Here is a 57,671-nt window from a genome sequence, read left to right as displayed (position 1 = left end):
ACCAGCTGCCCGCCGGTGAAGAAGGTACGGGCCTTGGTGAGCTTCCCCGCCGACTGGCCGCTGGCGCCGAGCACCATCTCCGTGTCCATCGGCACCGCTCCGGTCAGCGCCCGGATGCCGTCCACCGCCGTCAGGTGCCGGAAGGTCGCCCAGAGCGTGGCGTAGGGGCCCTTGCCCATCAGCCCCGACGCACTCCAGCCCAGCGGCCCGGAACTCTGGTCGAAGTTGGCCGTCAGATACTGGGCCTGGAAGGCCCGGAGCACGGCTTCACGGGTGGGCGCCCCCTCCTCGGTCAACTGCCACGCCCCGCCCGACCCGGCGGCCATGACCTGCCCCAGCGCGGTGAGGAGTGCGGGCGAGGGCACCACACCGACGGTCAGGAACGGATGGTTCTGCAGCTCCCGGAACATCCGCGACCCCCGGCCGTCCGGTGTGACCGGGCCCGCTTCGCCCACCAGGTCGGCGGCACGCACCAGACTGCCGGGCCGGGACAGATCGCCCAGTGCCAGCGCCCGCGCCCGCTCGGGCCGCAGGACACGCACCGGCTGCGCGTCGACGGCCGCGTACGGGTCGGCCGTCCCCCGGCTGTGCGGGTCCACGGCGGGGGCGTGCGAACCAGGGATGCTGATGAGCACCTGCCCCCTCCGGGGTCCGCCACCGACCGCACGTCCACCGGACGTGGTTCCGATGAGCAGGTCCCGCGGCTGCCGGAAGACGAACGGCTGGGTCCCCAGCAGGCCCAGCGTCGCGGCCCCGCGCAACAGGCCGCGGAAGCGCCAGTACCCGCCGCGGTCCACGGTGAGCGAAAGGTCGTAGCGGTACAGGTGCGAGGGTCCGGCGCTCACCGCCATCGGCTCGTGCGTGGCCGTCGCACCGAAGCCGGTCTCCTCGTCGGACTGCCACCCCGCGCGCACCCCCGCGCTCGGCCCGCCCGCATTGTGCGGGGCACCGATGTCGTCCGCCATCGGGTCACGGAACGCGATCAGCCCCTCGGCCCCCACCTCCCCGAGGCGCTTGGCACCCTTCTGACCGTCCACCCGCTCCACACCGACCGAGCTGTAGCGCAGCTTGAAGTCGTCCTGGACACCGGCGAAACGACGATTGGTCAGCTCCCCGCGCAGCCATATGTAGCGGTGGCCCTGCCCGATCCGGCCCGGTTCCTCGAAACGGACCCGGACCCCGGTCGTGGTCAGCGCCTCCAGATTCCCCGCCATGCTCCGGTGCGACAGCGCGCCGAGCACCTCGAGCGTGTTGGCCAGTGCCGTGCGGTACTCGTCGTCGCTGCGCCACTGCGAGGGCACCGGACGCCCACCGGCGGGCGGACCGGACGGGTCCAGCAGGGCCGCCGTCCGCTCCCGCCACGTCCTGCGCTCCGGCGGCGCCAACTGGTCGAGCCGGGCGACGAGCCCGGGATAGGCCCCCGCGAGCGCCGTCAGCACCTCATCGGCGAAGGTGTCCAGAAGGGTGCGCGGCTGCCCCGCCGGGCCCGGCCCGCCCGTCCTCGTCCCGTCGGCGAAGGTGAACTCCTCGACCCGGTGCATGCCCAGGGTGGGCGGCCGGTCCCGGGTCAGGTACGCGGGGGCGAACGGCTCGGGCACCCCCGCCCGCAGTGCCCTGCGCAGCCCGTCGTCCCACCCGGCCAGCCGCCGCGCCTCCGTACGCGTCATCCGGTCGACGCTCCAGGTGTGGAACTGCTCGGCCCGGCCGGTGCTGCCGCTGAGCTGGACGTGAACCGTCTTGCGCACCAGATACAGACCCGTGGGATCGCCCTTGACCTGGCCGGCCGACTTGACCGCCCCCGAGCCGCCGAGTCCCGCGGTGCGCGACACGGAGAAGAGATAGCGGAACGCCCCGCCGAACTGGAGCCGGAGGTTCAGGGCGCCGTCCGCCAGGTCGAAGAAGTTGAAGGCCGGGCCCGCGACCCCGTCGATGCCGATCGCCGCCGTCTTCTGGAGACTGCGCTCGTTGCGCACCGTCAGGGTGTTGATGTCGCGCATCTCGGCGTCGGCCGTCTCGGTGATCAGCGTCGCCCGCCCCGGCACGACGTCGACGACGAAGACACCCAGAGGTGTCCGGGCCTTGTCGTCGGCGAACAGCGGGACGGTGGTCACGCGGCCCCTGGACAGGGCCGGACTCTGCCGCTGGAAGCTCAACGAGGAGAAGAAGGAGTTCAGTTCGCCGTAGGCGGTGCTGCCCGGCGCCACTCCGATCTCCGCCGCGGCCCAGTCCCGCATCCGTGAGACGGGCCCGAACCCCTCCGTCCGGACCAGCCGGTAGGACGATTGCCGGTCGAGCTCCAGGGAGCGGGGGATCCGCCCGGGGGCGGCCTTCGTGCTCGTCACACTGTCCGGCAGCCGCACGGACAGCCCGTCCCGTATCGCGAACCCGAAGACGGCGGGCCCGGTGCCGGTGCCGGTCACGGTCCGGCCCTGCGCGTCGGTCACCCGCAGCTCGTAGTACACGTGGTCCAGGTAGACCCGGGAGCCGTCCAGCGAGCGGGTCTCCGTCTGGGTCGTGCCCTGCTCGGTCTGCCCGTACGCCACCCGGTCGGTCCAGCCGAGTCGCAGACCTATCCGTCCGAAGCCGCTGAAGGCCACCGCTCCCACCGGTCCGACGGGCCCGCCCAGCGCCAGCTGGGTCACCGACTGCATGGTCTTGCTCTGCCCCGCTGTCCCGGCCGACCGGTGCATCCCGTCCACCTTCACCGGACTGCCGTACGTATCGGTGAACTGCTCCCACTCCCCGTAGTGGCGCACGGTGAGCGCCAGCTTGCGCACACTGCCGTCCTCAGCCGTGTAGGGGAAGACACGCCCGTCCCCGGCCAGCGTCTTGGGCTCGTGCGTGAACGCGTACGTGACGTCGTCCAGCAGTGCGGATCCGGCCGGGCGGCCCTTCCTCGACCGTGCCGGACGCACGGTGTCCCCCTCCTGGGACAGCACCCGGCCGATCTCTGCCAGTGCCTGCTGCTTGCCGCGCAGGACGACGTCGCTGTGCCCGAAGGTCATGCCCCCCAGGACCAGCGGGAGCGGGACCTCGGGCGCCACGTCCGCGAGGAGTTCCGCGACGTCGTCGATGTAGGCGGGCATCCGGGTGCCGTTGCCGAAGTCGACCGGCTCCCGCCGCCCGCCGAGCGGCCGGGGCATGTCCCGGTCCAGGACCGGAGGCCTGATGCCGGGCAGGACGGGGGCGTACGGCTCCGCACCGGCCGTGGCCGGCCGCACGGTGGACGGGGCACCGGAGACGGCCGGAGCGAGCGCCGCGGGGGAGTCGGCGTAGGCAGGGACCGGGGCCGGGGCCGCGGTGGTTGGTGCGGTGGGGGCCGGCGTCGAGGGGGTGGAACCGGTGGTCGTGGGGCGGACAGCGGGTGGGTCCCCTATGTGCGCTGCGATCAGGTCCAGGTGGCGCCCGCGCAGGCCGCCCTGGGCGAGCCCTTCGGGCGCGGGACGACGGTAGTCACCCAGAAGGCTTCCCCCGACGTCGGGGCGGTGGGGTGCGACCGCGTGCCGGGACTCGTCGCGCAGCCCGAGCATGTGCGCGATCTCGTGCACGTAGTCGACGGCGTCCCCGTCCGCCCACCACGCGGACCGCGTCATCTGCCGGCCGCGGCCGATGAAGCGGACGTTGAGACCGTGGGGGTGCGGATCGCTCTCGACCTGCTCCACGCTCACGTGCAGCAGGTCTCCGTTCGGCAGCCGGTGACCGGGGGCGTTGAACACGGCCTCGACTCCGGTGAGGACCTTCTCCCATACGCCCTGCGGCAGCCGGCCGGAAGCGCCGACGCCGACCTGGACCGTCAGGTCGGTGACGAGCTCACCGCCTGCTTCGAAACGCCGGACGTCGAACTTCGACTGCACCACGAACTGGGTCGTACGACCCGGCCGTTGCGGGTCGGGAGGTGCCGACAGCGGATCGACCCAGGTGGACGAGCGCGTCTCCGGCACCGCCCCCGCACGCGCCGCCTCCCAGGCGGGTGACCCCGGGGTCACGGGCCCGCCCGTCCCGCCCGCGCGGGCCACCTTCGGACCGTCCGGCGCCCCGGGATTCGGTGTTTCCTGCTGCCCGGCGGACTGCTCGGCGGACCGGCTGTCCGGCGACGACGGTGCGGGTGAGGGCGGTGTAGGTGCGGGCGCGCCCGGGCCGGAGACGGGGGTGGCGGCGGACGACGGGGCCGTGGACGAGGTGGACACGGGGGAGGGCAGGCCCGGCGTGCCCGCCGCCGACGAGGTGGAGACCGGCGACGGTGGTGCCATGGGCGGGGCGGCTTCCGGGAGTACGGCCGGGGCGTGCGGCGGCGCGAGGTCAGGTTCGTACGCCGCCGACGGGACACCTTTGCTCGCCGGGGCGGAGACCCCGGTGCCGACGGTGTCGTCGGAGGCGGTGGTACCGGTGCCGGGGGTCTCGAAGCGGGCGGTTCCGGAATCGGCAGGGGACTCCTGACCTGGCCCATCGGCCGGGCCCGTTCGATCCACGCTCGGTGCTCTCCACGGGGGCGGAGCAGAAGAGGCCGGGGAAACGACGGACGAGGACGGCGCCACCGTATGCGGCACGGTGGTCGCCTGCCACGACGGCTCCCTGCCGGACACGGCGTCGGCGCCCTCGTCGCTCGGCTCTCCCACCGCGGCCGACCACCCCGGGCCCCCAACTGCCGCACCCCGCCCGGCAGCCGGCGGCCGTGTCGCCTCCGAGGCCGGGGGCACGTCCGTGCCCACCGACGGCGGAGCGGGCGCATGCACCCCGGAGCGCCGCGCCATCCCTGTAGCCGGATCCGGGGAGTCCGGCGCGAGGGGCGGCAGCCCGGCAGGCTGTGAAGCAGCCCCGGAATCCGACTCCAACCCCGGCACACGGCTCCCGAACAAAGTCGTGTCCCGCGTTCCTCCCGGGGTACCGACCGCCGGGACCGGGGCGGGGGGCGCAGCGGGGACCGGGCCGGGCCCGTGGGCCGTCCGCGGATACGCCGACGGGGGAGTGGCCGTCGTCGCGGATGCCGTGGGCGGCGTGGACGCCGTGGCGACCATGGGCGGCGTGGACGTCGTGGGGGGCCCGGCCGGGACCGACGGTGGTGTGACCGCCGGAGGCAGAAAGGCGGGCGGCGCAACCGGTGAGGGCATCGGGGCCGGAACGGGCACGGTGGCCGTGGACACCGTGCTCAGGGGCATGCTCCCCATGACGTTACCGGGCCCCGCTCCGGGCCCGGAGGACGGCGGCACCGTACGCACCCCTGGCGCACCTCCGCCAGCTGTACCGCCCGTTCGCGGCGGCTCGTTGAGCCCGTCGGGAGCCACCGCCGGGGCGAAGAACTTGTTGTTCAGCCGGAGTGCCGCTCCGCCCGCCGCGGACTCCGCGTACATGCCGAACACCCCGCTGGTGCCGGACCCGACGAAGGTCTCCCACTTGAACTCCCACGTACCGTCGAAGGCTCCGGTGACCAGCACCTCCGCAAGGCTCTCACCGAGACCTGAGACGACGAAGGCCGCGGGGACGTCGTAGACGTCGTTGAGTCCCTTGGAGACAACCGGATTCCACTTCGGGATGTCGATGTTCAGATGGTCGACGTGGTGACCACCGTTCCTGAACCAGTTCTTGAATGTGTTCGAGGCGCGTCCCAGGACGCTCTCGAAGACACCCCCGAGTGCACCGAACGCCGCCGCCTTTCCGACATCGCCCCAGTCGATGCCCGACGGTCTGCGCCCCGGCGGGTTGATCGCGATCTGGGCGAGCTTGACCGCCAGCGTCTGGATCGCCTCGGCGAAGGCCTCGCTGAGCGCGGGCGCGAGATGGGTCATCCGCAGCAGCCGGTCGATGATCATCAGCAGGGCCAGCCGACTGCGGGCCCGGGCCAGCGCCATCTGGGAGATGGACGTACCGCCGGTGAAGAACGCCAAGGCGGCCAGCAGGGCCAGCTCGATCAGGAGCATGACGACCTCGGCGATGATCTCCCACTTCGATTCCTGGATCTTCATCGAGTAGTCGATCTGGCCGCGCGCCATGTCGTCCAGCTGGTTGATGAATCCCTGGAGCCGGTCGGTCCCTCCGTCGTTCGTCAGCAGGGACAGCCCCTGGGTGTAGCCGCGTGCGACGTCCTGCGGAAGCGCGCGGCCGGCGTTGTGTACGGACTGCTTCACGGCGTCGCGCAGTTCGAGTACGCGTTTCGCCAGGTCGAGGTAGAGCTCACGGCTGTCCCAGGCCAGGTTCTCCCTGGCCTGCACCGGCATTTCACCGAGCAGGACCCAGAGCATCTTCCTGACGTCCTCAGGAAAATCGATCTCCCGCACTCAGTGCTTCCCCTGCCCGCCAGCGTCCTGGGGGCGTTCGTGCGTCCTTCTCCCGTGGGCCTCGATCCGGTCGGTGGCGTCGGTGCGGGTGCTCTCGATGTTCTCGAGGTTGGTGAGCGTCGCCGAGACCAGCGCGTCCAGGGCCTCGTACAGCCCCTGGACGATGTCCGCGCAGTACGTGTTGTTCCGCTGGTACTGCGGACGGGCCTGGCGAGCGAAGTCGTCCGTCCAGCCGGGCCACGGCGTGTAGGCGCTCTCCTGGTGCCGGAAGTCCTGGACCATCCGCTTCGCCAGAGCGGGCAGGCTCTTCATCTCCTCGATGCTGCGCCGCAGACCGCTCGGATCCGCCTCGTAGACCCCGCTCATGTCCGGCCCCTCTTCCGGGACACCGGAGCCCCGGGCCGCCCGCCGCCGGGTGTGCCGTGGCCCTTCTCACGCAGGCGGTCACCACTTCCCGCACCGGCGGACGCGGTTCCGGAGAAGCGCCCACTGCCGACGGCGCACCCGCCGGACGCCGGGACCCCGCCACCGGGTCGGTGCGGCGCCCCGGAGGACCCACGCACACGGGGGAATCCCACCGGGAGTACCCGCCCTTGTGCGTCCCCCGGACGGCCTGCTCCCGTACCGGCGCCGGACCGGCCGTGGGCGTGCAGACAGCGGACGGTGAGATCCACGGCCCGTGCGGGAGCACGGACGGTCAGGCGGTACGGTCCGGCCTTCTGTCTGACGGTCATGGGCCCTCTCTCCTCCGGGAGCCGTATACGCCCGGACAGACATCGCTGCCCGAGGTGCGGGTGAAACGGATCGTAAGCACGCAAGCCCCCCGCCGGGGGCCTTCCGGGGGGCGTGCAGGCCGACCCTCCGCCAGGATTCATGGGCGCGCCCCGGATCGTTGTCCCGTTGTTCACCACTCCTGGTCCATGCTTGCCTCGCACCCCTGTATGCCCCACCCCGTGCACGCGGTTTCCCGCGGGACACCCGCCGCCCGCGCGCCGGCACCGATCGGGTCGACCATGAACCGGCGTTCTCCGGCCGGTCCATGGTCGCGACGGGCACGCGCCCGGCAGGAGGCCGGAGCGTTCGAGCCCGGGGGCTCCACGACAGTCGGACGCGGTCCTCGACCCGGGATCAGTGCCGGAGAGCGCCGGCGAGCGGAAGCAGGTGAGGGAGGTCAGCCGGTCGTCGTAGCCGGCGCGTCCTCGAGGCGGCTGACCTCTTCCACGCGGCGCCGCACGCGCAGAGAGCGGCCGTTCGAAGCCATGGACCCCGGCGGGCCGGCCGAGCGCCAGGTGGACGTCGCCGAGGTGGGCGAGCGTACACACCTCCTCGGCGAGGTCGTCGAGGTCGCCGAGGTCGTGGAAGGGGGCGTGGGCACCCGTCGTGGGTCAGGGCTTCTTCATGCGGGCCTGCGGCATGGCGTCCTCGCCGGGCAGAACGCCGGCGTCACGCGCAGAACGCGGTGTCGGTGGCCGACATGACGGCCAGTGCCGCCTTCTCCGCGTCCCCGAACGTGCCCGGGAGCGCTGTCACCGCGATGCCGACGGAGCGGCCGTCGTCGGTGGCGCCCCCGCGGGTCTCGAACCCGTCGATGTCTCCGCCGTGCCCCCAGTAGACGCCTCCGCAGCTCAGCGGGACGCTGAACACGCCGAGTCCGTACCTCCAGCCGGGCAGGATCGGTGCGTCCACCGTCTTGCGCATCTCTGCCAGTTGCAGAGGGGGGACCAGTTCGCCGTCGAGCAGGGCGCGGTCGAACTTCGCGAGGTCGCTCGGGGTCGAGACCATCTGCCCGGCGGCCCCGCCCCAGGACGGGTCCATGGTCGTCGCGTCGATGACCCTGCCGCTATCCGCGCTGCTGAGCGCGTACCCGTGCGGGTGCGGCTCGCGGATGGTGCGCTCACCGGGCTGGGGCCAGTAGGTGTGGCGCAGGCCTGCCTTCCTGATCACACGTCGTGTTATCTCTTCCTGGACGGGGCGCTCTGTCACCCGCTCGATCAGCAGGCCCGCCAGGAGGTAATTGGTGTTGCTGTACTCCCACTTGCTCCCCGGAGGGAACTTCGCAGGGTGGGAGAAGGCCGCTTCGAGGAGGTCGTGAGGGTGGAAGAACTTGTTCTGAACCCTGGCGAAGTTCTCCAGGCCGATGTGTTCGGTGTAGTTGGGCAGCCCGCTGGTGTGCTGGAGCAGTTGGCGGACGGTGATCCGGCGGCCGTCGATGCCTTCGCCGCGTACCACGCCGGGGAGGTACGTCTCCACCGACTCGTCCAGTCGGACTCTGCCTTCGGCGACCAGTTGCAGGACGACGATCGCGGTGAACGTCTTTGTGTTGCTGCCGGCGCGGACCTGTCCGTCGCGCGGGACCGGGACGTGCCTGCCCAGTCGGGACGATCCTGCGACCAGGGTGGCCGTTCGGCCGTTCCTGTTAACGTAGGCGAGGGCGGCCGGGAACTTCTCCTGGCTGACGAGTGAGTCCAGGCTCTTCTGGAGAGCGGCCTCCTTGCTCGGCCGGGAAGAGATGTCCGTCGGCTGCTGGGCGAGCGCCACGTTGGTCAACAGGGCACCTGCGAGGCCTGTCACCGTCACGGCCAGCAGGCCCCTGCGCAGCTTCGGTGAGAACTTCCGGTCCATCGAATGGCTCCTTCTGCTTTCGGGTCGGCATCTCTACGATGGCGGGGTCCGACGCGAAGATCATTGGGGCTGGCCACCGAGTCAGAGGTACGCCTTGCACCACCGTCGAGGTACGGTTCGCCGCTCTCGACGCACCGCGTAGTCACGTGTGGGCTCGCCCCACCCGCGCCCGCGCCGAAGCGTCCGCGAAGGCCGCTTTACCTCCCAGGTGGTCACGCACCACCTCATCGACGTCTACGAGGCGTCCCGACGGTCGACCGGGTTGGCATCAGACGAAGTGGGTGAGCCCCAGCTGCGGCGAAGTGACGAGTAGCTCTCTGTGATCGGAGTGACGCTCGGTCAGGGAGCTCGAGACAGGGTCCGGGGACCTCCCCGACCTGAAGAGCGGCAAAGTCGGCGTGGGCCTGTTCGACAACTTCGGGGCACGCCTCGCGCTCGGCGAGCGCGGGGAGTTCGGCGGCGTCGCTGCCGAGCCGCTTCGTCTCGTACACGGTGAAGACGGCCCGGCAGTACGGGGCGTACGCCTTGACCACCCGCGCCGTACGCAGTGCCTGCTCGACATGGGGGCGGACCCGGACGCGGGTGCTGATCTCCTGGCTGAAGATCTTGTCCCTCCGGGATGCCGGGCCCCCGCGAGCGCGTCGAACTGGGAGTCGAGTTCGGGCCCGAACGTCGAGCAGCGGGCGTAGCCGATGCGGATGTCCGCGCTCGGCAGGTCCGGGTCGATGGGCGTCGGCGGCGGGGTGCCTGGCCGCCAGGGTCGGCCCGTGCCGCGGTCGGCCGGGGCCAGGATTCGGAGGGCCGCCCCACCCAATCAGTTGGCCAGCCACATAATCGGTGGTACTTTTATGTGGCTGGCCACGAAAGTTGGTCGGTGCGGCGTCCCACTTCAAGGAGAGCAGTCATGAAGGCCATCGTTTTCGACACGTTCGGCGGCACCGAGGTCCTGCACGAGGCGGAGATCGACACCCCGCAGCCCGGGCCCGGCCAGGTCCGTGTGCGCGTCCAGGCTGTCGGCGTCAACCCGGTGGACGGCAAGATCCGCTCCGGCGGTATGGAGGCCATCTTCCCCACCACCTTCCCCGCCGTGCCCGGCGGCGAGATCGCCGGAGTGGTCGATGCCGTCGGTGAGGGCGTCGACCACCTCAAGGCCGGGGACGAGGTGCTCGGGTGGTCCGACACCGGCTCCTACGCCTCGTACGCCCTGGCTTCCGCTGCCGTCCTCGCGCCCAAGCCCGCCGGTCTGGACTGGGCGCACGCCGCGGCCCTGCCTGTGGCGACCGACGGCGCCGAGCGCGTCCTGGACCTGCTCGGTGTCACCTCCGGAGAGACGCTGCTGATCCACGGGGCATCCGGGGCGCTGGGCACCATCGCCGTCCAGCTGGCCGTTGCACGTGGTGCCCGCGTCATCGGCACCGCGGGCCCGGCCAACCAGGAGTACGTCACGTCCCTCGGTGCCACCGCGCTGGTGTACGGCGACAACCTGGTCGAGCGGGTCCGGGCGCTCGCCCCCGATGGGGTGGACGCCGTCCTCGACGCCGCGGGCAAGGGTGCGCTGGAGGACTCCATCACTCTGCGCGGCGGCACGGACCGAATCGTCACCACCGCTGACTTCCGTGCCGCTGAGCTCGGCGTCGTCTTCGCCGAGGGTCCCCAGCGCCGCTCCGCCGCACGCCTCGCCGAGCTGGCCCAGCAGGCCGCCGAGGGTGCCCTGGTCACCACGATCAGCGCCACCTACCCCCTCGCCGAAGCGGCCAAGGCCCAGCAGGCCAGCGACGCCGGCCACAACCGCGGCAAGATCGTCCTCACTGTCAACTAGTCCGCCGGACCACGTGCTGTGCAATGAGGGAGCCGACATGTCAGACCCCACCTCGTCAGAGCTTCCGCACACGGCGGAAGCGGGGCCGTTGAGCTACGCCATCTTCCAGCTCGCCCGTACCCACCGCGCCCATGCCGCCGCCATGCTGCGCGCCATGAACCTGCACCCGGGGCAGGAGCTGCTGCTCATGCAGCTCTTCGACCACGACGGCCGGACCCAGGCGGAACTTCTGGAGCGGGCCGGCCTCGACCACTCGACCGTTTCCAAGTCCCTGCGCCGAATGCAGGAGGCCGGGCTGCTCACCCGGGAGCCCGCCTCCCATGACCGGCGGGTCATGGTGGTCCACCTCACCGATGCCGGGCGGGCGCTTCAAGAGCCCATCGCCGACATGTGGCGGACCCTGGAACAGGTTTCCGTGCGCGACCTGACCCCTGATCAGATCCAGGCGTTCACCACATGCGCGCGCATTATCGAGAAGGCGGTCAGGGACCACAGTCGCCAGCCACCTGGCGAGTAAGTGGCCACGGAGAGCCGGCTGACGTGTCGGCCCCAGCCGGGTCCTGCGGGGAGCGAGGGCGTGCCCGAGAGCAGCCCTCGCTCCCCACAGGCCCAGGAGAACATGCTCCACTCCGCCCATGACCGGCGTATTGAGTGCGGCGGGAGCGCACGGACACGCACGCGGTCTCTGCGGTCCCCTCGTCGCCACGCGAGGGCGCCCGGGCCCCAACCGGCCTTGCTGAAATGACTCGCACGCCCGCGACGCAGCAGATGCCCCCGATTTCTCCCTCTTCGTGACAAGTCCGTCCAGCGCTGCTCCGGCATCACCGCCGCCGGAAAGGCCCGGAAGCCTGGGGCGCGCCGACCCGGAAGCCGTGCTGAACGACCTTCAGGCGGTCTCCCACTTGATCGACGCTTCCGTTGTGGATGCTGACACGTGGACCTTCCCGTCCGCAGGTGGCGCGCACGCCACCGAAGCCGCCGGTTCCCTCCGCGTCCCGCCGCCCACAACGGCCTGTTCGGATCGAAGCCGGTCGCTCAGTACGCGACGGGCCAGAGGTGCGGCCCGGAGCCGGGTGATCCGTACGTCGCCCACGAGTCGGCCCGGCCGTACGCGGAGGAAGTCACCCGCCCCGTGCGTCTGCTGACCTTGGCCGGCCCGATGGGCGGCGAGTGGTGAGGAGGCGACGAAGCCGATGCCGAGCCGCCCTATGCTCTCTCCCGTTCGAGGAGGGCGTGGAAGGTGCGCGCGGGGCGACCCGTGAGGCGCTGGACGGTGTCGGTGACGCGGTCCTCCGCCCCCTCGGCGATGGCACGGTCCATACCGGCCAGCAGTGAGGCGAACTCTCTCGGTACGTGCGCCGCGAGATGGTCGCGCATCTGTTCGTAGGACAGGCGGTGGTGGTCCACGGGCCGGCTGGTGGCCTGGGTGAGGGTGGTGGCGATGTCGTCGTAGCTGAGCGCCTCCGGCCCGGTGAGAATGAGATCGGTGTTGGGGGCGGGTTCGTCGGTCAGCGCATGGACAGCGACGGCCGCGATGTCCTCCACGTCGACGAAGCCGACCCGGCCGCTCCCGGTCGCGCTCCGGACGACGCCTTCTTCGCGGATGCTCTGGGCGTGCGCGTGGGAGCCGGTGAAGTTCTGCATGAACCACGAAGGCCGCAGCACCGCCCACTGGTCGAACAGATCGGGCAGCGCCTGGTGCACTGCGCCGACCGCCGGGCCGCCCTCGGGGATGGCGGAGGAACTGAGCAGAACCGCACGGTGCACGCCGACCGTGCGAGCCTGCCGGAGGAAGGGCACCATGACCGACGCCGGGTCGGCGTCGCCTACGGGCGGTATCAGGTAGACGCGGTCGGTTCCGTCGAGGGCGGCGGCGTGGGTGGCGGGGTCGTACCAGTCGAATGCGACCGGCTCCGCGCCGGGGACGTCGACGGCGCGACGGCTGGCGGCCTTGACGCGGTGGCCGGCGGCTGACAACCGCGCCGCGGTGCGGCTCCCGGTGGTGCCGGTGGCGCCGATGACCAAGGTGGTACCGGTGGTCGTCATCGGCTGCTCCTGGTGAAGTCGGTGCCGGGTTCGAGGACGGCGAGCGGGTTCCAGTAGTCGCGGTAGGACGTGATGCGCCCGTCCCGGACTCTCACGACGGCGATGTAGGTCATGTCGAAGGGGCGGTCGGACTCCACCAGGCGGCCGACGCCCCGCATCTCGACCACGATGGTCTCCGGATCGTCGGTCAGGTGGATCTTCACGTCGGGGAAGTCGTGCAGATCGACGTGATCCGGATAGTGGCGCATGTACGCGGCGACGGCTTCCCTGCCCTCCAGGCGCTTCGGCCAGTTGTCAGGGGCGAAGGGGAACTCCATGAGGCCGTCCTCGGCCCACAGGGCGACCCATGCGGACATGTCCTTGTCCAGCAGTAGACGCAGGCTGTGGCGGTAGAGGTCCGCCGGAGAAGTCGGTGCAGACATGGGTATCCTCGATTTCGTAGAATATGGACCCTGGGTCCGCTTCAACGATACGGACCCCAGGTCCGCTTAGCAATCGGAGAGTGCACCATGCCCGAGCGCAAACCCCGCAAGGACGCCGTCCGCAACCGGCAGGCCGTCCTCGCGGCCGCCGACGCCCTCTTCGCCCGGGACGAGAGCCCGGAAGGCGTCACTCTGGCCGCCGTCGCAGCGGCGGCCGGCGTCGGCAAAGGCACGCTCTTCCGGGCCTTCGGCGATCGCCCCGGACTGCTGCGCGCCCTGTACGAAGCGCGGCTGGACCCGGTCAGGGAGGCTGTGGAAACCGGACCTCCGCCCTTGGGTCCCGCGACTGAGCCGCGGCAGCGTGTACCTGCCCTCCTCGACACCCTCCTGTGCTTCAAACTGGACAACCGCCACCTGATGCTGGCCCTGGAGGAAAGCGGGAGCAGCAGCCCGTACCAGGCGGATCATTACGCGCGCTGGCACGGCCTGCTCGCCACCGTGCTGCGGCAGATCCCCGGCTTGGCCGACAGCGACTTCACCGCCCACGCCCTGCTCGCAGCCACTCGAGCCGATCTTGTCGAGCATCTGGCCGGGCACGCGTGTGTGCCGCGGGAGAGGATGCGGGAGCAATTGGCGGACTTCACGGCCAGAGTCCTGGACGCGGGGGCAGAAAACGGGAAGCGTGGATCATCCTGAGCGCTGTACGGGGTAGTCGGAGGCGATCGATATTCGCGCTCCAAGACAGCGCAATGGGATGGGGCGTGCGCGGGTCCAGCTCATAGGATGCGCAGGAACTGCATCGATGACTTGCGGGGGCGTGTTGAGAGAGTTGGTCTGCGTCCCGCCGGAGGCCCGGGACCGGCTCGTCGTTCGGTTCGGCGCTGGAGTGCTCGGTTGGTGCGACGAGTTGCCGGCCCTCGTCCATGAGCTCGCCGAGCGTTGGCGTCTGGACCTTGTTGCGGCGAGCGGTGGAGGCACCTCGCGGGTGTTCCGCTGCGTGCAGCGTGACACTGGTGACTCGGTGTGGCTGAAGCTCACGCCCGAGCTCTTGATCGCACGTGAGGAAGCCGAAGCCCTGCGAGCCTGGGCGGATACGCCGTCGGTTGTCACTCTGCTGGCAGTGGACCTCACGGCCGGGGCTCTGCTGCTGGAGAACGTGGAACCCGGTGTGCCGGTACGGCAGCTCGTCCGGAATGCGCCCGATGTCGCGGCCCTGCTGCGAGAGCTGCAGGTCTCGCCTCCCGTGCCGGGGAAGTACTCCGTGCTGCGGCCGCTCTCGCGCCGGATCGACTTCCTGTTCGACTTGAGTGAACGCAGGTTGGCGATGGCCCGCGCGGAGGGCCTGGCTGCACGGGTGATGCTTGGTCAGGCTCGGAGGGCGGCCCTGGAACTTGCAGACCGCGGGCCTGTGGGGCTCGTGCATGGTGATCTCCATCCGGCCGACGTGTTGTCTGGTCCGGGCACCCGCATGGTGGCGATCGACCCGAGGCCGGCGTGGGGTGACCCGGACTTCGACGCTGTGGATTGGGTGCTTCAAGGAGTGGCAGATCGGGCCACGTTGGAGGAGAGGGTCGAGGAGTTGGCCGCGCTGGTTCCTGGTCTGTCTCCTCGTCGTCTGCTGGATTGGTGCCGGGCCCTGGCCGCCCTCAATGCGGTTCCCTGACTGTGTGCGGGGCGTGACGACGCGGAGACCCGGTTCCTCATCGTCCTGGCCGGCGGCTCGTCCGCCCGGTGGCTGTGATCGGTCCGCCGCTCAGTCGTTGTCCCTGGTCCTGTCAGTTGCTGTGGGCGCCCGGAGCGTAGTTCTTCAATGGGCCGGAGCTGAAGGGTGAGCAGGCGCGTGGCGGAGGTGCTGCCCTTATCGGCGGGGCTGCCGAGGCCCCGTAGTGCATCGCGCGGAGTGCAGCGGTTCATGGGCTGCCTGGCGCGGCGGCCGGGAAGAGCCAGGGTGCCTGGTCCATCGCTGGGGTGCGGGCGGGCAAGACCTTGAGGTAGTCGAGGAGGAGGGTGATGTAACTGTTGCGGCTGGTGTCCGGGGAAGATGTCGGGTGCCGTTCGTGGGTTGCCTCTTGCCGGCGTCGGTCCTGACTCACCTCGTCTCTCCGTTCTGGGCCGTGCACCCGGCCGGTGCGCCCCGCGCGGTCCCTCCGGCCGGTGCGCCCCGTGTGGTCCCTCCGGCCGGTGCGCTCCGTGTGGTCTCTTCTGTCGGTGCGGCCCGTGGGGTCCGCCCAGTCCGTCCCGTCGGCTCGGTGTGCCCCCTCGGTGTGGTGTGTCTGGTTTGCGTCGTTGGTGTGGTGTGCCCGTCCGGTCTGGTTGGTGTGGTGTGGTGGGTGTGCCCGTCCGGTGTGGTGGGTGTGGTGTGGTGGGTGGGTCCGTGAGGTGCAGGGGTGGGTTGTTTTCTGTGGCCTGCGGGCCGTGGCTGTTTCTTCATCGGTTTGCTGCGGATACCGTCATCGGTAGCCCTCCACGCATCCGTAGGGACAGCATCGGGTCCGCGACCGTCCGGTGTCCGGGCACGGTATGCAGGTCGAGGTCCCGGGTGACCAGCGCGGTCACCAGGACCGCTTCCATCATCCCGAGGTTGCTGCCTACGCAGAAGCGTGGCCCCGCACCGAAGGGGATGTAGGCGTACCGGGGGCGGGTGGCGACCGCTTGTGGAGCGAAGCGTTCGGGGTCGAAGCGTTCGGGGTCCTGCCATAGACGGGGATGGCGGTGCATGATGTAGGGGCTGATCAGGACGTCGGCGCCTGCCGATACGGTGTACGGGCCGACTTTGTCCGGTTGCTGGGCTATGCGGGGCAGGACCCATACCGGTGGGTAGAGCCGCATGGTTTCCTGGACGACCATGGTTGTCCAGGTCAGCCGGTGCAGGTCGTTGACGTCCGGGAGGCGTTCGCCCAGGACGTTTCTGGCCTCCTCGCGGACAGCGGCGCGGGCTTCGGGGTGGTGTTCCAGTAGGTGGAGTGTCCAGCTCAGGGTGCTGGCTGTCGTCTCGTGTCCTGCCAGGAGCAGGGTGACCAGTTCCTGCCGGAGCCGGTCGCGGACCTGCTGGGGCCGTGTGTTTTCCCGCCCGGCGGCCTCGATGAGGCGTGTCAGGGCGTCATCACCGTTTTCCCCGGCGTTCGTTCGCGCTTGCCGGTCGGCGACCAGCGCATCCGCTATCCGGTACAGCTCGCGGCGGGCCCGGCGGAAGCGGGTCTGGGCGGGCAGTGGGAGCCAGCTCGGTACCAGGCCCTGGGAGACCATTTCCCGCATTGCCTGGTCCTGGACCTCTTCGAAGGCGGGCGCGAGGGTGGTGTGGGAGGTGAGGTCGGTATCGAGGAGGGTACGGCCCAGGACGCCCAGGGTGAGTGTGGTGACTTCCTGGAGGACGTCGACGGGGCCACGTCCTTGCTGGGCGCGCAGGTGGGCGACCAGTTGGGTGGCTTCCTGGGCGACGGCGTGGGCCTGGCGGTTGATGCGTGCTGGTTTGAACGCGGGCGCTACCGTTTGGCGTTGGGTCCGCCATCTTTCGCCGTCGCTGGTCAGCAGGCCTTCGCCCAGGACTTGGCGGGACTGTACGAGGCCGATGCCTTTGTGGTAGTTGGTGCTGTTGTCGGCGAGGACGTGTTTGGCGTAGTCGGGCCGGTTGAAGATGTAGAGCTTCTTGGGTCCCAGGGAGACCCGTACGGCGTCGCCCAGGGCGGCTGCGTCCTTCATCATGCCCAGGCGGTCGACCGCGAACTTTCTCAGTAGGCCGGGCAGGGCACGCAGTGGTGGGCCCGGCGGGTCGGTCCTCATGCGGCTTCGCCTTTACCGGGGTCGGGGGCGAAGCGGCGGAAGCGGCCGCCGGAGAACAGCAGGGCTTCGCGTAGCGGCCAGCGCACGGCGCAGAGCACTTCGCCGAGGAAGATGGTGTGGTCGCCGCCTTCGTACAGTTTCTTCTTTTGGCATTCCAGGTGGGCGACGGCGCCGGTGATCAGTGGTGAGCCGGACTCCGGTCCGGGTTGCCAGGTGACGGCGTCGAACTGGCCGGCTCCGACGGGGCGTGAATGGTCGGCGAAGTGGCGGGCCACGGTTTCCTGGCCGGCGTCGAGTACCGACACCGAGAACGTCTGGGAGCGCTCCAGGCTGTGGTGCATCAGTGCGTCCTTGCCGACGCAGATGAGTACCAGGGGTGGGGACAGGGACACGGAGGTGAACGAGTTGGCGGTCATGCCCCGTGGGGAGTTGCCGCCGACGGTGACCACGGTGACGCCGGTGGGGAAGGCGCCGAACGCGCCCCGCAGCTGTTTACGGTCCTGCAGGTCGACGCGTTCCATGGGCGGAACAGTTGCCGGGCTCATGTCTGCCTCCCTGTCGGCGGCCGGGGGCCGGCCGCGCGGGACGCCGGTGCTCGTGCCGGCGTGTCGGGGATCGGTGCGGGGGATCGTCCGGTGCGGGGGGTGGGGGGCCGGTTTCCGTGGCGGCCTCTTCGGCCGGTCATGGCCGGCTCTTTCCCACGCCCGGCCCGGCAGTGGTGGTGCCCCGCCGGGCGGTGGTGCCCCGCCGGGTGGAGGTGTCCGGCCCGGTGGTGGTGTCCGGCCTGGTGGTGGTGTCGGGCCGGGTGGTGGTGTCCGGCCCGGTGGTGGTGTCCGGCCCGGCAGTGGTGGTGTCGGGCTGGGTGGTGGTGTTCGGGTCTTGGACGAGGAACGCGAACACCGCCGGTTCCAGGGCGTCGCGCAGCGCCGTGACGAACGTCGCGATCCGTAGTGCGCCCATGGTCAGGACGACCCAGTTGTCCTTGTCCGGTGGCATCAGCGTCAGGGGTGTCCCGGCCATCAGCCCAGCCTTTTTGAGGCATTCGATGGCACTCCACACACGCGTCGCCGCGGTGTCGGGGGCCTCCCCGGTCTCTGTGGCCACCAGCGAGGCCAGCGGTGCGTGTTCACCGAGCAGCCCCGCCCATTGGGTCGCCTCGCGTACGCAGACCGCTTCGATGTCGCAGGCCACTGTCTGTGTCGCGCAGACCCCCAGGGTCACGCCCAGGCCGTGCGCGGCCGAGATGTGGCGGCCGTCGGCGAGTTCGGGGCGCCCGTCGGGCCGGTAGCGCACCTCGACGCTCTCGCCCAGGGCCCGCTGCACAGCCCGTGCGGTGGCCGCCCGCCGCTCGCCCGGCGCCTGCCGCTCGCCCGGCGCCTGCCGCTCGCCCGGCGCCTGCCGGGCGCTGGGCAGGTCGGGTTCGACGGCGATGTCGAGGTGGGTGCCCAGTACCTCTTCCACCGTTCGCTCGAGGTAGGAGCCGAGCAGCGGGGCGACCCACGGCCCGGCGCCGTCCGTCTTACGCACGGCGTGCAGGGTGAGCCCTTCCCACCGTTCCACGACCGTGCCCTCACCGGTGCGTACGGCGATGTCGTACACATAGGTGTCGCCGTCCCGGTGGCGTTCGGTGGCGCAGTAGCGCACCTCCTGCGGCAGGTCCTGCCCGGCGGCCATCGGGTAGAGCCGTTCGATACCGGAGGGCAGTAGTGTCGCGTCGGGGACGCATACCTGGTTGCCGTGCATCAGCGCGTCCCGCATCCCCGGGTCGGCCAGCAGCAGGGTGTCGGGCAGGAAGCCGGCGAACCAGCCGGACGGTGCGGCGAGCGCTACGTCCGCGTCGACGTGGCGGGCGGCCGCCCGGTGGAAGCGGCGTAGCCGCTGGAAGCGCCCGCCCTGGAAGAGGACACCGCCGTACAGGTCGGCGGCCGGGTCCAGCGGGGCGGCGGGGACGCCCTGGCCGACCTGGGCCGGCGGCCCGTCCGGGACGGTGGCCGGACCGTACAGGAGCCGGGCCCGGAAGTGTTCGGCGGCGAAGCCGGTGTCCTGGGTGTGGATGGCCACGTCGACGGTGTCGGTGTCGGTGACGGTGGCCGCGATCCGGATACGGGTGGTGCCCGCGGGGGGCACCACGATCGGCCGCAGGAACCGGGCCCCCTCGATGACCGGTACGTCGCCGCGTCCGGTGACCGCGGACGCCACCTGGACCATGGCCTCCATGCCGATCACCGCGGGCAGCAGCAGGTTGCCGTCCAGGAGGTGGTCGGTGAGGTAGAGGTCGGTGCCGGTGTTCAGTTCGGTCTCGGTGACGAGTTCGACGCCGTGGTAGCGCACCAGCGGGTTTCCGGTGAACCGCAGCAGCGGCAGGGGCGGCAGGTCGCGGCGTATCGTCGCGATCCCTTCGGTGCGTCCGCTGACGACCGTCACCACCGGGGCGTCCGGGTCGCAGATCAGCCGCAGCAGGATCTCCACGCCCTGGTCGGGTGAGATGGGGACGATGCCCTCGCGGGACAGGGACTCCACGACGGAGAGTTTCTCGCCCATGCCGACCCCGGACCACACCGACCATTCCACGCACAGGGCACGGCAGCGCGGATGGTCGCGGGCGACCTGTTCGGTGAGGTCGGCCAGCCATTCGTTGGCGGTGGCGTAATGCGCCTCGCCCCGCAGCCCGGAGCGGCCGATGATGCTCCCGAAGGTGACCAGGAGTTTCAGGTTCTGCTCGCCGACCGTCTCCAGCACGGTGCGCAGCCCGTCGACCTTGGGGGCGAACGTGGCGTGGAAGTCGCCCATCCCCAGGCCGGTGAGGGAGGCGGGCTCGTTGCGGCCCGCCCCGTGGAGCACGGCGGTGACGGGGCCGAGCGCGGCGGTGAGCTCCGCGACGGCCGCCGCCACGCCTGCGGGGTCGGTGACGTCGGCGGCGGCGTAGCGCACCGTCACCCCGCTGTCGGCCATCCGCCGCAGGTTCGCGGCGAGGTCCTCGTCCTGGGCGGGGTCCGACCGGCCCAGTACAGCCAGCCTGACACCGCTGTGCCGGGCCACGGCCAGGGCGCACTCGGCGGTGATGCCTTTGCCTCCGCCGGTCACGAGCAGGACGTCGGATTCCTCCAGCACCTGCTCGCTACGCCGGGCGCGCACCGGCAGGGCGCGCAGGACCGGGACGCGGCGGGTGCCGTCCTGGGTGAGATGGACCTCGCTGAAGCGGGTGGTCGCCGCGACTTCGGCCGCCACCCGCTGTGCGGCGCCTTCGGCCACCGGGGTGTGGACGATGGTGGTCCGCAGGTGGGGTGCCTCCAGGTGAAGGGTCTTGGCCAGGCCGGCCGCGCCCCGGCCGTGCTGTACCAGGACGAAGCGGCGCTCGCGGTCGCCCGCGAGGGCGGCCCGGGCACCGTTCAGGGCGTGTTCGATCTGTTCCCGGGCGCAGCCGGGCGGCAGGCAGACCAGCACTCCCGGGCCCACCGCGGCGTTCTCCAGTGCGCTGCGCACGTCCTGGGCGAAGGGGTGGTCAGGGGTGGTGAACAGTTCCCAGGGGCCGTTGGTCCCGCCCGGCAGGGGGGCGGGCAGCGTGATGTCGTCCAGGTCCACGGCGAAGGGGCGGGCCCAGGCGGCGGCGCCCGCCACGACGGGTGCGGGGGCGGTGGCGCCGTCGCCGGTCCCGGCGAGTGTGGTGAGGGCCTGGGCCAGTTCGGCCACTGTCGCGGTGGCGAAGTTGGTCGGTACGTGGGCGGCGGTGAGGCCGAGTTGGGCGGCGGCCTGGTTGACGATCTGGCCGACCGTGATCGAGCTCATGTGCAGGTCGTCCAGGAGGCTGCTGCTCTCGTCGACGAGTTCGGGCGGTAGTTCCGCCCGCTGGGCGACCAGGGTGCGCAGCACGCCGAGCGCCGACTGGTTGTGCGGGCCGGCGGCTTGTGCGGTGGTGGTGTCGTTGTGGTCCGCGGCGCGGGGGCCGCGTGGGGCGGGCAGGGTGATGTCGGGTGCCTGCTCGCAGGGGTTGGCCAGGAAACGGAACTCGGTGCCGATCTCCAGCGGCCGGGTCAGCCGGTCGTTGAAGAGGCGTTCGTGGATGACCGGGGCGCCCAGCACGTAGGCGGTGGCGACGACCTGGAGCAGTGCGCGCAGGGACTCCTCGTCGGTGTTCAGGGCGACAGCCGGTGTGTCGGTGGTGGCTGTTGCCATGGTGGTCAGGACCCGGCCGGGGCCGACCTCGACGAACAGGTCGCTATGGGGGGCGGCGGCCCGTATCGCCTGGGTGAACTGCACGGGTTCGGTGATCTGGCGTCGCAGCAGTTTGGCCAGGTCGGTGTCGTGTTCCAGTTCGCCGCCGGTGACGGTGGACACGATGCGGCGGTGGATGTGGTCGATGCGTGCGGTGGCGAGCCAGTCGCCGAAGGCGTCGGCGGCGGGAGCGACCAGGGGTGAGTGGAAGGCGTGGGAGACCGCCAGGGCGGTGCAGGTGACACCGGCGTGGGCGGCCCGTTGGGTGAGGGTGGCGACGGCGTCGGCGGGTCCGGCGACGACGGTCTGGTGGGGGCCGTTGTATCCGGAGATGACCAGGGGCAGTTCGTGGATGAGTTCCCCGGTCTGCTCGGGGGTCGCGGCCAGCGAGAGCATGGTGCCCGAGGCGCTGTGCTCGGCCATGGCCGCTCCGCGGGCCCGGGCCGCCTCCAGGACCGTGGTGGAGTCCAGGGCGCCCGCCCAGTGCAGGGCGGACAGTTCGCCCAGGCTGTGGCCGACGGCGATCTCGGCCTCGATACCGAGCGCGTCCAGGACGCGCAGGGCGGCGGTGGAGGCGGTGACGATGCGGGGCTGGGCCACGTCGGTGGCGACCATGTCGCCGGTGGCGGGCAGGCCGGCTTGCCGGTACACGTCGGCGGCCTCGGTGAAGCGGCGGGCGAGCGCGCCGCCGCCGGTCGAGGTGCCCGAGCCCTGGCCGGGGAAGAGGAAGCCGATGCGGGCGTTGCCCGTGGCCCGGCCCAGGACGGCCCGGCCGTCCGTGGAGAGGGTGAGGCCTTGGTCCCCGTGAGGTGTTTCGGCCAGCCGGCGCAGCCGTAGTTCGGCGTCCTGCGGTGAGGTGACGACGGCCGCCGCCCGGTGGGGCAGGTCGCGCAGTTCGCGCTGGAGGGTGGCGGCCAGATCGGCGAGCTGGGCGTAGGAGAGCGTTGCGGCGAAGTCGGCGACCTTCAGGAGGCGTTCCTTGAGCGCCTGCGGTGAGGGGGCGTCCAGGAGCAGCAGTTCGGCGTCCTGGAGGGAGTTGGCCAGGGTGATCGCGCGGCGGCTGGGGGCCTGGCGCCCGGCAGCGGGGGCGGCCTTGTCGAGTACGACATGGGTGTTGATCCCGCCGAATCCCATGGCGGTGATCCCGGCGCGCAGCGGTGCGTCCGGGGGCCAGGCCTGCGCCTTGCGCAGGACCCGCAGGTTGGCCGACTCCTGGGTGAGCAGGTCGTGCGGATCGACGCAGCCGATGGCGGGGGGCAGCGTCGCGGCGTCCAGGGCCATGGTGGCCTTGATCAGTCCGGCGATTCCGGCGGCGGCCTTGGTGTGCCCGATCATGCCCTTGATGGAGCTGATGACGGCGCTGGGGGCGTCGGGGTCGGCCTGGGCGCGGGCGCCCATGATCGCCCTGAGTTCGGTCGCGTCGCCCACGGCGGTGCCGGTGCCGTGCCCCTCGAACAGCGCCACCGTGTCGATGCCGAAGCCGGCGCGTTCGTAGGCGCGGGCCAGGGCGAGCTGATAGCCGCCGACCTCGGGGCGGGTGATGCCGCCCTGCCCGTCGGAGGAGATGCCCCAGCCGGCGATCGAGGCGTAGATACGGTGTCCGGCGGCCAGGGCGTCCTCCTCGCGCATCAGGACGACCATCCCGCAGCCCTCACCGGGCCAGAAACCGTTGGACCCGCGGTCGTAGAGGCGCATCTCGGTCTTGGCGAGCGCTCCGGTCTTGGCGAACCCGATGATCTCGAAGGGGTCGATGGACAGGTCCACGCCGCCCGCGACAGCGACGTCGAGGTCGCCGTGCAGCAGCGACGTGGCGGCGGTGGTGACCGACAGGAGCGAGGACGAGCACGCGCCGTCGACGGTGTAGCCGCCGCCGTTGAGGTCGAAGTGGTTGCAGATCCGGCCGGCGATGGTGTTCGACAGGCCGCCCGCCAGGGTGTCCTCGTCGACGGGGGGGAACGGCTTCTTGTAGGCGTCCTCCACCCCCTGGAGGAATTCACCCAGACGCTCCTGACCCCAGTCCTGCCCCGCGAGGGCGTCGGCCAGCACCCGGCGTACGTACGGCCAGCGCAGCCGCATCATGTTGGCGCGGGCGAACTCACCGGTCAGGGTGTTGCCCACGACGACGCCGGTGCGCTCCCTGGGCAGCCCCTGCCCGGCGGTGAAGCCCGCGTCGGCCAGCGCCCGGGTGGCGGTGTCCAGCGCGAGCCAGTGCGTGAGGTCGGTGGAACGATAGGTGCTGCCCGCGATGCGGTGGGCGACACGGTCGAACTCCCACCCCTCCAGGACGGCGGCGTTGCGGGCGTAGAACGTGTCGGGCACCGTGGGGTCGGGGTCGTAGTAGTCCTCCAGGCGCATCCGCACGTCGGGCAGCCGGCGAAAGGCCCGCCGCCCGGCGACCGCGTTCTCCCACAGTTCGCCCGGGGTGGCGGCATCGGGGTACGTGCACGCCACACCGACGATCGCTATTCGGCTCATTCCGCCACCGCCACCTTCTTCTCCAGTGCCGCCGCCCGCAGCGACGCGCACGTGCCGTGCAAGCAGGTGCCGTCCCGGCACGGGTCACCGGTGCTCACCGCCCCGGATTCCGCCGCGCCCGCGGGAGCCACATTTGGGGCAGGGAAAGCCCCGGGAGCCGGGACGGCGGCACCCTGGCCCACCGGCCGGGCCGGCACCTGCCGGGCCGGGACCTGCTGGGCCGGGACCTGCTGGGCCGGGACCTGCTGGGCCGGGACCTGCTGGGCCGGGACCTGCTGGGCCGGGACCTGCTGGGCCGGCGCCTGGGGCGCTGGGGCCTGTCGGGCCGGGGGCTGCGATGCCTGCCGGTCGGCCGCCGCACGCTGCTTCGCCAGGAAGTGCAGGCCCCACAGGTAGCCGCCGCGGATCAGGCAGACCAGGGCGGTGGCGAAGAAGATGCCGTACGCGATACCGAGCCCGGTCAGCACCCCGTACATCGCGGCGACACCGGCCCCGAAAGCGATCTGCGAGGAACGCTTCGAAGGCGAGGTGCCGGGATCGGTGACCATGTAGTTCGTGAACAGGACGAACGCCACCCCCGTCATCATGCCCAGCGCCGCGGGGATGGACGTCCCCGTCACCAGGCCACGGATGACCGCCTGGAGGACGAACCCGGCCAGCCACGCGCCGATCAGCCACATACGGCCCGTCAGCTTCGCGTTCAGCAGGGTGCCCAGCACCAGGATGATCGCCGGCAGCACCCAGTCGGCGGGCCCGTACAGGTACTCGGTGAAGTGGTAGGGCGGGGCGATGCTCGCCCACGGGAAGAGCAGCAGGATCACCGTGATACCGAAGTTCGACGGGTTCATGAAGTGCCGCATACGCCCCTTGACCGGGGCCCGCAGCACCCACTTGGTGCCCACGGCCACGATCACACCGAACACCAGGACCCACACCCGGTCGTTGACGTACGTGAGCATGTTCACCGCGAGACCGGTGATGTGCGCGGGGAAGAGGAACTCCACCATCCCCTTGAGCCCGCCGCCCGCGAAGCGCGGTGCGCGCCCCTCACCCCGGGCACTGACCACCTCCAGGCCGATCTCCACCACGTAGGCGGTCAGGACCGCGACGAACGGCCACAGCCAGGGCTGCTCGAAGCCGAGGAAGGTGTACCCGGCGATGTTGAGGACCGAGATCGAGATCGCGAACCGGCGCAGTGCGGTGATCACCTTCACGTCGTGCCGGGGCGCGGCACCCGTGGTCGCCTTGGTTGGGGGCACGGTCACTTCTCCTTCACGTCGGCGCCGAGCTGAAGCGAGTGCCGGCCGGGGGCCAGCCGCAGATCCTTGCTGTGCACCTGCCCGCCGCGGTCACGCCAGGTCAGACGGGTCCGCAGCGGGCCCACCGCCTGGTGACCGAGGCCGATGTGCACGTCCTGGCTGCGCTTGCCGGAGTGGCCGCTACCCCCGTCGACACGGCCCAGGCGGGTGCTGCCGTCGGCGAGGGTCACGGTGACCTGCGCGCCGATCACGGGCGAGCCGGCCTCGTCGGTGAGATCCAGGTTCAGGTAACCACCGGTGCCCCGGCTCGTGTTGCAGTAGAAGACGGGGTCCTCCCACTGCCGTGCCACGACCATGTCCAGGCGCCCGTCACCGTCCGCGTCACCGGTGGCGATGCCCCGGCTGGGCACCGGAACGTCCAGGCCCAGCTGCCCGGACAGGTCGCTGTAGGACTCACCGTCCTTGTCCTTCACGTAGAAACGCAGGTGCTGGTCACCGGCGAGGTCGTCACCCTCCTGCACCCGGGGCCAGAAACGGGGGTGCCTGAGCAGCGAGTCGTTGGCGGTGGCGAGCTCCTGGAGCTGGACCCACCGGTTGCGCTTGCCCTTGACGAAACCGACGGCCTGGGTGATCTCCTGGACCCCGTCGTTGTCGAAATCGCCCATTTTCACATCCCACCCCCACCCGGACCAGGCAAGGCCCAGCGGTGCGCTCCTGTCCTTGTACGGGGCGACACCCTCACGGAAGCGGGCACCCAGCTCCGAGGTGTCACGGGCCGTCGCGAGGAACGCGAAGTTCGACTCCTGGATACCGAAGGACGTGGTGATGTTGGAGACGAACGCGTCGTACAGGCCGTCACCGTCCAGATCACCGAAGTCCACGCCCATGCCCTTGAAGGAACTGCGCCCGATCTCCTTGGACTTCGGAGTGGTCGCGGAGTGCACCGCCTTGACCTGGCTGAACCTGAACGTGCCCGGGGTCGACCTGTTGTACAGAAGGGCCGAAGTCCCGAAGTCGTGCGCCAGGTACATCTCCGGACGCTGGTCCCCGTCCAGGTCGGTGGCCGACACCGCCAGCGTCCAGCCCCGGTCGATGCCCTGGGGCAGCACGCCTGGCACCTCCTCGAAACCGGCAGGGGTCCAGCGCAGGAAGTGACCGCCCCCACCGTTCTGGGCGTGCGACAGCGAATCGTTCATCGTCACGCCACCGTCCACGGTGTCGTCCAGGACGGGGCTGTCGGGGAAGTAGTTCCCGATGTAGATGTCGTTGTGCCCGTCACCGTCGAAGTCCGCGACCGTCGCGGCGTTGGAGTTCCACAGCGGGCCGGTGTACTCCTCGCCCCCGTCGCCGGGGACGAGCTCGACGGGCTCGAAACCCGCCGGGCCCATGACCGTGGTGTCCCTGCCCGGCTCCCTCTTCGCCTGGAAGATCACCGGGGTACGGCCCCAGTAGTAGACGAGCAGGTCCATCGCACCGTCCTCGTTGAAGTCACCGGGGACGCAGCCCATCGGGGCCATGATGTCGCTCCTGGGCAGCGGCGCCACCTCGAGTGCGAACGGCGCGTACCACGCACTCCGGCGGCCCGGCACCGGCGCGGGGGTCACCACGGCCTGGTCGATCTGCGGGTCGCTGACACACAGGTCGTTGGGCAGACCGTCACCGTCCACGTCGTTCATGGCGACACCCGCACCGACCGAGGAAATCCACGCCTCGATGTGCTTGTACGCCTTGTTGACCTTGCGGACACTCTGTCTCTTGTATCCGCCCGGCATAGCTATCGCCATCGGCTCGAAAGCGAACTTCTTCGCCATCTCCGCTTTGTCGGCAGCACTCGACTCATGCGGCTTCACCGCATAAAAAGTACCCACCATGAGAATGAGCGCGATAACTCCGGGCGCTTGCTTCCGCAGCCAGGAAATCGGATGTGTCATGCCGGCGCCTCTCTACGCGTGCGGAACAGAAGTGATCTCCGCGGCAATGTGCTGCCGCCAGATCTCGAATGCGGGAATATCGCCGCCGTCACAACCCTCGGGCGCCGCCTCGGTACACACCCGGGCGGCTTCCCCGGGCGTCCGGCCACCGCACAGGACACGGGCGGCGACATACGTGTGGGCGATCGTCGTACCCGCCCGCTCACGCGCCTCGCAGGCGAACGCGGAACCCTGCGCCAGACTCGCCCGGTGCTCACCCGCGTGCTCGGCAAAGCGCCGCAGCTCGTCCTCGTCGGCACTGCCCGCATAGGTGCAGGCGAGCCCGGCGCCGGCGTACAAGTCACCGTGACGGTGGGCGGGGTAGGCGTCGATGAGCCCGGCCACGACATCCGGGTCGGTGCCCCCGACGAACCACAGGGCGCGCCCGATGCCCTGGTCGATGACGCGGGCACTGTAGGCGTCCGGACCCCCCTTCCAGCTGAAGGGATGTTCCGCACCGGGGTCACGGACGTAGGCGTCGGTCTTGAAGTACGCCTGGTGGAAGCCGTACCCGTCCAGGACCAGCCAGCGCAGCACCGGATCAAAACCGCTCACCTCGGGCCACAGGAACCGCGGCAGCCTGGCCATCGCCCAGCCCACACCCACATGGATCATGTAGGTGTGGCCCCGGCCCCGGCCCTCGAGGATCCCCGTCAGCCGCTTGGCACCGCCCGTCAGCGAGTCCAGCACGACCGCGCCCATACCGGCGCCCTCGTACGCGAAACCCCGGAAGGCCACCGGCACCGTCTCCAGCCAGCCGGCCGCCTGCTCCGCGGAACGCGCCTCGACCGCGTAGGCGTACCCCTGCAGGAAACTCCTCCCGACCGTTTCGAGCTGCTGCTTCGCCTCCGCGTTCTTGATGTGGAACCCGCGTGTTTCCAGTTGCGTTTCCCGGACACTGGGCGTGAGGACTCGGCGCCTCAGCGCACGCATCATGGACACCTGGAATACCGCCCCTCGATCCGTTGCCTGCATTTCCCGTTCGTAAGACGATATTCGACAGGGATACCCGTACGGCTACTCCAGGAATGCTTGACGGGTATGCGTGAGAAGCCGTTCACGCACCGCCCGGCGCCACAATTCATAGGCCGGGACATCACCCCCCGCACCCCCGGCGGGAGCGGCGGCATCGGCGAGCGCGGCCGCCGCCTCGACGGTGATCCCGGCCAGCGCGTGCAGCGCGCCCCGGGTGTGCTCGGGGACGGCCCCGGAGAAATGGCGGGCCTTCGCCGCGAAGACGGCACCCTGCGCCACATGGCCCTGCAACGCACCGGCCTCGGCCCGCAGCACGGCCAGTTCGGCAGCCGTGGAACAGCCCGCGAACGTCGCCGCCAGCCCGACGCCCGCCCACAGATCCGGCTCACGCTCGGAGGCGAACCTGCGCACCGCGGAGCTCACCTGCCCCACATGCGCACCGTGGATGAACCACAGGGCCCGGCCGATGCCCTGGTCCACCGCCCGCCGGAAGTAGTCCGGGTGCCCCTCCCACGCGTAAGGGGTGTCCGGACGCTGACCCTCCACCCAGCGGGCGGGATCGAAGTAGGCCCGGTCGAAGCCGTACCCGTCGACGGCCAGCCAGCTCATCGGCGGGTAGAACTCCTCGCCCACGAGGCCGCCGGGCACGGCCTTCTTCCACAGCGGCCGGGGCAGCTTCGCCAGGGCGAACCCGATGCCGATGTAGTTGAGGAAGATGTGCCGCCGCCCCGCACCCTGCAAGAGCTCCCGGGTGCGCCCGCCGCGGCCGGGCAGCGAGTCCCGGATGACCGAGGCCATGGTCGCGCCCTCGTACGCGAAGCCCTGCACCTCCGGGTCGACCAGCGAGAGCCGCCGCTCGACCTCCCACAGGTCCCTGGACTCGATGCCCCATTCGAAGCCGGCCACCACGGCCTGCGGGATGGTCTCCAACTGCCGGGTGGCAGCGGTCTCGGTCACCGGGAACCCGCGTCCGGCGAAGCTCACGTCACGCAGGGACGGAGCCATCAGAAGTCTGCGTAAAGAGCCCATTGCCGTTGCCACGCGGCGCCTCCTCGGCCGGCCACCGAAGGGGTGGCGGGGGCCTCATCGTCGGTCGGCCGCACGGACCGGGGCATCTTCGGTCATGCGCACCCCCTGCCCGCGACCGCGGCCGCACGGCCCGTACCCCCACGCCCCCCAGGGAGCGGTCAGCCACCAGGAGAACGGCCCCGCAGCGCGCGAACAGCCCCACCCCCCGGCACAGGACGGCGAACACCCCCGTGACGCCCACGGCCACCGCACCCACCACAGCCACCCGCCCCGGTCCCGCCGCCACCCCCGGCGACAGCCACCCACCGGCGAAAGCAGGCCGCCGGCGAAGAAGTACACCCCCACGCTCACCACGGCGCCCACCGGCCGCAGCACGACACCCCACCGCGTCCACCGGGGCCGCCCCCCTCGGCCGCACCACCCCTCGGCCGCACCCCCACAGGAGCCCGCACACCAAGAGCAGCTCCCGGGCAAGGAACCCAACGCCGCACCAGGGGGCGACCGGTGCGCGGCACCCCAACACCAACTGAGCACGCAGGAAGTTGGCCACCGGCCACGACCTCAGGAACATGGACGGGTCCACCACCGCACCACAGACGAGGACATACCCGTGCCACATATCACGCTCGGCAACGACGAGCCCGGCATCCGCGGCCTGATGACCCACCGCCCGGACACCGCCGCACCGCTCAACCACCTCGCCAACGTGCTGCTGCGGGAGCCGGCCTCCCTCAGCCGCGGGGAACGCGAGCTGATCGCGGCCTACGTCTCCCAGCTGAACAGCACCCCCTTCTGCGCCGCGACGCACGGCGCGGCCGCCGCCGCCCAGCTCGACGGCGGCCTGGACACGGTCCGGGCCGTGCACGCCGGCCCGGACAGCGCACCGGTCACCCCCCGGCTGCGCGCCCTGCTGCGGATCGCGGCCGAGGTACGCCACCAGGCCCGTCCGGTGTCCGACGACGCGATCGCCGCGGCCCGCGCCGAAGGCGCGAAGGACAGCGACATCCACGACACCGTGCTGATCGCCGCGGCCTTTTGCATGTACAACCGCTACGTCAGCTGCCTGTCCACCGATGTCCCGGCCGGCGAGGACTACTACCAGGCAGCGGCCCACCGCATCGTCACCCAGGGCTACGGCACAGGCCTGCACCCGCAACCCGCCCCGGACACACCCCTGCCCACCTCAGCCCCCGTGAACGGAGGCTGAGGCCGATACCTGCGCGGCGTACGGCTCCAGGGCCAGCCGAAGCGCCTCGGGCACCCGCGTGGGCCGGGTGTCGCCGTTGGGGCCGCGCATGCAGGCCACCCGCTGCCGGCCACGGGCCACCAGCTTCTCGGTGCCCTCGTGCAACCGCACGTAGTCGAAGGTGAAGACGATCTGCGTCTGCGTCAGCTCCTCCAGGCGCATCTGGATCGAGAGCTGGTCGAACGCGGTGATCTCGGCGAAGAACTCGCAGCTCACCGAGACGGTGAACAGCTTCAGGTCCTCGCGGATGTCGTCGAGGACCTGAGGGGCCTTGTCCAGCAGGAACATCTCCCGGCACCGGCCCTGCCAGCGCACGTAGTTGACGTAGTAGACGTTGCCGACCAGATTGGTCTCCTCGAATCCGACGAGATGGCGCAGTTCGTAGTAGGGCCGCACGTCGGCCATCAGCGTTCCTTTCCTTCGTCATCAGGGCAGGCGGCCACCGCTCACGCCCGTTCGTTCCAGCGCGGGATCCCGACGGCGCCCCGTACGGGCCCCGCCAGGACCCCCCGCCCTCCCGCCGGGCATGGTGACCGGCAGGACACATCGCCACGACCGGTGACGACAGAATCGGATCCCTCACCAGGCCTGGTCCGAATCAGGGGAAGGGACCCCACAGACACGATTGAGGATCGCCCCACGGTCGGCATCTCCCCCCTTGCTGAGGGACCCGGGGCCCCGCACGAGCGCGCCGCACACGGCGCGCGGCCGGCACGAGCCGCAGCACTCCCCACGAGGTACCCCCCGGAAGGACCGGCCGTGACGCAACACCACGACAACCGCCCCCCGCCCACACCGTTTCGGCAGACCACGGGCACCGGGGGTACATCCACCACCCAGGAGAGGCACCACATGCCGCGGATTCCCGCCCACACCCTCGACAACGCGCCCGCAGCCGCCAGACAGACCCTGCGCCGCCTGGAGAAGCGCTTCGGCAGAGTGCTCAACATCCACGCGGGGATGGCCCACTCACCCGTGGTCCTGGAGGCCTACGCGGCGATCAGCACGGCCATCACCGAGCACGGCACCTTCGACGCCCGCACCCGCGAGGCGATAGCCCTGGCCGTCGGCGCGGTCGACGCCTGCGCCTACTGCCAGTCCGCGCACACCCTCTCGGCCAAGGCCGCAGGCCTCACCGAGGCCCAGACCGTGACGATCCGCCGGGGAGAGACGATCGAGGACGCGAAGCTCACCGCCCTGCTCCAGGTCGCCCGGCAGATCGCCGGCGAGACCGGTGAAGCCTCCGACACGGCCTGGGACACAGCCCTGGCCCAGGGCTGGACGGACACCCAGCTGACCGAACTGTTCGTCCACGTGGCCGTGAACCTCTACACCAACTACTTCAACCACTACGCCCGCACCCAACTCGACGTCCCCGCCGCACCCGGCCTCGACGGCTGATCCCACCGGCCCCCACCCCGAACCGCTGCCGAAACGCACAGCCCGACCGGCGAAAACGCCCGCCAAGGCGCACAGCCCGACCGGCGAAAAAGCGGGCCTCTCCCGCACCACCCCAGGGGGCTCGGGTATCGTCCGCGCACGTCGCCGACGCCCCGTCCCACCACCGCCACCACATCCCACACGCCCGGCACACACACCACCAAGCCGACGCCCCCCAGGCAACGTCCGACCGGCCCGTACGCGGCACCGGCCAGGGCGGCACCGCGGGCCCCGCCGGCCGAACGGGGAGGCTTCATGAGTCCACAGGGCGCACGCCCCAGAGTGCTCGTCGTGGGAGCCGGCCTGGCCGGCACCGCAACAGCGATCCGACTGCTCCACTTCGCACGAAGACCACTGGAGATCGTCCTGCTGGAGCGGCGCCCCGACTACCGCTGCGCCGGCATCGCCTACCACCGCGACGGCAACCCCTGGGACCACGTCTTCAACATCCAGGCCGGACGCATGTCCGTCTTCCGGGAGGACGTCCTCGACTTCGTCCGCTGGGCCAACCACGAGGCCGACCGCCGCACCTGGCCGCCCCACTGGGCCGCACACGAGTTCACCGAGCAGGGCCCCGCACCCCGCCGCATCTTCCAGGACTACCTCGACGACCGGCTGGCCGAGGCCGCAAGGGAGTCCTGCCCCGGCGTCGACCTCGTCGAAGCGGACGGTGAGGCACTCGACATGGACGCGTGCGACCGGGGCTTCGAGGTGACGGTGAGTCACCTCGGCGCGCACAGCCTCGACGGCCTGCGTCCCGGGCGGCTCCCGCACACGAAGGTGCTCGGCGCGGACCACGTCGTCCTGGCCACCGGCCTCGAACTCAAGGACCCGCCCTTCGCCGCAGAGGTCACCGACCACCCCTCCTTCGTACGCAACCCGTACTCCGCGACCGGAGTCCGCACACTCACCCAGCTCCCCCCGCACGCCACCGTCGCCATCATCGGATCCGCGCTGAGCGCCTACGACTCGGCAGGCCTGCTGCTGCGCAACGGCCACACCGGGCCGATCCACCTCATCTCCAGGTCCGCGACGATCTTCCGCACCTACCCCGGCACCCACGAACACGGCGTACTGCGCCTGCCTCGCCCCGACACCCTGCTGGAGCCCTACCGCGGCCGTGAGGAATTCCTGGTCAGGGCGAAGGCGGCATGGCGGACAGCGTGCTCGACCGTCCGGGACCACCACCCCGACATCGCCACCGCCATCGTCTCCGAGCGCGTCGCCAAGGCGTGGGAGCCCTACCTCCCCGAAGCGATCGCACGCATCCCCACAGACGAACTGCGCCATCTGCTCGACGAGTTCGCCACGACCATCGCCGCGTTACGCGTCGGGGCCGTCGAGTACACGATGGGCGTCATCGAACACGCCATGCGGCCACCGGACGGCCCGGTGGAACTGGTCCTGGGACGGGTGTGCGCGATCACGCCCGCCCCCTTCGGGCGGCTGCTGGTCTCGGTCGCCGCCCAGCAGGAGAGGCACAGCCTCGAAGCCGACCTGGTGGTCTCCAACTTCGCCCGGGAGTCCGACTACGCCAAGGTCGGACAGCCGCTGTGGCGAAACCTCCTGCGCAAGGGCATCGCCACCCCCCACGAGCGCACCGGGCGCGGTCTGGAGGTCGACGCGTGCGGAACGCTGCTGGGCGCCGACGGGCGGCCGGCGGGCCCGGTCTCCACGGTCGGCGCGCTCAGGGAGGGCGACGAGATCGTCCGGCACGGCCGGACCGGTGCGTTCACGTTCAACCTCGCCGCCATCAAGAACCACTCGGTGTCCGTCGCCGCCCACGTGACCGGGCAGCTGGAACTGCGCCAGGACGGCCTGGACGACATCGCGGCCCGCCACCCCCACTACCGCAGCTATGCCAGCAATCCGGAGGAAGCGGCCCGGGCGGCCCTGGAGGAGTCTGTGGTACTGGAAGTACGAAGGCTGGCGACGCGTGAACGCGGGCAAAGACAGGCGCTCGACTCCCGCGTGCAGGCGAGCCTTCTTTCCCTGGGCGGTCTTGCGGCACTTCCGGCGGATGTCTCCCGGCCCGACCGCCTGATGAGAGCAGTCGTCAACCGGGTCGCCGTGGAACGCCTCAACGACGTCTCCGTCACGCCACGGCAGCTACGCCGGCACCTGGGGATCGGGAACGTCGACAACCTGGAGGGCTAGTTGAACGGGAACGAGCGGCGGATCGTGGGATCTCTCCTGTCCGGCGGCACCGAGAGCGTGCTGCACGGCATCTGCAACCGGACAAGAAGCCCACGCGAGGGAACCATCCTCGTCGCCCCTTCCCTCGAAGCCGGTCTGTACGACGCCATCGTGGCCGCGCGCGCGGTGGTCTGCGGCTCGGGCGGACTGACCGGTCACATGCAGTCCCTGTGCCGCGGCAGGGGGATACCCGTGCTCCGCGTCGAGGAGGCGGACCTCGCCGATCTGGTCGGCGAGGTGACGCTGTACCTGGAAAGCGCCTCGATCGTCGTCAAACCGGAGCCGTCCCCGCCGTGCGGGACCACGCGCCCCACCCTGGACGACCTCGGCTCGGCGTGCGCGGTCATCGCCGACCTGCAGGACATCACCACCATCAACGCCTGCGGGCCGAACGCCGCACGGGTGGAGTCCTTCTTCATCCGCGAGGAGTTCCTCTGCCTCGCACTGGGCCTGAGCCCGCTCGACGCCCTCGCCGGCGGCCCCGCCGACATCACCGCCTACGGGCAGGCCCTCGCAGGCAGGCTCTGCGGCTTCGTCCGGGCGCTGCTGCCCGGCCAGCGACTGATCCTGCGGATGCTCGACCTGCGCTCCGACCATGCGGCCGACGTCACCGAGACCGCCCCGGTCGCGGTCGAGCCCAACCCCGAGATGGGGCTGCACGGCGCACGCTGGCTGCTCGGCTCCCTGGCCTACCGCGACGCACTGCACGCCGTGCTGGCCACCCTGCGCGAACACCTGGGCGACGAAGCCGGCCGGGTAGGGCTCTCGGTACCGTTCGTCAGCGACGAGACGGAGTTCTCCCGGCTCAGAGCCCATCTCGCCCTCCCGGACGGCGTTGCCCTCTCCGCGTTCGTCGAGACACCCTCCGCCGTGCACGCCACCCCCGCGATGTGCGCCGCGGGCGTCAGCGAACTGTTCGTCGGCATCAAGGACCTGGTGCAGTTCTATCTCGCGGCGGACCGGGGCAACCACCTGGTCGCCGACTCCTACCGCACCCGCCACCCGGCCGTCCTGGACGGGGTGCGCAGGGTCGTGGAGGCCGCCCGCGCGGCGGACACCCCGGTACGGGTCTTCTCCCTGGCCTCCGACCTCGCCCACTACCTTCAGAACCTGCCGGCCCCGGACGGCTACATGATGTGCACCGCCGAACTCCGCCAGATGCTCCTGCAGCCCCCCTCCCGGACCTGATCGCCCTCGCCACCCCGTTCGGCAACGCCGCTGCCCCGCACCGCCATCAGCGGTGCGGGGCAGCGGCCTTGCGGGGGCGGCCGGCTTCACCCCCGGCCGGCCGATCGGGCGCAGGTCCTGTGCGCACCACCGGTGCCGGGCAGTTCCTCGGTGACCAGACCGCGCGAGGGGCCGGGCAAAGGGAGGCAAGGACACCCCGGCGGGCCCGCCCGGCCCGCGGGGAGACGGGCCGGGCGGACGGTGGCCGGGAAGGACATCGGCCGGGCGGGCGGGGCAGGGGAAGACCACTGCCCCGCCCGAGGACCCCGCCCGAGGCCCCCGCCCGAGGACCCCGGGCGTCTGCCCCGGGCGTCTGCCCCGGGACGGGAGCGGGGGAGCGCTGCCGTCCCCGGGAGCCCTCCGCCCGTCCGGCGAGCCCTCGGGCACCCGAGCTGCGCGGAGCGCCCGGCGGGTGTTCCGGACCGGCGCGGGGCACGCCCCGGCCCCAGGGGTCTCACCCTGCGGGCGGGACCTGTCCTGCCGGCCGCGGGCCCTGCCCGCTGCTACTCCCGGGTGAGCAGGGGGAGTTGCCGGCGGATGCCTGCCCGCCCGGAGGTACTGCCGTCGGGGGTGGGGGCGCCGTAGGTGACGTCGACGCCACGCTCACGGGCCGCCCGGACGATCCCGGGGACGGCGCGTTCGGCGAGCGCGGAGATGGTGAGCGCGGGATTGACGGTGAGGGCGCCCGGTACCGCGGAGCCGTCCGTCACGAAGATGCCGGGGTGACCGCGCAGTTCGTGCCGGTCGTCCAGGGCGGAGGTGTGCGGGTCGTCGCCGATGCGGCAGGAGGCGAGCGGGTGGACGGTGTAGGCGCCCACCACGTCATTGGTCCAGGGCGTCACGCGGGCCAGCCCGTCACGTTCCAGGATGTCCTTGACGACGGCGTCGGATTCGTCCCAGCCGCGCAGGGTGTTGGCGCTGGGCCGGTAGGAGATCGGTCCCCGGCCGAGCATCTGCTGCGAGATCCGCACGGCGTTCCCGGTCGGCGGGGGCGGTCCGAAGACGCCTTCGTTGTCGTCCTCGACCATCGTGAAGATGGTCAGCCAGGAGCGCCAGCGCCGGACCATCTCGGTCTTCTCCGCACCGAACCAACTGGGTTTCCGGGCGCCGGGGACCTGGGCGAGGATCGTGCCGAAGCCCGGCGGGAAGTAGAGCTGTTCCAGGGAGAAGCGGGAGTGTTCGGGAAGGCTGCCGTCGAGGTTGTCCCAGCTCGCCACGACCGGTCCCTTGCCGATCTGGTTGGCGAGGTAGGCGACGCCGTCGCCGCGGTCCAGCCCCAGAAGGTCGCGGGCGCGTTCTTCGTCGATCACCGCGTTGTTGAGCCGTTCGCCGTTGCCGGAGAAGTAGCGTCCCACGGCATGCGGCATCCCGCCGAGGTCGGCGGCCGAGCGCTGCAGGATGACCGGGGTGGCGCCTGCCCCTGCGGCCAGGATGACGATCTTGGCTTCGATGACACCGCTGCCGTTGCTCACCCGGTAGTCCGTGTCGTCGATGGTGTTGTAGTGGACGCGGTAGCCGCCGCCGTCGGTGCGGGTGAGCTTCTGCACCTCGTGCAGCGGCCGGATCTCGGCCCCGTGGGCGCGCGCGGCAGGCAGGTAGTTCAGCAGGAGCGAGCGCTTCGCGTCGAACCGGCAGCCGGCCATCATCCAGTTGCAGTTCGTGCACTTGGAATTGTCCACCGCGGTGGGGACGGGATTGGCGGTCCGGCCGGCGTGGTCGCAGGCCGCGGCGAAGAGACCGCCGGCGTAGCTGACGTCCTCCCAGCTCTGGGTGGTGATGGGAAGCGCCTCGCTGACCACGTCGTACCAGGGGTCGAGGACATCGCGGCTGATCGCGGCCGGCCACATGCGGCGCCCGATGCTTCCGGTGCGGTCGAAGACGAAGCGGGGCGCGCGGGGCATCGCGGCGAAGTACACGACGCTGCCGCCGCCGACACAGTTGCCTCCCAGCAGGCTCATGCCGTCGCCGACGGTGAAGTCGAAGATACGGGTGTAGGAGGAGCCGAGGAGGAAGTCGTGCTCGAAGTCGTTCGACTCCAGCCACGGGCCCCTCTCCAGCACGGTGACCTTCGCCCCGCCCGCGGCGAGGTGGTACGCGGTGATGGATCCGCCGAACCCGCTGCCCACGATCAGCACATCGGTCTGCTCGATCGCGTTCACGCCAGGCTCCCGGAAGGTGTGGTGTCGGGGTGGAGACGGGCAAGGGGACGGCCGTAGGAGAACTCCGAGAAGCGCCACACCCCGTCCTCGGAGGGGGGCGCGAAACCCAGGGCGGCCAGGCCCGGGTGTCCTGCGGCGATCGCATCGGCGGTGTGCAGATGGGCGCCGGTGTCGAAGGCCATGTTGCTGAACAGGGCAAGACTGACCCAGATATCGCGCTCGGGGTGTCCGGGAGCGGTCAGGACGGTCACCAGGTGCGTTCGCTCGGCGTAGGACAGGGCCACGAAGGGCGGCACCGCGGCGTCCGCACCTGCCGGTTCCGCCGTGGCGTACAGCCGGGCATGGGCGTTGAGGGCCTCGGCGAAATCGTCCAGGGCGTCCGACAACCCGGTGGCCTCGGTCCGGAGCAGTTCCAGCGCCCCCGCCGCCACCGCGCCCGGGCCCGATACGACGCCGGCCACCGCCCGGTCCCCCTCATGCCGTTTCGCACCGGGGACTATGGTGTCGGCGAAGGCCTCCAACGTGCTGACTGTGTCCGGATCCGGCAGCGGTTGAACGGAAGGCATTCCTTCTCCATTTCGACGCAGGGGGCGGCATGGAATCGGCTGCGACTCATCATGACGAGAACCTCTCCGCACAGATCCTCCGCCGGGGAGATCGGCCGGGCATCTCCGCCATTGCTGTCGTCGGCCCTCGGAAATAGCTGCGCGTGCCCCGGGGCCGCGCACGGCAAACATCGACGCCGCGGCTGTCCGGACCCTCACCCGCCGCTAATGACATCCGGCGGCACCGCCCGATTTCCCCTCGCGCGGACGTTCGCTATGCGGGCATGACCGGCCGGTAACCCCCCGGTGCCAGACTGGCCATGCACACAGTGCACAATGCACAGTGCACAACGGCAGCGGCCCGATAGGCCCCCCGGCGGCCGATGCGCGTCATACAGGACACGCCATCGGACCGACGGAATGCAGCACGGCCGGAATGGCACAGCGCGCAAGGCGCAGCACCTCGCGCTTCTCCCACGCATTCCCCCCGACCACCGGGAGTTCTCCGAAACGCATTCCCCCGCGCCCTGCCCGGGAGAAGCCGGGCGGGTGAGCTGCGGGTTCTGCGGACCGGCGCCTCCCGTCCCGCCGGCCCCACCCGTCACGACGGGCCGGAACCCGGAAGCGGAAGCCGCGCCGCGGAAAAGGGGGGACCTCCCCCGGCGACGGCGGACAGTGCCCGCCGGACCGGTTCAGGAGTTCTCACCACCTGCCCACCAAAAGGCACCCGGCCTGGGTATTTCTTCCGGCCCGGGGGAGTGGTGCGCCATTTCCCCCATGACCGAACCGATCGGCGGCCCGGGGCCGCCGCGTCACCTCCGGCGGCATGACCGAACCCCTGGTGCCATGACGGCCTACGACGCACGCCGGATGGGCACACATATGCGAATGGCCACAAGCGTGGTCCCGCTCCGCCGGCCACGGACCAGGCCCCCAAGGCAGCAGACCGGATGACAAAGCCCGGCGCCCGCCGGCTGCGTGTTTCTCATTCGCTGCACAGCAAAGAGGGAAACAGGAAGCCGAGGTGCTGCCGGTGGCTGAGAAAAGCCGACGCGGACTCCCGTTCCTCACGGGGGTGCGACCCGTGCCGCGCAATCCGGAGGGGATTGCGGCAAGCGAAAGGAGAATGCCGGTGCACACCCGGCGTACGCAGACCCGCGAGGACCCGGGCGACTGCGCCGGACCGCAACCGTGCACCCCGGACGTGCCGGCGCGCCCACACCCGCCACGGGGCACGTCGTGACCGCCCGGACCACCCGGGGGCAGCGCCCCCGACGACGCCGGGCGCCGACCGAGAGCGCGTGCCCGGTCCCGGCCGGCGTCAGGACCGACCCGCAGGCAACCCACCCGCTCTCCCGCCGGAGCCCCACAGGCCGCAGCCCCGTCGCTCGCCCCCGGCCGCCGTCCGACCGGACGGCCCCCGCCACTTCGTGTGTCCCGGCCGGCAGGGGCCCAAGGGCCGCAGCGCGACGCAGCCCTGATCCGTGAGGGGCCGGGACGCGCGGCGCCGGCGGCGAAAGGCCCTCCAACCGGCCTCCTGGCACCGGCGGACCGCCCGGCAGACGGGCCCCGTCGCCGAGGAAGCGGCCGGACCGGGACCGCGGCCGCACGCCCCCACGGGGCACGGGCCGGTGCACCGGAACGCGGACCGAAAGCCCCGAGCTCGGCGTGTCGGGCCGCACGCCGCGCGCAGCGGCCCGGGACCCGACGAAGCCGGTGTTCACCGAGGTGCTCCTCCGGCGCGGACCGCACCCGCACACGGTGCCGGGCCCCCGGCGACGGCCGTACGGGGCGCCGGCCGCTGCGGCGGGGCTGTCGCCCCGCCGCAGCGCCGGATCATCCGGCTGCCCGAACGGTGTCCGCTTCGAACGCCTCCGACCGCACGCGCTGCAGTGCCACCAGTATCGGGGGATCGAGAATACGCATACCCCGCAGCCGGAAATCGGTCGGGCCGAGCGGTGCGTCCCGGCGCACTTCCAGAGGGCCGAGCGAGCCCACATGAACCGCCTGTTCCTCCGTCAGGGCCTCGCAGGCGTGCCCCGGAACGGAATGCCCCAACAAAAACCACGTCCCAGCCGGAACATCTGTGATTTCGAAGGGTCCGGGGAAGGGGAGAACGGTGCAACTCACCGGCTTGCCCTCGGGTACCCGGGTGGGGAAAATCCCAAGGAATATCAGCCCCAGATCCGCGCCTTCGGGTGCAGTGACCGACCCGTACACCGTGCCCCCGGAGCCTCGCTTTCCGGCAACTTTTACCGAATGAACGAAGCCATTTAATCTCCGATAGGTGGAGGGGGCTATTCCGACGCTGCCGGAAAATCGTGAGCTGAAGGTTCCCACGCTGCTGTACCCGACCATGTGACTGATGGTGGTGACAGTGAGATCGGTCGTCAGCAGCAACCTCTTCGCCTCCCGGATGCGCATCGCAGACAGGAAACGACCTGGTGAGACGCCTGTCACCCTCTGGAATTCGCGGGAGAAATGAAACTTGCTGTACATGGCGAACCCGGCTATATCGTCGATGCTCAGCGGCTCCGAGAGGTTCTGTCGCATGGTCTCGATGGATCGCTCGACGGCCTCGACAATAGTGGGCACCGCGCTTGTTCCGCTCTCCATTTACCCTCCCAGGGCAGTGAGAAGGCGATCAGGCCGGTTGAATTCGGGGTCATGGGGCCACCGAACGGACGGACGGCCTGGAACGCTCACAGCGAAAAGAAACATTAGCAGTACGTCTCACATGCGAACAAGCATATGTTTTATGTTTCGAATGCATACGCCATGGGAATATTTACCCGCCCGCCGGAGTGCCCGGAAACAGCAACATCGGAGATGTTACGGGCCTCTGCGTCATGGACTATCGACACAGCCAATTCGCCTGCAGAACAATCCTTCCCGGCTTATCCGTCCGTTCAGACGGAGCCGCTATGACCGGACGGCGAGCACTGGCACCACGCCCTCCAGTTGACGCACAACCGCCTTACCCGGTGGTCGCCTTGGAGCAGGCCCGCGGTGCACCGGGCCGGCCTGCCGTCTCGCCGGCTGCCCGGCCGGTGCCCGCCGGTGCCCGCGGCCCGAACTTCGAACCCCCGGCCCGTCCCCGGCCCTCGGCACTCCGACGGCGCCCCGCGGCTCCAGACCCCCGGATCCGGCGCCCCCGCCCCCGAGAACCGTGCGGGTCCGTCAGGCCGCCCGAACACCGCTCCGCGCCGGCATCCCGTGGCACGGGCGACCGGTTCGCGGCCCGCTCGCGGCAGCCGGCGGCGGGACGGGGACCGCCACGACCACGGACCCCGCCCGGCCCGACGGCCCGAGCGCGGTGCCGGGCCGCACACGCCGCCAGGACAGGAAGACCTCGAGAAGGCCGGGCACACCAGGGCAGCGCGCGGGTGTGCCCACGCCACCGAAGGGGACCGCACCGGACCGGCGCTCCCGCACTCCCGGGCACGGCGCTGGAAGAGCGCCGGACGCGCCCGCAGCGCGCCCCGTACCCCGGGACGCGCGCCACCCGGGCCGACGCACCGGCCGGCGAACTCCGGCTCGTGGATGGCCGGTAGGTGGATCCGCGCGGGCCCTGCCCCCGTCACCGGCCACGCCGGGGCACGCCCCGGTCCTGCGGTGGCCAATCCCGCACAGGCGCGCACCATCCCTCGGAGCGAGCCGCGAGACGATGTCCAGGACGAGCACCGGGCGAATAGCGCACACCGTTCACCCGTGGACCCCGTAGCGGGAACTCGAAGGGGAACGGATCCGACGTGAACGGGGACCGGACTCGCCACGCCCGTCTCGGTCACCTCGACGGAGTTGCTGTAGTTCCATAGCGCGCTCCGGGTATTTCGTCATCCATGAACGGTGATGCTATGCGTCGCACCAGGCCTCGACTTCCTCGACGATGCGGTTCCCGGCCGGCTTCCGAACCGGAAACGCAAACTGTCCGGGGTGAGCACCGAGAGAGAAGGACCGGACGACGGCCTGCCACACACTGGGTGCCGGAGCATATCCGCAACGAGTGGAGGGAATTCCACATGGCGAAGCACAGGGACGTCCTGGCAGATCTGGTCGAGGAAGGGGACGAGATCGATGCTCTGGTCGCGGAGTTGGGCGACGCCGAATGGAGTGCGCCGACCCCCGCCCAGGGATGGACGATAGCCCATCAGATCGCACATCTGACCATGGTCTTCGAACTGGCGGAGAAAGCCGCCGCCGACGCCCCGGCCTTCGAGGCCACGGTCGCCGGGCTCGGCCCGTCCTTCGACGCGGCGGTCCAGCAGGGACTGCTCCCCTACCTGGCGAAAGGCCCCGCCCGGCTGCTGGAGCACTGGCGGGCCCAGCGCGCCGCCACCGAGCACGCCCTGTCCGCCGTCGGGCCGGAGCAGATCGTGCCGTGGCTGGTGCGTCCCCTGCCCGCCGCGGTGCTCACCGCGGCGGGAATGATGGAGACGTTCGCGCACGGCCAGGACGTGGCGGACGCACTGGGCGTGCGGCGGACGTACACCGACCGGATCCTCCACATCGCCCAATTCGTGACCGCCACCTGGGACTTCGGCTACCAGTCGCGTGAGCTGACAGCGCCGCCGACCGGGTTCCGCTTCCGCCTGACGGCACCCTCGGGGGAGGTGTGGGAGAGGGGACCCGCGGGAGCACGCGAGCTCATCGAAGGCCCGGCGGTGGACCTGTGCCTGCTCGCCACCCGCCGGCGCCACCGTGCGGACCTGGCACTGACCGCCACCGGCCCCGAGAGCGACCGGTGGCTCGACATCGCCCAGGCCTACCGCGGCCCGGCGGGCCCCGGCCGCCGTCCGGGACAGTTCACCCAGGTGCCCCGATAGCCCGACGCAGGCGGAGACGGGAAGGGCCGGGGGCCGGGCGGACAGCCCCGGCCCCCGGCCCTTCCCGTGGAGCGGTCTCAGCCGGCCGGAGTGTTCTGATAGGCGGCGAGCTGCCACCCCGTTTCCTCCTTGACGACCACCCAGGTCGCCCGGACGGAGCGCTCCGCCGAGACCTCCTCCTCGCCGGGCAGCAGAACGCCACCCGCGGTGACAAGGACCGCGGAGTCCGGGCTGAGGAACTCGACAGAAATCGGCTCCCCGGTCACGCGCGTCCCCTTGTAAGGGCCGGCGAATGCCTCGGTCATGAACTCCGCGACGGCCTCGCGGCCCTTCTTGAAAACCCCGGGCAGGATCATCGTGCCCTTCTCGGTGAATACCGCGGCGAACTTCTTCGCGTCGTGGTTCGCCCACGCCGTAACAATCCGCTGCGGAACTGCCGCCGCACCTTCCTGATCGGTACGGGTGGAACCGGTCGTGTTCGGCATTGGTATCTCCCTCTGGAACGCGTGTTTCCCGGTCCGCGACAGCGTGGCAAATTCCTTCCCACCGGGACAACTCCGACGATGCCGTTGCACCGCGGAACAGACCGGGACCGGACCAAAAATGACGGGCTCCGTTACCGAAGAAAGGAAAGGGCGCGAAAAGAGCCCGGATACGGATCGCCCTTTCTCACCACATGCGCCCGCCGGACGGGCACAGAAGCCCGGCACGATCCCGGCGCCGCTCCCGGAGACAGGAAGGCGGCAACCGACCGCACAGGACCGGGGAGTGCGCACGAGCGGGTAGCCGAAGACGTACGCCCCCCGGCTGCCTACGTCTTCGGCGCACGGCCCGACCGGTCCACGAAGACGACGCACCGCCGGGACCACGCACCGCCGGGACCACGCCCGGCCGGTCACGAAGACGACGCACCGGCCGGGACCACGGCCCGCCGGGCCGGCCGACGGGCGGGCCGGTGCCGTCCGAGGACGAGCAGCCACGTTCACGGCCGACGGGTACGCACTGACCCGCGGGTACGCGCTGACCCGCGGGTACGCGCTGACCCGCGGGTACGCGCTGACCCTCGGGTGCGTGCGGCGGCGCCCGCCCGGACCCTTCGGTGCCCCGCCCGGCGCGGATGGCGGGCCCCGGTCTCCCGCCCGGCACCCGCCCGGGCCCCGGTCCGAACCGGGCCCCCTCGGGGACGGGCGGTGCCGGCTACGGCCGGTGGACGACGCCCGAAGCCGGCACCGGGAGACCGGCACACCCGGTACGAAGCGGCGGGGACCGGAACGCGGCAGCAGCCACCGCCCCGGCCCCCTGCGAGGAGCGGGATGCTCAGAGGTACTGGGTGTTGGGGGCCAGCCCGCACATGATGCGGCCGTACAGCTCCAGGTTGGTGTTCGGATGCATGACGGCGTGGAGGTTCAGCGTCTGGACGTCGCGTTCGATGCGCTGGATGGGCACGTCCGTGTAGATCGAGGAGGCGCCGCTCGCCGTGTTCAGGATGTCGACGGCTTCCTTCGACCGCAGGCACGCCGCGCCCGTGTCGAGCCGGACGCGGGCGCGTTCCTCCAGCGTCCACGGCTCGCCGGACGCGTTCTTGGCATCCACGAGGTCGGCGATGCGGTACACGTGGAACTCGGTCTCGTCGATCTTGACCGCCGCCTCGGCGACCTGGAGATGGGTGAGCGGAGCCTGACTCTGGTCGGTGTACTCGGTGTACGTGATCTTCCGGCCGGGCAGCCGCTCGAAGAACACGTCCTTGGCGCCCTTGGCCAGACCCAGCGCGGTAGCGCTGACCGTGGCGCACGCCGTCGGCATGATCGGCGCCCGGTGGATGAGCGCGTCGGCGTTACTGCCGTGACCGCCGTGCCCCTCAAGGATGCCGCCCAACGGGATGTACCAGCCCTCCGGCACGAAGACCTCGTGGGCGACGGTACTGACACTGCCCGACCCCCGCAGACCGGCGGTGTGCCAGTCGTCGTCGATCTCCAGCGAAGCCAGGGGAATCAGGGTCATGACCGGCTGGAAACTGCCGTCCGCCATGGCCAGCACCGCCGCGTTGGTGTTCCACTTGCTGTGCTTGGCCCCGCTGTTGAACGCCCACCTGCCGTTGACGACGATGCCGCCCTTCGCCGGCACCGCCATGGCCGTCGGACTGATGATGCCGCTCACCAGGTCGTCCGGGGAGGCGAACACCTCGTCCTGCACCGTGTCGGGGAAGAGCCCGGCGACCCACGCGCTGATGGACCACACGCCGGCGGTCCACGACGCGGATCCGTCTCCCCTGGCCAGTTCCGCGAGTACCTCGACCTGCGTCCTCATGCCGGACTCGTAACCCCCGAGGCGGGCGGGGAGCCGGGTACGCAGCAGACCGGCCTCCGCCATCGCCTTGATGGTGCCCTCGTGCAACTGGCGGTTCTCCTCGGCCCAGGACGCGTTCTCGCGGAGCGTCGGCACCAACTGCGCCGCGCGGGCGACAAGATCGGCGCGGCTCGGCGAGTCCGCAAGCTCGGTGGTGTCCACAGATTCTCCTTGGGAAGCGACGACAGGGGGGGATGGGGCGGGCACCCGGTGACCGGAGTCCTGGATCACCGTCGCAGGCACCGGTGGGCGCGACATCTCCTGCATTGCGGGGTACGGGCCCGTGACCCCGGCGGCACCCGGGAAACAAGGACTCGAGCATCGGGTGCGGGCCACCCGGCCGTGCGCGCCTGCCGTGCGCCGCACCCCCCGTACGCCGGTGCGCCGGCCCCGGCCCACGACGACGGCCCCGGCGCCGTCCCAGGCATGAGCCCGTGCGGCCAGGGCCCACACCGCTCCCGCCCAGCACGGCACACACCCCCCTGAGGCGCCCACCCCCCGCCCAGCGCACCGGCTGATCCCCCAGCGCATCCCGCCGCCGGCCGCCGCATCTGTGGGCCCGCGCTGCCGGGAAAGCACCCGCTCGACCCAACACTCCTACGTGGAGCACCCGTTCGAACCCGGCCCCGGGACAGGCCCAGGACACCAAGAGCAATCCGGAAGATGCCCGACACCTGACCGGGTGTGAGGCTGACGCCCGGTGAAGCCCTTCCGGTCCACAGGTCCTCCACCGCCGTGCCCACCCGACGGCCGCCCCGGTCCCCAGGAGCCCGTCACCGCCCGCCCGACGGCCTCGACCCGGCCGGAGCCGCCAAAGCCCCCACGGCCGGACACGGCGGCTACCGCAGCATCGACACCCCTCCCGGGGCACGGGAGAAAGCCCGGACCGCAACCCCCCGAACCCCTCACCCGCCCCCCGGGCCTCCACCCCACCGCGGTCCCAGGGACCACAAGCCGCACGGCCCCCTTCACCCCGAACGGCTCACGCAGCCTTCCCGAACGTCTGAAGCCGGAGAGTGCACGCCCATGAGAGCAGCCGTCATTCCCGCGATCAACGCCCGGTGGGAGATCCAGGAGGTCGCGACCCCCCGGCCGGGCCCCGGCGAAGTGCTCATCAAGGTGCACGCGTGCGGGCTCTGCCACAACGACATCTGGGTCTCCCAAGGCGTCTTCCCCTTCCCGGCGTGCCGGCCGGCGATCACCGGACACGAGGCGGCGGGCGAGATAGTCGAACTGGGCCCGGGCACCACGACCCGCCAGGTCGGCGACCGGGTCGGCACCACCTGGGTCCAGGCCGCCTGCGGCCGATGCTCCTACTGCCGGCGCAACCTGCCGCTCACCGGCCAGTCCGGCATGATGTGCGCCGCACCGGTGATGACCGGTCTGACCGCACAAGGAGGCCACGCCGAATACCTCTGCGTGGCCGCCGCGAGCACCGTGCTGCTCCCCGACGCGATCGACTACGTGACGGCCGCACCCGTTCTCTGCGCCGGCTACACGGCCTGGAGCGCGCTGCGCGTGAGCGAACCGCAGCCGCACGAGCGGATCGCCGTCCTCGGCATCGGGGGGCTGGGGCACATGGCCGTGCAGTACTCCCGAGCCTGCGGGTTCGAAACCGTCGCCATCACCCGCTCGTCGGACAAGCACGAACTCTCCGCGCGTCTGGGGGCCGACCTCGTCGTCCGTGACGGGGAGGAACTGCGCGAGGCCGGCGGCGCCGACGTCGTCCTGGTGACCGGCACGTCGTACGAGGCCGCCACCGACGCACTCCAGGGACTGCGGGTCGGCGGGCGGATCGTGCTGGCCACCATCGACCCCTCGGGTTCCTTCACCATCGGCCCCACCACACCGTTCTGGGCGCGGGGCCAGCGCGTGCTGGGCGCCACCCACCACGGGCTGCGCCATCTGACCGAGGCACTCGACCTGGTCGCGGAGGGCGCGGTGACCCCGATGACCGAGGTCTTCCCGATGGACCGGGTCGCGGACGCCGTCGACAAGGCCGGAAGGGGAGAGGTCCGCTTCCGGGCCGTCGTGACGTACTGACCGGCCTCACGCCCCCCGCCCGGTGGTGGGCACAGGATCCCCACCGGCGCCCACCACCGGGCGGATCGCCGGACGGCCGGACGGCCGGACGGACTTCGCCCACCCCTCAGCAGAGCGGAGCGACCCGGCACGCGGGAGGAACGGGCAGGGAAATACCGCACTCTGGAAGACGCCGGGCGGTGGCGCAGCCCGGACAATCCACTTCCGAGACCGGTCGCGGCTCTCTCCCGGCCCTTTTTTGACGACGTTGACGACGAGGCAGGTACGCATGACCCAGGCAACGGCACCCAGTGCGGGCAGACTTCCTTCCCTGACCGCGTTACGGTTCGTCGCCGCGATCCTGGTCTTCGTCTTCCACGCCCACTACCTGGGCATCTTCACCGACACCTCGGTGCAGAAGGCGTACACCTTCGTCACCAGCAGTGCCGGCGGGGTCGGCGTCTCGTTCTTCTTCGTGCTCAGCGGGTTCGTACTGACCTGGGCGGTGAAACCGGCCGACACGATGGGCAGGTTCTGGCGCCGGCGGTTCTTCAAGATCTTCCCGAGTCACGCCGTGGTCTGGCTGATCGTCCTCGCCATGCTGGCCGTATCCGGAACCACGATCGAGGCCGGGCCCGCCACGGCCAACCTCTTCCTGGTGAACGCCTGGGTGCCGGACATGCACAACCTCATCTTCGCGGTCAACGGGGTCACCTGGTCGCTGTCCGCGGAGATCGCCTTCTACCTGCTGTTCCCGTTCCTGATCCTCGGGATCGACAAGATCGGGGCCGACCGGCTGTGGCACTGGGCCATCGCCGTGTCCGCGCTGGCACTGTCGGTCCCGCTGCTGTCCAAGGCCCTCCTCCCCGACACTCCGGCGTTCCCCGGGTACGACCAGTTCTCCTGGCCGCAGATGTGGTTCGCCTACCAGTTCCCGCTGGTGCGCTGCCTGGAGTTCATCGTCGGCATCCTCTTCGCCCGCATCGTCCTGAACGGGCGGTGGATCCGCCTCGGCCTGGGCCCGGCCGCGCTCGGCGTCCTCGCGGTGTACGTGGGGGCGCTGTGGCTGCCCCCACTCTGGTCGTTCGCCGCGCCCTACGCGTTTCCGCTCGGGCTGCTCGTCGCGGCCGCCGCCGCCGACGACCTCGCCGGCCGGGGAACACTGCTGGCCCGCCGTCCGCTGGTCTGGCTGGGCGAGATCTCGTTCGCGTTCTTCCTGATCCACCTCAACGTGCTGAACTCGGCGCAGGCGGCGCTCACGGGGGAGTGGATGGGGTACGGCGCCTTCGACCGGACGTCGTTGAGTACGCCGGCGGCGGTGCTGTTCCTGCTGGGCTGCCTGGCCCTCAGCATCACCCTGGCCTGGCTGCTCCACCGCTTCGTCGAGATGCCGGTCATGCGCCGGTGGTCCAGCCCCCGGCCGCACCGGCCGCCGGTGCCCGCGGTCGATACCGGTGAGGTCAGCACCCCCACGGCCACGGGCTGAACCGATCCGGCGCACCGCCCGGTACCCGCTGCGGCGGGCACCGGGCGGAACGCCTCGTCAGGATCAGGCCGCCTGGGGGTGTTCGGTGACCGGATCCGGGTCCCCGGACGGCGTCGCCGCCTTCTGGCCCAGCGTCATCCACGCCAGGACGAAGATGACCGCGATGATCACGAGGCCGGTGACGGCCACCACGTTCAGCCCGTCGGTGAAGGCGTTGCGGGCCATGTCCAGCAGCGACCGGGCCTGGGCGGCCGGGAGCCCGGCGGCAGCGGAGACCGCTTCGGCCAGCGTCTGGCGGGCCTCGGCGACCGGAGAGCCGGCCATCCCGGACTGGTAGACCGCACCGCCGACGCTGCCGAGCAGGGCGAGCCCCAGGGTCGAGCCGAGAAGGTTGCTGGTCTCCGACATGGACGCCGCCGACCCCGCCTTCTCGGGCGGGGCCGCCCCGACGACCAGGCTGGTGCCGAGCATGAACATCGGCGCGATGCCCAAGGCCACCAGCGCCACGCTCAGGGACACCAGGCCGGGGCTGCTGGTCCTGGTCACCGTGGTGAGCACGGCCAGGCCGACGGAGCACAGCACGAGTCCGCCGAGAATCGCGGTGCGCGACTGGATCCGCCGCACGATCACCGGTGTGACCAGCACTCCGACCGCGATGCCCACACCGGTCGGGGCCTGCCACAGCCCGGCCTCGGTCGGCTCCAGCCCGAGCACGCTCTGGATGAACTGGCTGGACAGCAGCCCCAGCCCGGCCAGCGTCCCCGAGGCGAGCAACATCGCCAGCAGGGAGCTGCTGAACCTGATGTTGCGGAACAGCCGCAGGTCGAGCAGCGGGTTGGGCAGGCGCAGCTGCCGGCGGGTGAACATGACACCGAACGCGACGCCGACGGCGATGGCCACGAACGCCCCCACCGCGGAGCTGTCGTCGCCTGCGGCCAGCTGCTTGATGCCGTAGACCGCCGGCAGGATCGCGGCCAGCGACAGCACCACGCTGACCAGGTCGAGGCGCTTGGCATCGGCGTCACGGTACTCGGGCAGCAGGATCGGACCGGCGATCAGCAGGAGCAGCATGACCGGGATGCTGATCAGGAACACCGAGCCCCACCAGAAGTGCTGCAGCAGGACCCCGCCGATGACCGGGCCCAGGGCGGCACCGCTGAAATTGCAGAAGGCCCACAGCGAGATGGCCGTGCCCATCTGCTTGGGATCACGGAACATGTTGCTGATCAGGGCGAGTGTCGAGGGCGACAGCGTCGCGGCGGCGATGCCCAGCAGGGCACGGGCGACGATCAGCATCAGCGGACCGGTCGAGAACGCCGCGAGCAGCGAGGCGGCCGAAAAGGCGCTGGCGCCGATCATGAGGAGCTTGCGACGGCCGATCCGGTCGCCGAGCGTACCCATGGTGATCAGGAAGCCGGCGAGCATGAAGCCGTAGATATCGGTGATCCACAGTTGCTGGGTACCGGTCGCGCCCAGGTCGGCACTCAGATGGGGCAGTGCGAGGAACAGGACACCGATGTCGAAGGCGACCAGCAGCGTCGGCAGGGACAGTGCGGCCAGGCCCAGCCACTGCCGGCGCCCGGCCAACGGGGCCGTGTCCTGAGTCGTGTCACTCATGTAGATCCTTTCTCGTTCACCACCGCGGGCAGCGCCCGCGCATGGCGCCGTTGCCCGGTAGTCGGAGCAGGTCCCGGGAAACCGACACGCGCCCCGTGCACAGTCGCGAGCGATGCGCGTCGAGCAGGGGCGATCGTGCCGAGGCGCCCGACAGCGTCGCGGTGGCGTACGGCGTGGCCCCCGCACCGCGCTCCGCCCCCTGCCGCCGCCCCCGCAACCCCGTGAAGAGGGTGTGACGCCAGGGATCTGGGCCACCGGGAGGGAAGGCAGTGCGGTCCCGGGGGGTTCCCGGTGAGCCGAAGGCAGACCCGGTGGCACGAGGTGTCCTCGAGCCCCGGCGCACCTCGCGCCGCTGACAGCCATCGCCCCGGCGCCCACCCGTCCACCGCCGTGGTGGCCCACGGACGCAGGCCCTCGGTGTCAGCGGGGCCGGAAGCCCGGAGCGCGGCCGGCCGGGGCGGGAAGCGGGACGGGCCCGGCGTCCGCCACGGGCCGGGGACCGGCCCGCCGAAGACGGCCCGCGCCCGCAGGAGCCGCCAGAGGACGCCACGCCCTGACCGGATGCCTCGCCGATCGTGCGCCGGCGGACCCGGAACACGTCCGTCACCGCGGCCCGCACGGCACCTCTTCGCACAGGGTTCGCCCGACCACCCTCGACGACCCGTGGAGGGGGCCGGCCCTCTACTGCCGTACCGCCCCGGTCGCCGGGTCGAACCGCCCGGCGTGCGGCGTCGTGCCACGCCGGCGCGCCGTGAACTCCAGATACGCCTGCGCGATCAGCAGGTGCATGATCCACACACCCCAGCTGGTGGCCTCGATCAGGACCTGGATGTTCACCTGCAGGCCCCAGTTCAGCATCATCCAGGCGACGATGCGGCCGTAGGTCGTGAACAGCGCGAGCGAGAAGCTGTAGACCATCCAACGGCGGTGCTCGGCGTAGCGGTGCTGACGGGCCTTGCGCCAGGCGTACAGCGTCGTCCCCAGCCACAGGACCGCACCGCAGGCGAGACCGGTGCTCCCCTGGTTGGCACGGTGCGGAACCAGCACGAACAGCACGATGAGCGTCGTGGGGATCACCGCACCGAACACGTACACCCGGCCGGCCAGACGGTGGACCCAGGGGCGCGTACGGCGCAGCTCGGGCCAGGCCTGGAGCATCATCGTCACCAGAGCCAGGTTGCCGGTGACCACGTGGGCGACCAGGAACGCGAAATGCGGCTGGAAGCCCGGGTCGAGCTGGCTCCGGGAGACCTCGGGGTCCGTGGCGAAGTAGTGGGGGAAGGAGTAGAGCAGGTTGAACAGCACCGTCCCGCCCACGACGGCGTACCAGGGGTAGTACTTCTTCCACCAAGGCCGTTTTGTACGGGCCGCGGACCGCCGGCCGGTGTCAGGATCCTCCGGAGGGGGCATCTGGAGGCCTGTCTGCTGACTGTTCTGAGACATGCCTGTCCTCGGCTCTCTCACGGCGGGGGTGGAACGCAGCTAGAGCATCGGACCTGAGGACCCCGGCGGGCATCTTCGTAAGTGCTGTGTCACGAGGGTTTCCGGGCCCGCCGGGCCCCCGTTCACCGGCACGGTGCCCGAAGCCGCCTCCCAGCACGGCACCGCGGCCGCGCAGGCTCTCCCCCTGCCTCCACACGCTCGGGACACACACCGGCCGACACCGGCCCGCAATCCAGGAGATGCCCCACCCCGGCCCCAGACCACATCGTGAAGCCCATGGCCGATGCCGACGACGCGGCATCGGCCTGGCGGCGGCACGCACGCTGCGGTCCGCCGGCGCGGACGCCGTCCTGGCCGACGACGGCGCGGAACGGCCGGGAGGGGGGCAACCGGATACCGGCCGTGCCGGCCGGCGTGTCCGTCACCGGCATGCCCAGCCGGTCCGCCCCCGGGCGGTCTCCGACCGCCCGGGGAAAGCGGCCGGAGCCGCCGTGTCCGACCGGGCCGGCGCACCGGCCCCGGGGACCTGACGGCCCCCGGGAACCCGGGGCAACGCCGCGCTGTGAAGGCCGCACCCACCGAGACGCTCGACACGATCACCCGCTCCTCACCGGCCCGGGAGCTCTTTCCGCCCGGCACCACGCTCACCCGCTCCACTCCCTTCCACCCGGCCGCCCGGCAGGCCCCCCGGCCCCCGGCGGCTGCCCCCGCACCCCGAACCCCGACAAACCCGGAACCGCAGACTCCCGACATCCCCAGCACGATCCCCAGGAGGTGGGCGAGATGCCCCAGGAAACACCCCCGTCGGCGGCCGACGGCGACCCGACCCGCGCCGTCGTGCTGGGCGGCAGCATCGCCGGCCTGTTCGCGGCCCGGGTACTGGCCGAGGCCTACGACGAGGTCCTGGTCGTCGACCGGGACACGGTCACCGGCATCGACGGCCCGCGCCGCGGACGTCCCCAGGGCAAGCACATCAACGCCATGCACGTGCGCGGCCGGATGGTGATGGAAGAGCTCTACCCCGGCATCACCGACCGGCTCATCGCGGACGGCACCCCGGTCGGCGACTACTCCGGCTCGGTCCGCTGGTACTTCCGCGGCCGCCCGGCCAAGCGCGCCGACATCGGCTCCATCGCGGTGCCGGCTTCGGCGCCGCTGATGGAGCGCCGGATCCGCGAACGCACGGCCGAGCTGGCGAACGTCCGCTTCGTCGAACGCTGCGACATCCTGGGCCTGACCGCCACCGCCGACCGCACGCAGGTGACCGGCGTCACCGTCCAAAGGAGCGGCGCGCCCGGCGAGACCATCGCGGCCGACCTGGTGGTCGACGCGACCGGGCGCGGCTCACGCACCCCGGTGTGGCTCGAGGAGATGGGCTACCCGCGCGTCGAGGAGGAGCGGACCCACATCGGGCTGGGCTACGTCACCCAGAACTACACGATGAAGGCCGACCCCTACGACGGCGACCTCGCGATCATCGCTGTCGCCTCACCCGAGGTCCCACGCGGCGTCATCTTCACCCGGACCGAGGGCGACAGGACGCTGATGACCGTCTACGGCATCCTCGGCGACCACCCGCCCACAGACCAGCAAGGGCTGTACGCGTTCGTCAAGGGCCTGCCGGTCCCCGACATCCACGAGGCGCTGAAACACGCCGAGCCGCTGGACGAACCGGTCGCCTTCCGGTTCCCCACCACCCAGCGCCGCCGGTACGAGCGGATGGGCCGCTTCCCGGCCGGCCTGCTGGTCATCGGAGACGCGGTGTCCTGCTTCAACCCGGTCTACGCCCAGGGCATGACGGTCGCGGCCCTGTCCGCCCTCACCCTGCGCAGCCACCTGCACTCCGGCGCCACGCCGGACGCGCGGCAGTACTTCCGCGACCTGGCGCACGACGTCATCGACCCGCCGTGGGAGATGACACGCACCGTCGACCTGGGCTTCGACGGCGTCAAGGGCAAGCGGGACCTCAAACTGCGCATAGGCCAGCGCTACCTGACGATGGTCCAGACAGCGGCGACCCGCGACCCCTCGGTGACCCGCGGCTACATGCGCGCCGCCGGGATGCTCGACCGGCCCGAACAGCTGATGCGCCCCGGCATGATCCTCCGGGTCCTGCTGAACGCGCTGCGCGGCCCGGCCGCGCCGGCCACCGTGCCTCCGGCCGTGCCCGGCGCCCCCCGAACCGCCCGGGACCCCGCCGCCCGGGACCCCGCCGACCGGGTCCCGGCCACCGGAGGGGCCGAGCAGATCCCGGCCCCCACGAGCAAGGAGGACAAGAGCCCGTGACCCGGACGAGGACCGGGACACCGGCGGACACGGCACCCGCCGACAGGGCTCTTCGCAGGCACGCCACGCCGGACCCGCCTGGGCCTCGGCGCGGGGTGATCCGAGGCAGGAAGAAGCCGCCGGGGCCCAGGCGCGTGCCGGCGCCGGCACACCGGCGCAGCCCGAGGAGGCGACCCACCGCACCGAGCCGGACACCGACGCACCGGACCCGCACCCGATCACACACCGGACACGCACGTCCAACAGACACGGGCGGGCGGCCTGCGGGCACCCCCCACACCCCGCACCCAACGCAGTGAGGAGCAGTGACATGACCACTCAGCAGCCGTCGGCCACCGCGGACGTCGCCCAGCAGGTCGCCGCCATCTGGGGCGACGTACTGGGCCCGGGCTCCGACCGGCCCGGCGCCACGTTCGTCGAGCTCAACGGGCAGTCCATCGCCGCGGTCCGGATCGCCGCGAAGGTCGAGGAGCAACTGGGCATCACGCTCGACATCGGCGACCTGTTCGAGGACCCGGACCTGGAGACCCTCACCCGGGGCATACTGGCCCGTCTCGAAGGGTGAGCCAGATGGCCGAACTGACCCACGTCAGCCCTGCCGCACCGCTGGACGAAGTCGTCGAGATCCTGGAACGCGACGGAGCGGTGATCGTCGAGAACTTCGTCGATTCCCAGACGCTCGCCGCGCTCCGGGCGGACCTCGAACTCGGCCTCGATGCGGCCGGTTACAGCGAAAGCGGCTACGACGGCAAGAAGACCAAGCGGCTGTCCAGCCTCTTCCAGCGGTCGCCGCGCCCGATGACCAGCGTGGTCCTCCAACCCCAGTTCCTCGGCGCGGCCCGGCGCCTGCTGCAGCAGACCACGCACATGTGGATCGGCAAACTCCGCATGGAGGTGACTCCGAGCATCCAGATCAGCTTCACCCAGGCGATACGAATCGATCCGGGCCAGGGCCGGCAGCCCCTGCACCGCGACGACGCGATGCACCTGTGGCGGCATCCCGGACCACCGTGCCGACTGCAGCTGATGCTGGCGATGACCGACTTCACCAGCGCCAACGGCGCGACCCTGGTCATCCCCGGCAGCCACCGATGGGACGACGAGCGGGCCCCCGCCTACGCCGAGGCGGTCCCGGCGGTCATGCCCGCCGGTTCCGCCCTGCTCTGGCCGGGCGGCGTCTACCACGGCGGCGGAGCCAACACCACGGACTCACCGCGCTACAGCCTCTCCCTCGCCCTCGACCTGGGCAACCTGCGGCAGGAGGAGAACCAGTATCTCGCCGTCTCCCGGGACACCGTGCTGACCCTGCCGCAGGAGGTGCAGCGGCTGCTCGGCTGGGACCGTTGCCCGCCCGGTCTCGGCCAGGTCGAGACGCAGGACCCGCACCTGCTGCTGGAGCAGACACAGCAGGAACTCGCCACCAGGCCACGCGGCGCCAATCCACTGACGTAGGGCCTGTATCGAGTTCCGGGCCGGGCTCGCGGCGGCCTGCGACTCCGTCTTCGGCGCTGTCGTCGGTCGCGAGGGCTCCGCCCTCGCTCCCTCCTGCGCCGTGCACACGACGCCGCAGGACACCACTCCCCGATCCGGCCCAGAACTCCGTACAGGCCCTGGCGGCCAGGAGCCGGAACCAGCCGGTGCGCCCCGCGAAAGCGGGCGCACCGGCTGCGGCGTTCACGGGCGGCGCGAGTGCGACCCCGCGACGCGGGCGTCAGCCCGGACGGCCCGCCCCCGGCGCTCCGGCCGGAACACCCGGAGCACCACTCGCCGTGGCCGCCGCCTCCTCCCGCCGGAACACCCCTGCACGGCGCGCAGGCCACCGGGGCAGCCGCCACCCCACTCACGACCTCCACCACGGCCGACACCGCTCCCCGGCACGAACAGCCGCCTCCGGACGTCGCCATGACACACCATCAGCACACGCGGGAAACCTGCCGCCCCTCTCAGGGCAGGCGGACGGACAACCCGTGGCGGAACACGTCGAGCGGGTCATAGACCTGCTTCGCGCGCTGCAACCGCGCGTAGTTGTCCTTGAAATACAGCACGGACCAGTCGACCCCCGAGGTGTTCCACCCCGGATCGGCCAGATCGGTGTCGGGGTAGCCGATGTAGGAGCCGTCATTGGTGCCGTCCGGGACCGGCACGCCCCCGCAGTGCGCGTAGACGTCCCGGTAGTACGCACGCACCCAGGCCAGGTGGCGCTCGTCGTCGGCCGGATCGGTCCAGGAACCGGTGCTGTAGGAGGCCTTGAGGACGCTGTCACGCTGCGCCACCGCGGTGGCGCCCGGCGCGACCGCGTTCACCTGGCCGCCGAAACCCGTCAGAACCAGGCACCCCATGGGGTTCTCGTACTCCGACGACGACAGATGCCGGTGGATCGCCGTGATCTGCGCGTCGCAGAACCCGCGCCGCAGATAACCCGCCTTGTTCTTGTACCGGCCCCGCGGATCGCTGGGCCAGCTGTAGGACGGCAGCCACGTCTCCAGCCACGAGGAGGTCCCGGAGGTCACCGACACCGGCTCGGCTTCGATTCCGCGGGTGACCGCCGCGGTGTGGGCCGCGAGGACCCCGGCCGCATCCGGCGCGTCGTCGGGGATCACCGAGGTCAGGACGAACATGTTGCCGGAGCGGTGGGTGATGATCAGATTGCTCCACAACGCCGCGGCCGGTGTGCCCGGCGCACTGTTCTCCTCGTACCAGGCACCGTAGTTGCGCAGCAGGGTGCGGAAGTCGGCCTCCGAGACCGCGTCCCAGGACCACACGGTGTCGCGGCGCAGCACCGCCCGCGGCGCCCGGGGCAGCTGCCGGGCCGGGTCGCCGTCCGGCGTCCCCGGCGTGCGCAGCCAGTACTTCGTGACCACGCCGAAGCTGCCGCCCCCACCACCGGTGTGCGCCCACCACAGGTCGTGGTGCGGGTCCTCGGGCCGGTCGCTGCCGACCACGGTCCGGGCCCGGCCGTCCGCGCCCACGACGACCGCCTCGACCGCCGCGACATGGTCCACCACCAGGCCGTCGCGCCGGGACAACGGACCATAGCCGCCGGCCGCGATGTGCCCGCCGACGGCCACCTCGAAGCAGGTCCCGGCCGGGATGGTCACACCCCACCCGTCGTGCAGCGTGCGGTAGACATGCTCCAGCCGCGCCCCCGGCTCCACCACGAAGGCGTCACGCCCCGCGTCGTGACCGACGTGGTCCAGCGCGGACAGGTCCAGGAGCACCTGCACGTCCGGATGCGCCGTGAAGTCCTCGAAGCAGTGGCCGCCGCTGCGCACGGCGATCCGCCGGCCGGCGTCCACGGCCGCCTGGACCACACCCTGCACATCGGCGGCACCGGTGGCGAGCCGGACCTCCTCGGGCCGGCCCACGAAGCGATGGTTGTAGCCCTCGACCAGGGCGGGGTAGCGGGGGTCGTCGCGGGTGACGACGGCGGCGGTCGTGTCCGTCATGGCGGCCTTCCTCACAGGTTCGCGGTCTGTGCCCCGACCGTGCCACCGCCGGCGGGCGCCGGGCATCTCAACGTGTGCGCACATGCCCGGGCGCCCGGACGCCCCGCATATACAATGAGCCGGTGCGTCCCGATCAACGCCTGGAAAACCTCCTCGCGGAGCTGCGGCCCTCGGTCCTGGGCGCCCTGGTCCGGCGCCACGGCCAATTCGACGGCTGTGAGGACGCCGTGCAGGAAGCGCTCGTGGCCGCTGCCACCCAGTGGCCCGCCGAAGGCGTCCCCGACAACGCGCGAGCCTGGCTCCTGACCGTCGCCGGACGCCGCCTCACCGACAGCTGGCGCAGCGACCGTGCCCGCCGCACCCGTGAGGCCACCGTCGCCTCGATGGCACTGCCCCAGGCGTCGCTGGCCCCGGCCCCCGACGACGACCTGGTCTCCGTCGACGACGACACCCTGATGCTCCTGTTCCTGTGCTGCCACCCGGCGCTGACCCCGCCCTCACAAGT

Annotated in this window: 36 protein-coding genes (2 of these 36 cut by a window edge); 15 read left to right on the top strand and 21 right to left on the bottom strand. The window is 71.3% G+C overall.

Annotated features, from left to right (window positions below):
- From ACH4VO_RS09400 to ACH4VO_RS09390, 3 genes are all read right to left on the bottom strand, one after another.
- On the bottom strand, positions 1-6,272 hold the 5' portion of the coding sequence (locus ACH4VO_RS09400) for a hypothetical protein (RefSeq protein ID WP_360988638.1). The gene continues 4,981 nt to the left of window position 1, outside the view; only the first 6,272 of its 11,253 coding nucleotides appear in the window; the start codon lies at positions 6,270-6,272; the stop codon falls past the left edge of the window.
- Positions 6,273-6,638 carry a hypothetical protein gene (locus tag ACH4VO_RS09395; RefSeq protein WP_360988640.1) on the bottom strand — a complete coding sequence of 122 codons (366 nt, stop codon included), beginning with the start codon at positions 6,636-6,638 and terminating at the stop codon, positions 6,273-6,275.
- 1,077 nt (positions 6,639-7,715) lie between these two features.
- Positions 7,716-8,894: a serine hydrolase domain-containing protein gene (locus ACH4VO_RS09390; RefSeq protein WP_360988642.1), complete on the bottom strand. Its 1,179-nt coding sequence runs from the start codon at positions 8,892-8,894 to the stop codon at positions 7,716-7,718.
- A 904-nt stretch (positions 8,895-9,798) separates the two neighbouring features.
- Between ACH4VO_RS09390 and ACH4VO_RS09385 the strand changes: the two genes are divergently transcribed.
- Complete coding sequence (locus ACH4VO_RS09385) at positions 9,799-10,713, top strand: NADP-dependent oxidoreductase (protein ID WP_360988644.1); 915 nt, start codon at positions 9,799-9,801, stop codon at positions 10,711-10,713.
- A gap of 37 nt (positions 10,714-10,750) precedes the next feature.
- On the top strand, positions 10,751-11,230 hold the full coding sequence (locus tag ACH4VO_RS09380) for a MarR family transcriptional regulator (protein ID WP_360988646.1): 480 nt from the start codon (positions 10,751-10,753) through the stop codon (positions 11,228-11,230).
- Positions 11,231-11,919: 689 nt separating this feature from the next.
- Here ACH4VO_RS09380 and ACH4VO_RS09375 read toward each other — a convergent pair.
- Positions 11,920-12,759 (bottom strand): NAD(P)H-binding protein, encoded by an 840-nt coding sequence (locus ACH4VO_RS09375; protein ID WP_360988648.1) that lies wholly within the window; start codon positions 12,757-12,759, stop codon positions 11,920-11,922.
- Entirely contained in the window at positions 12,756-13,181 is a 426-nt protein-coding gene (locus ACH4VO_RS09370; protein ID WP_360988650.1) for a nuclear transport factor 2 family protein, read from the bottom strand. The genes ACH4VO_RS09375 and ACH4VO_RS09370 overlap by 4 nt, the downstream gene beginning before the upstream one ends.
- Before the next feature lie 87 nt (positions 13,182-13,268).
- Between ACH4VO_RS09370 and ACH4VO_RS09365 the strand changes: the two genes are divergently transcribed.
- A complete protein-coding gene (locus ACH4VO_RS09365) occupies positions 13,269-13,877 on the top strand; it encodes a TetR/AcrR family transcriptional regulator (protein ID WP_360988652.1) in 609 nt (202 codons plus the stop codon).
- 121 nt (positions 13,878-13,998) lie between these two features.
- Positions 13,999-14,844, top strand: coding sequence for an aminoglycoside phosphotransferase family protein (locus tag ACH4VO_RS09360; protein ID WP_360988654.1), 846 nt, complete (start codon positions 13,999-14,001; stop codon positions 14,842-14,844).
- A 764-nt stretch (positions 14,845-15,608) separates the two neighbouring features.
- Here ACH4VO_RS09360 and ACH4VO_RS09355 read toward each other — a convergent pair.
- The 7 genes from ACH4VO_RS09355 to ACH4VO_RS09325 all read right to left on the bottom strand — a co-directional run bounded on the left by ACH4VO_RS09355 (position 15,609) and on the right by ACH4VO_RS09325 (position 28,893).
- Positions 15,609-16,961, bottom strand: a complete 1,353-nt coding sequence (locus ACH4VO_RS09355; protein ID WP_360988656.1) for a cytochrome P450 — start codon at positions 16,959-16,961, stop codon at positions 15,609-15,611.
- Entirely contained in the window at positions 16,958-17,506 is a 549-nt protein-coding gene (sgcE6, locus tag ACH4VO_RS09350; RefSeq protein ID WP_360988658.1) for an NADH-dependent FAD reductase SgcE6, read from the bottom strand. Before sgcE6 ends, ACH4VO_RS09355 begins: the two co-directional genes overlap by 4 nt.
- A 136-nt stretch (positions 17,507-17,642) precedes the next feature.
- A complete protein-coding gene (locus ACH4VO_RS09345) occupies positions 17,643-23,648 on the bottom strand; it encodes a type I polyketide synthase (protein WP_360988660.1) in 6,006 nt (2,001 codons plus the stop codon).
- Positions 23,645-24,913, bottom strand: coding sequence for an enediyne biosynthesis protein (locus ACH4VO_RS09340; protein ID WP_360988662.1), 1,269 nt, complete (start codon positions 24,911-24,913; stop codon positions 23,645-23,647). Before ACH4VO_RS09340 ends, ACH4VO_RS09345 begins: the two co-directional genes overlap by 4 nt.
- On the bottom strand, positions 24,910-26,838 hold the full coding sequence (locus ACH4VO_RS09335) for a CRTAC1 family protein (RefSeq protein WP_360988664.1): 1,929 nt from the start codon (positions 26,836-26,838) through the stop codon (positions 24,910-24,912). The genes ACH4VO_RS09340 and ACH4VO_RS09335 overlap by 4 nt, the downstream gene beginning before the upstream one ends.
- Positions 26,839-26,850: 12 nt before the next feature.
- Positions 26,851-27,852, bottom strand: coding sequence for a DUF1702 family protein (locus ACH4VO_RS09330; protein WP_360988666.1), 1,002 nt, complete (start codon positions 27,850-27,852; stop codon positions 26,851-26,853).
- A gap of 42 nt (positions 27,853-27,894) precedes the next feature.
- Positions 27,895-28,893, bottom strand: coding sequence for a DUF1702 family protein (locus ACH4VO_RS09325; protein ID WP_360988668.1), 999 nt, complete (start codon positions 28,891-28,893; stop codon positions 27,895-27,897).
- Positions 28,894-29,491: 598 nt separating this feature from the next.
- Between ACH4VO_RS09325 and ACH4VO_RS09320 the strand changes: the two genes are divergently transcribed.
- Positions 29,492-30,088: a peroxidase-related enzyme gene (locus ACH4VO_RS09320; protein WP_360988670.1), complete on the top strand. Its 597-nt coding sequence runs from the start codon at positions 29,492-29,494 to the stop codon at positions 30,086-30,088.
- Here the strand turns inward: ACH4VO_RS09320 and ACH4VO_RS09315 are convergent.
- A complete protein-coding gene (locus ACH4VO_RS09315; protein WP_360988672.1) occupies positions 30,065-30,532 on the bottom strand; it encodes an acyl-CoA thioesterase in 468 nt (155 codons plus the stop codon). The genes ACH4VO_RS09320 and ACH4VO_RS09315 overlap by 24 nt on opposite strands.
- 447 nt (positions 30,533-30,979) lie before the next feature.
- On the opposite strand from ACH4VO_RS09315, the gene ACH4VO_RS09310 reads away from it, so the two are divergent.
- The 3 genes from ACH4VO_RS09310 to ACH4VO_RS09300 all read left to right on the top strand — a co-directional run bounded on the left by ACH4VO_RS09310 (position 30,980) and on the right by ACH4VO_RS09300 (position 34,951).
- Entirely contained in the window at positions 30,980-31,528 is a 549-nt protein-coding gene (locus ACH4VO_RS09310; protein ID WP_360988674.1) for a carboxymuconolactone decarboxylase family protein, read from the top strand.
- 294 nt (positions 31,529-31,822) lie between these two features.
- Complete coding sequence (locus ACH4VO_RS09305) at positions 31,823-33,724, top strand: FAD/NAD(P)-binding protein (RefSeq protein WP_360988676.1); 1,902 nt, start codon at positions 31,823-31,825, stop codon at positions 33,722-33,724.
- On the top strand, positions 33,725-34,951 hold the full coding sequence (locus ACH4VO_RS09300; protein WP_360988678.1) for a putative PEP-binding protein: 1,227 nt from the start codon (positions 33,725-33,727) through the stop codon (positions 34,949-34,951). It begins immediately after the preceding gene.
- A gap of 542 nt (positions 34,952-35,493) precedes the next feature.
- Here ACH4VO_RS09300 and ACH4VO_RS09295 read toward each other — a convergent pair.
- The 3 genes from ACH4VO_RS09295 to ACH4VO_RS09285 all read right to left on the bottom strand — a co-directional run bounded on the left by ACH4VO_RS09295 (position 35,494) and on the right by ACH4VO_RS09285 (position 40,247).
- Positions 35,494-37,149, bottom strand: a complete 1,656-nt coding sequence (locus ACH4VO_RS09295) for a GMC family oxidoreductase (protein WP_360988680.1) — start codon at positions 37,147-37,149, stop codon at positions 35,494-35,496.
- Entirely contained in the window at positions 37,146-37,715 is a 570-nt protein-coding gene (locus ACH4VO_RS09290) for a DUF5987 family protein (protein WP_360988682.1), read from the bottom strand. Before ACH4VO_RS09290 ends, ACH4VO_RS09295 begins: the two co-directional genes overlap by 4 nt.
- A 1,815-nt stretch (positions 37,716-39,530) precedes the next feature.
- Complete coding sequence (locus tag ACH4VO_RS09285; RefSeq protein WP_360988835.1) at positions 39,531-40,247, bottom strand: AraC family transcriptional regulator; 717 nt, start codon at positions 40,245-40,247, stop codon at positions 39,531-39,533.
- A 1,469-nt stretch (positions 40,248-41,716) separates the two neighbouring features.
- Here ACH4VO_RS09285 and ACH4VO_RS09280 point away from each other — a divergent pair.
- Positions 41,717-42,520: a TIGR03084 family metal-binding protein gene (locus tag ACH4VO_RS09280; RefSeq protein WP_360988684.1), complete on the top strand. Its 804-nt coding sequence runs from the start codon at positions 41,717-41,719 to the stop codon at positions 42,518-42,520.
- A 77-nt stretch (positions 42,521-42,597) separates the two neighbouring features.
- On the opposite strand, the gene ACH4VO_RS09275 is transcribed toward ACH4VO_RS09280, so the two are convergent.
- Together ACH4VO_RS09275 and ACH4VO_RS09270 are read right to left on the bottom strand one after the other, a co-directional pair.
- On the bottom strand, positions 42,598-43,005 hold the full coding sequence (locus tag ACH4VO_RS09275; RefSeq protein ID WP_360988686.1) for an SgcJ/EcaC family oxidoreductase: 408 nt from the start codon (positions 43,003-43,005) through the stop codon (positions 42,598-42,600).
- 832 nt (positions 43,006-43,837) lie between these two features.
- On the bottom strand, positions 43,838-45,028 hold the full coding sequence (locus ACH4VO_RS09270; protein ID WP_360988688.1) for an acyl-CoA dehydrogenase family protein: 1,191 nt from the start codon (positions 45,026-45,028) through the stop codon (positions 43,838-43,840).
- Positions 45,029-45,892: 864 nt separating this feature from the next.
- On the opposite strand from ACH4VO_RS09270, the gene ACH4VO_RS09265 reads away from it, so the two are divergent.
- Together ACH4VO_RS09265 and ACH4VO_RS09260 are read left to right on the top strand one after the other, a co-directional pair.
- Positions 45,893-46,909: an alcohol dehydrogenase catalytic domain-containing protein gene (locus ACH4VO_RS09265; protein WP_360988690.1), complete on the top strand. Its 1,017-nt coding sequence runs from the start codon at positions 45,893-45,895 to the stop codon at positions 46,907-46,909.
- 268 nt (positions 46,910-47,177) lie between these two features.
- Positions 47,178-48,374, top strand: coding sequence for an acyltransferase (locus ACH4VO_RS09260; protein WP_360988692.1), 1,197 nt, complete (start codon positions 47,178-47,180; stop codon positions 48,372-48,374).
- 63 nt (positions 48,375-48,437) lie between these two features.
- Here the strand turns inward: ACH4VO_RS09260 and ACH4VO_RS09255 are convergent, their stop codons facing one another.
- Both ACH4VO_RS09255 and ACH4VO_RS09250 read right to left on the bottom strand, forming a co-directional pair.
- Entirely contained in the window at positions 48,438-49,991 is a 1,554-nt protein-coding gene (locus ACH4VO_RS09255) for an MFS transporter (RefSeq protein WP_360988694.1), read from the bottom strand.
- 681 nt (positions 49,992-50,672) lie between these two features.
- Positions 50,673-51,434, bottom strand: a complete 762-nt coding sequence (locus ACH4VO_RS09250) for a DUF2306 domain-containing protein (protein WP_360988696.1) — start codon at positions 51,432-51,434, stop codon at positions 50,673-50,675.
- Positions 51,435-52,217: 783 nt separating this feature from the next.
- On the opposite strand from ACH4VO_RS09250, the gene ACH4VO_RS09245 reads away from it, so the two are divergent.
- From ACH4VO_RS09245 to ACH4VO_RS09235, 3 genes are all read left to right on the top strand, one after another.
- On the top strand, positions 52,218-53,720 hold the full coding sequence (locus ACH4VO_RS09245; RefSeq protein ID WP_360988698.1) for an FAD-dependent monooxygenase: 1,503 nt from the start codon (positions 52,218-52,220) through the stop codon (positions 53,718-53,720).
- Between the two features lie 310 nt (positions 53,721-54,030).
- Positions 54,031-54,285 carry a phosphopantetheine-binding protein gene (locus ACH4VO_RS09240; RefSeq protein ID WP_360988700.1) on the top strand — a complete coding sequence of 85 codons (255 nt, stop codon included), beginning with the start codon at positions 54,031-54,033 and terminating at the stop codon, positions 54,283-54,285.
- A 5-nt stretch (positions 54,286-54,290) separates the two neighbouring features.
- Positions 54,291-55,172, top strand: coding sequence for a phytanoyl-CoA dioxygenase family protein (locus ACH4VO_RS09235; protein ID WP_360988702.1), 882 nt, complete (start codon positions 54,291-54,293; stop codon positions 55,170-55,172).
- A 491-nt stretch (positions 55,173-55,663) separates the two neighbouring features.
- Here the strand turns inward: ACH4VO_RS09235 and ACH4VO_RS09230 are convergent, their stop codons facing one another.
- Positions 55,664-57,166, bottom strand: coding sequence for an FAD-binding oxidoreductase (locus ACH4VO_RS09230; protein ID WP_360988704.1), 1,503 nt, complete (start codon positions 57,164-57,166; stop codon positions 55,664-55,666).
- 122 nt (positions 57,167-57,288) lie between these two features.
- On the opposite strand from ACH4VO_RS09230, the gene ACH4VO_RS09225 reads away from it, so the two are divergent.
- Positions 57,289-57,671 carry the start of a sigma-70 family RNA polymerase sigma factor gene (locus tag ACH4VO_RS09225; RefSeq protein WP_360988706.1) on the top strand. Its footprint extends 883 nt past the window's final position, so only the first 383 of its 1,266 coding nucleotides appear in the window; its start codon is at positions 57,289-57,291; the stop codon falls past the right edge of the window.

The organism is Streptomyces sp. NPDC020780, assembly GCF_044334475.1.
GTDB lineage: Bacteria > Actinomycetota > Actinomycetes > Streptomycetales > Streptomycetaceae > Streptomyces.
Note: the sequence above shows the minus strand (reverse complement) of the source record. Positions and strands in the feature narration are given on the sequence as shown.

What these genes read in the sequence shown, in the direction of transcription:
- ACH4VO_RS09395 (WP_360988640.1), bottom strand. Translation starts at nt 6,638, where the DNA reads ATGAGCGGGGTCTACGAGGCGGATCCGAGCGGTCTGCGGCGCAGCATC.
- ACH4VO_RS09390 (WP_360988642.1), bottom strand. Translation starts at nt 8,894, where the DNA reads ATGGACCGGAAGTTCTCACCGAAGCTGCGCAGGGGCCTGCTGGCCGTG.
- ACH4VO_RS09385 (WP_360988644.1), top strand. Translation starts at nt 9,799, where the DNA reads ATGAAGGCCATCGTTTTCGACACGTTCGGCGGCACCGAGGTCCTGCAC.
- ACH4VO_RS09380 (WP_360988646.1), top strand. Translation starts at nt 10,751, where the DNA reads ATGTCAGACCCCACCTCGTCAGAGCTTCCGCACACGGCGGAAGCGGGG.
- ACH4VO_RS09375 (WP_360988648.1), bottom strand. Translation starts at nt 12,759, where the DNA reads ATGACGACCACCGGTACCACCTTGGTCATCGGCGCCACCGGCACCACC.
- ACH4VO_RS09370 (WP_360988650.1), bottom strand. Translation starts at nt 13,181, where the DNA reads ATGTCTGCACCGACTTCTCCGGCGGACCTCTACCGCCACAGCCTGCGT.
- ACH4VO_RS09365 (WP_360988652.1), top strand. Translation starts at nt 13,269, where the DNA reads ATGCCCGAGCGCAAACCCCGCAAGGACGCCGTCCGCAACCGGCAGGCC.
- ACH4VO_RS09355 (WP_360988656.1), bottom strand. Translation starts at nt 16,961, where the DNA reads ATGAGGACCGACCCGCCGGGCCCACCACTGCGTGCCCTGCCCGGCCTA.
- sgcE6 (WP_360988658.1), bottom strand. Translation starts at nt 17,506, where the DNA reads ATGAGCCCGGCAACTGTTCCGCCCATGGAACGCGTCGACCTGCAGGAC.
- ACH4VO_RS09345 (WP_360988660.1), bottom strand. Translation starts at nt 23,648, where the DNA reads ATGAGCCGAATAGCGATCGTCGGTGTGGCGTGCACGTACCCCGATGCC.
- ACH4VO_RS09335 (WP_360988664.1), bottom strand. Translation starts at nt 26,838, where the DNA reads ATGACACATCCGATTTCCTGGCTGCGGAAGCAAGCGCCCGGAGTTATC.
- ACH4VO_RS09330 (WP_360988666.1), bottom strand. Translation starts at nt 27,852, where the DNA reads ATGCAGGCAACGGATCGAGGGGCGGTATTCCAGGTGTCCATGATGCGT.
- ACH4VO_RS09315 (WP_360988672.1), bottom strand. Translation starts at nt 30,532, where the DNA reads ATGGCCGACGTGCGGCCCTACTACGAACTGCGCCATCTCGTCGGATTC.
- ACH4VO_RS09310 (WP_360988674.1), top strand. Translation starts at nt 30,980, where the DNA reads ATGCCGCGGATTCCCGCCCACACCCTCGACAACGCGCCCGCAGCCGCC.
- ACH4VO_RS09305 (WP_360988676.1), top strand. Translation starts at nt 31,823, where the DNA reads ATGAGTCCACAGGGCGCACGCCCCAGAGTGCTCGTCGTGGGAGCCGGC.
- ACH4VO_RS09290 (WP_360988682.1), bottom strand. Translation starts at nt 37,715, where the DNA reads ATGCCTTCCGTTCAACCGCTGCCGGATCCGGACACAGTCAGCACGTTG.
- ACH4VO_RS09285 (WP_360988835.1), bottom strand. Translation starts at nt 40,247, where the DNA reads ATGCGACAGAACCTCTCGGAGCCGCTGAGCATCGACGATATAGCCGGG.
- ACH4VO_RS09280 (WP_360988684.1), top strand. Translation starts at nt 41,717, where the DNA reads ATGGCGAAGCACAGGGACGTCCTGGCAGATCTGGTCGAGGAAGGGGAC.
- ACH4VO_RS09275 (WP_360988686.1), bottom strand. Translation starts at nt 43,005, where the DNA reads ATGCCGAACACGACCGGTTCCACCCGTACCGATCAGGAAGGTGCGGCG.
- ACH4VO_RS09265 (WP_360988690.1), top strand. Translation starts at nt 45,893, where the DNA reads ATGAGAGCAGCCGTCATTCCCGCGATCAACGCCCGGTGGGAGATCCAG.
- ACH4VO_RS09260 (WP_360988692.1), top strand. Translation starts at nt 47,178, where the DNA reads ATGACCCAGGCAACGGCACCCAGTGCGGGCAGACTTCCTTCCCTGACC.
- ACH4VO_RS09255 (WP_360988694.1), bottom strand. Translation starts at nt 49,991, where the DNA reads ATGAGTGACACGACTCAGGACACGGCCCCGTTGGCCGGGCGCCGGCAG.
- ACH4VO_RS09250 (WP_360988696.1), bottom strand. Translation starts at nt 51,434, where the DNA reads ATGTCTCAGAACAGTCAGCAGACAGGCCTCCAGATGCCCCCTCCGGAG.
- ACH4VO_RS09245 (WP_360988698.1), top strand. Translation starts at nt 52,218, where the DNA reads ATGCCCCAGGAAACACCCCCGTCGGCGGCCGACGGCGACCCGACCCGC.
- ACH4VO_RS09240 (WP_360988700.1), top strand. Translation starts at nt 54,031, where the DNA reads ATGACCACTCAGCAGCCGTCGGCCACCGCGGACGTCGCCCAGCAGGTC.
- ACH4VO_RS09235 (WP_360988702.1), top strand. Translation starts at nt 54,291, where the DNA reads ATGGCCGAACTGACCCACGTCAGCCCTGCCGCACCGCTGGACGAAGTC.
- ACH4VO_RS09230 (WP_360988704.1), bottom strand. Translation starts at nt 57,166, where the DNA reads ATGACGGACACGACCGCCGCCGTCGTCACCCGCGACGACCCCCGCTAC.